We start from the raw sequence: 57,222 nt of genomic DNA on the forward strand, positions 1-57,222 counted from the left end.
GTGTTCCTGATCGTGTTCCTGTCGCTGATCCCGGTCTTCATCGAGATCATCCGCGAGCGCCAGGCCAAGAAGCGCGGCGGCCACGGCGACGAGACCGTCGTCATGAGCAAGGTCGACATCGGCTGATCATGATCATTCGACTTGCCTGGCACCTGGGCGGAAGGCGGTCCAAGATACGCGCAGGTGCCAGGCAAGTCCGATGATCAAGGCGGGAACGCCGAGGGGGCACGGCCGGCGGCCGTGCCCCCTTGGCGTTCGTGGATCAGGCGAGCAGGGCCTTGAGGAAGATTGCTTGCATCTGGCTGGGGTCGGTGACCTGGAACGCCACGCCGCCGGTGGTGTCGGCGAGGGCCTGCAGGTCGGACAGCTTGACGTCCGGGCCGAGGCCCAGCAGCACGACCCGGACCGGCTTGGTCACGTCGGCCAGCTTCTCCAGCTCGCGCTGCATCGCCCGCAGCTGCATGCCGGAGCTGTCCCGGCCGTCGGTGAAAACCACCAGCGTGTTGCTGCGGCTCGGGTCGTATCCCTTGATCAGCTCGCCGTACCCGGCGAGGATCGAGGCGTAGAGCGGGCTGACGTCGGTCGGTGAGGGCGCGGCGTGCTGGACGGCCCCGTTCAGCTTGTCGCGCTGCGACTTGGTCAGCTCGCCCAGCGGCACCAGGGGCGCGTGGCCCTTGCCGGCGAAGGCCCAGAGGCCGACCTCGCTCTCGTCGGTGAACAGCCGCAGGCCCTTCTCCGCGGCGCTGCGCAGCACCTGCATCCGCACGGCCGTGTTGCCGCCGCCGGTCATCGTGCGGCCCATCGACGAGGTCGCGTCGACCAGCGCGATCACGCGGGACGGTGTCTTCGCGGCGACCCAGACCGTCATCGCGCCGCGGACCTTGGTCATGTCGTTGAGCGGCTGCACGAAGACGTTGTTCGAGGTGACGCCGTGCCCGGTGGGGAAGCCCGTGGAAGCCTCACCCTCCGGCGAGCGCAGGCCCTTCTCCGCGAAGACCGACTTGTAGTCGCCGCTGCGCAGTGCCTGCGAGAACAGCGCCGCGGCGGCGGCCAGCGGACGGGGCTGGCGGGCCCGCACGGCGAACGGGAAGTCCAGCGTCGGCGCCTGGGCCAGGCTGATCGCGGCCATCGGGGCCTTGGGCGTGGCGGCGTTGTAGGCGATCACGGCCTGCTCGCTGACCGGCGCGCCGGTCATGCCGGCGGCGTACGCCTTCCACAGCGCCCCGGTGTCCGCGACCGGACCGCCGATGCCTCGGTACACCGCGACGAGCGCGGGCAGATCCGCTTCGGAGGCGACGACCGCATCGGACAGCATCATCGCGCCGACCATGCCCGCCGTGTCGCGGCGCGGCTCGACCACACCCAGCTTGAGCGCGGGCGTCTTGCTGAACAGCAGGCTCTTGAGCATCGTCGCGTCGACGCCCGCGGCGAGCTTGTCGGACAGGCCCCGGGCGACGGTCTCCGGCACGGCGAGCACCACCGGGCTGGCGGCCACGGACGGGGCGGCGGCGTCGAAGATGTCCCGGTCCACCGCGCGCACCCGGCCCAGCCAGTACGACGAGTCAGGCACCCAGACCACGGGCAGCTCGGAGTCGGCCGGGGTGGGCGCGGGCTTGCCCGCCACGTCGATCGAGCCGCCCGCCCAGGTGCCCAGCGAGTTGGCCAGCTCGTACGACGCCTTCTCGATGACCTCGACGCGGACGCAGTCCTCGCCGACCATCGGGCTGGTGGCGCTCCAGCGGGCACCGATCTCGGTGAGGGCCGGCGCGACGGCCGGATCGGCGGCGACGGTCAGGGTGATGCCGGCGCTGCCGCAGCCGTCGGCGTCGGCGCTGACCGAGCGCAGCACCACGGTGGCGAGGCCGCACACGGACAGGGCGCTGATGATGATGACGGGAATCCGTACGGCGCGGCGACCGAACAGGCCGGGCCGGCGGGCGGGTGCCTCGGGGGCATCCCAGCCGTGCCGGATGTGGCGTCCAGACATGGGTGACTCCCAGTGAGGAGGCGGCGGCGCCGAGCCCCGCGGCGGGGGTTACCGGGGGCGGCTGCTCGCCTGACTGGGCGTCAGCTTAGATGCCCGTCAGCCGACTGCAACCAGGTGTGGAGAAATTTCACTCACGGTCGCGGCGGCCTGCGCTCCGTGATCGTTACGACCGTCCATGGCTACCAAAAGCGCCGTGGGGCGCACGCTCCGTGACGGAGTGTGCGCCCCACGGCGCTTCAGGGCCTTGCCAGGGTCAGCGAGCCTTCTTGGTCGCGCGCGTGCGCGGGGGCGGCAGCAGCGCGGCGACGGTGGCGATGGCGGACGGCACCAGGCTGTAGTAGGCCCACACACCGCGCTTGTCACGGTTGAGCAGGCCCGCCTCGGTGAGGATGCGCAGGTGGTGGCTGACAGTCGGCTGGGACAGGCCCAGCGGAGCGGTCAGGTCACAAACACACGCCTCGCCCTCGGGGGCAGACTGGATAAGGCTGAGCAGCCGGAGACGGGCCGGGTCGGCCAGCGCCTTGAGGACGCCGGCGAGGCGCTCCGCGTCGGCACGCTCGATCGGCTCACCAGCGAGGGGCGAGATTTGAGGCAGCGGGGTTTCCACCAGAGCTGTTCCCACGTGATTTCTTCCTTCCAACAACAGCATCGATCCACCTACATATTAGCAGGTACGGATCGGAGTTCCGTTAGGCCGACAGGCCAAGGTCCGCCAACGTATAGGCGGCTCGGTACGACAGTCCGGCAGCACGCACCGTATCGCCCGCGCCTCGATCGACAATAACCGCAACACCGATGACCTCGGCACCCGCCTCCCGCAGTGCATCAATAGCGGCAAGAACACTACCGCCAGTAGTCGAGGTGTCCTCGACAGCGAGCACGCGGCGGCCGGCCACCTCGGGTCCTTCGATGCGACGCTGGAGCCCGTGCGCCTTGCCCTCCTTGCGCACCACGAACGCGTCCAGCGGACGCGACGAGGTGTGCAACATGGCGGCGGCGACCGGATCGGCGCCGAGCGTGAGACCGCCCACGGCGTCGAAGTCCCAGTCCGCGGTCAGTTCGTTCAGCACGCGCCCGACCAGGGGCGCAGCAGCGTGGTGCAGGGTGATCCGGCGGAGGTCGACGTAGTAGTCGGCCTCCTGTCCCGAGGACAGGACCACCTTTCCCCGAACCACCGCGAGGTCAGTGATGAATTTACGCAGGTCGTCGCGGTCGGACATGGCTGGGACACTACCCGCCGATCCTGAGAGCTCGATCTAGGGGGGTGCGTTGACCTCCCCACACTCATCAGCTGTCGGCTTCGGTGTCCCGGCCGGTGCGCACCCGCGCCCCGCGTGCGAGCCGCCGCAGCAACCGGGTGGGCGTGTGCCGCATGAAACCCACCAGCACCTTGTATTTCCAGCTCGGGATGCTCACCGTGCGGCCCCGCCGCAGGTCACGCAGGCTGTCGGAGACCACCTGGGGGGCCTGCAGCCACAGCCACTCCGGTGTCTTCGTCATGTTGATTCCGGCCCGGTCGTGGAACTCCGTACGGGTGAATCCCGGGCACAGGGCCATCACCCGCACTCCGCGATGTGCCACCGAGAGCGCCACCGATTCGCTGAAATTGGTGACCCACGCCTTACTCGCCGGATAGGTGCTACCAGGCATCGCCGCGCCGAACCCGGCCACCGATGAGACATTGATGACATCTCCGCGGCCGCGCGCCGCCATCACGGGCAGCGCCGCGTGTGTCAGCCGCATCACCGCCTGCACGTTCACGGCCAGCAGGTGCAGTTCCTGCTCCACAGTGGATTTCAGGAACGGCGTGTTCAGCGACAACCCCGCGTTGTTCACCAGCAGATCCACCGGGCGGGCGGTGTCGCGCAGCCGCTCCTCCACCAGCCCACAACCCTCCGTGGTGGCCAGATCCGCCGAGATGACACTCGCCTGCACGCCGTATGTCCTGCTCAGCGCCTCGGAGAAGTCGGCCAGCCGGCCGGCGTCCCGGGCGACGAGCACCACGTCCCACCCGTCCGCGGCGAGGCGGACCGCGAACGCGCGCCCGATTCCGGCGGTCGCGCCGGTCACCAGCGCGGTGCGCCGCTCACCCGCGGGTTCCGGCGTGGTCTCGGGTGCCGCCGCGGCGGCGGGCATGGCGGTGCTGGCGGAGGAGGAGGACATCGGCTCACCTCAGGCGGTCGTCGGCGGGGGCACCGCGGGGGTGTCGGGGCCCGGCGGCAGCGACCGCGTCCGGCTGAAGAACTCGTTCGCAGCCGGGAGGGCGAGCAGCACCGCAGTGGCAATGTAGCCGAGAACCTGGGCCGCCGAGGAGAGTCCGGACAGCCCGGCCCACCAGCCGGGGAAGGAGTCGACGAGGGCCTGCGCACCGCGGGTCACCGAGGGGTCGCCACCACCCTGCACGGTCACGTTGCCGGAGCCCAGGCTGACCGCACCGGAGATGCCGCAGCAGGCCAGCAGGACGCCGAGGCCGCAGGCGATCCAGGTGAGGATGCGGGCCGCCCGGTTGCCCTGCCAGACGCCCCAGGCCAGGGCGAGCAGGATGATCGCGGCGACCACCAGGATGAGGGCGCTGACCACGAGCGCGACCTTGAGGCTGTTCTCCAGGGCGCTCATGTCGGCCGGGTTCACGCCCGCCAGCACGGCCCGCACCCGGAACCGGTTGAGCACGCCGCCGATCGCGGCGAGATGCAGCAGCGCGTTCACCAGGTTGAGTAGGGCGAGCAGGCCGAGGATCGCGGCCGCCGCGGTGACCACCGCCGGTCGGCCGGACAGTGGGTTGGGGCCGGCCGGGGACACCGGCTCCACCGGAAACGACGCGGATTGCGACATTGCGTACCCCCGATGCGGCCCGAAGATTGCTCCAGATCGGAAGTTACCCGCACTACCAGGGAATATGTGCCTGATTGGGGATATCCCCGACAGACCACGGGGCCGGCGCGTATCGCACCGGCCCCGTGAGAACGCAGGTCAGACGGTCGGGTACGCCGGCGGCGTCCACTCCGGTGCCGGCTTGCGGAAGTACGCGTTCGACGGCGGCAGCGCCAGCATGATGATCACAGCCAGCATCGACAGCAGGAGCACCACGCTCAGCCCCGTGCTCACCACGGCGGACCAGGACGGCATGGCCGCGGCGAGCCGTTCGGTCACCTCCGCCTGGTCGATGCCACCGGTGTTGGACGTGCCGAAGCTGCTGCCGACCGACTGGAACGCCAGACCGAACCCGACGCAGCACAGGCCGATGCCGGCCAGCACCCAGGTGGTGATCCGGGCCCACTGCTTGCCCCGGCCCACGAACAGGCCGAGCACCACGAAGAGCACGGCGAGCAGCACGTAGACGGCCGCCCCGGCGTAGGAGCCGATCGACGCGGCGGCGGCGCTGGTCTCCGCGAGGCTGGAGTCCATCCCCGCATCCCGGTAGATGTCCTCGATGACGCCGTCGGGCATTGACGCGAACGTGTACACGGAGATCGCCGAACTGATCACCAGCACGGCCGAGATGACGTAGAGCAGCAGGGCGGACAGGGAGACCGTGCTCGGACGCGGGCCGGAGCCCGGCGCGGCGGGAACGAGGTAACCGCTCGGAGGTGGCGTGTACGACATGCAGCACACCGTAATCGCCGACCGCCACGCGCGCCTGCGACCTCAGAGCGATCGGTGCTCACCCCTCAGGAGGAGGTGCGCCGCCCGTCCGGGGCGACGAGGGTGGTCACGGCCGGCCGGGGACCGGCTCGCGACCACTCCTGTCGCCCCACGTATCTCCTGGTCAGGCCAGCTTCAGCGCGTCTCCGTCACGATCGATCAGCACCGTGTCGCCGTCGCGGATCTCGCCGGCGAGCAGCGCCTTGGCCAGTTTGTCGCCGATGGCCGACTGCACCAGCCGCCGCAGCGGGCGGGCGCCGTACACCGGGTCGTAGCCGTGGCTGGCCAGCCACTTGCGGGCCACGTCGGAGACCTCGAGGCTGAGCCGGCGGTCGGCCAGCCTCCGGCGCAGCCGGCCCAGCTGGATGTCGACGATGTAGGTCAGCTCGTCCTGGGTCAGCGCGTGGAACACCACGATGTCGTCGAGCCGGTTCAGGAACTCCGGCTTGAAGTGCGTGCGCACCATCGCCATCACCGCGTCGGAGCGCTGCTGCTCGTTCAGCGTCGGGTCGGTGAGCGCGTGCGAACCCAGGTTCGAGGTGAGGATCAGGATCGCGTTGCGGAAGTCCACCGTGCGGCCCTGCCCGTCGGTGAGCCGGCCGTCGTCGAGCACCTGCAGCAGCACGTCGAACACGTCCGGGTGGGCCTTCTCCACCTCGTCCAGCAGCACCACCGAGTAGGGCCGGCGGCGCACCGCCTCGGTGAGCTGGCCGCCCTCCTCGTAGCCGACGTAGCCGGGCGGGGCACCGACCAGCCGGGCCACGGAGTGCTTCTCGGCGTACTCGCTCATGTCGATGCGGACCATGGCCCGCTCGTCGTCGAAGAGGAACTCGGCCAGGGCCTTGCCCAGCTCGGTCTTGCCGACACCGGTCGGCCCGAGGAAGAGGAAGGAGCCGGTGGGCCGGTCCGGGTCGGCCACGCCGGTGCGCGCCCGGCGCACCGCGTCGGAGACCGCGCCGACGGCTTCCACCTGGCCGATCACGCGCGAGCCGAGCGACTGCTCCATGCGCAGCAGCTTCTCGGTCTCGCCCTCCATCAGGCGGCCCGCCGGGATACCGGTCCAGGCGGCGACGACCTCGGCGATGTCGTTGGCGCCGACCTCCTCCTTGAGCATCGCGCCGTTGGTCTGCAGCGCGGCCAGCTCGCCCTCGGCCCGGCTCTGCTCGCGCTCCAGCGCCGGGATGCGCCCGTAGCGCAGCTCCGAGGCGCGGCCCAGGTCGAGGTCGCGCTCGGCCCGGTCGGCCTGGTTGCGCAGCTCCTCCAGCTGTTCCTTGGCCGCCGAGATCGCCTGGATGTGCTGCTTCTCGTTGCGCCAGCGGTCGGACAGCGCCGCCATGTGCTCGCGCTTGTCGGCGAGTTCGGCGCGCAGCTTGCTCAGCCGCTCCGCGGACGCCGGGTCGGGCTCCTTGGCCAGCGCCATCTCCTCGATCTCCAGGCGGCGCACCTGGCGCTCGATCTCGTCGACCTCGGTGGGCCGGGAGTCGATCTCCATGCGCAGCCGGGAGGCGGCCTCGTCCACCAGGTCGATCGCCTTGTCGGGCAGGAAGCGGTCGGCGATGTAGCGGTCGGACAGCCCCGCCGCGGCGACCAGCGCGCCGTCGGTGATGCGCACACCGTGGTGCACCTCGTAGCGTTCCTTGAGCCCGCGCAGGATGCCGATGGTGTCCTCGACGGTGGGCTCGCCGACCACCACCGGCTGGAAGCGGCGCTCCAGCGCCGGGTCCTTCTCGATGTTGTCGCGGTATTCGTCCAACGTGGTCGCGCCGACCATGCGCAGCTCACCGCGGGCCAGCATGGGCTTGAGCATGTTGCCAGCGTCCATCGAGCCCTCGCCCTTGCCCGCGCCGACCACGGTGTGCAGCTCGTCGAGGAAGGTGATCACCTGGCCGTTGCTGCCCTTGATCTCCTCCAGCACGCTCTTGAGCCGCTCCTCGAACTGGCCGCGATACTGCGCCCCGGCGACCATCGCGCCGAGGTCGAGGCTGACCAGCTTCTTGTCCCGCAACGACTCCGGCACGTCCCCGGCCACGATGCGCTGGGCCAGGCCCTCCACGATCGCCGTCTTGCCGACGCCGGGCTCTCCGATCAGGACCGGATTGTTCTTGGTACGCCGGGAGAGCACCTGGATCACGCGGCGGATCTCGGCGTCGCGGCCGATCACCGGGTCGACCTTGCCGTCGCGCGCCCGCGCGGTCAGGTCCACGCCGTACTTCTCCAGCGCCTGGTACTGCTGCTCGGGGTCGGGGCTGGTGACCCGGCGGTCGCCGCCACGGATCTGCGGGAACGCCGCGACCAGGGCCTCCTCGGTCGCGCCGGCCTGCTTGAGCGCCTTGCCCACCGCGCCGCCGACCCGGGCCAGACCCGCCAGCAGGTGCTCGGTGGAGACGTACTCGTCGCCGATCGGGCGGGCGATCTGCTCGGCCGCGTTGATCGCGTTGACCAGTTCCCGGGACAGGCTCGGCTCGGCCACGCTCGATCCCCGTGCCGTCGGCAGCTGCTCGACCGCGCGCGCGGCGGCCCGGCGTACGTCGGCGGGGTTCGCGCCCACGGCGCGCAGCAGCCCGGCGGCGGTGGACCCGCCGGTGTCGAGCAATGTCAGCAGCAGGTGCCACGTCTCGACCGTGGCGTGGCCCCGCTGCTGCGCCGTCGCCGCCGCTTCCGTGATGACCTCGCGGCTCTTCGTGGTCAGACGCTGAGTGTCCATACGCTCCCTCGGCTGATGGTCTCCGAACCAAAGTTGAGCCTACTGCACTCAACTTGTCCGGGCCAGTCTGGAGGGACCTGTCCGCCGGCTACCGCAGTGTGACCTTCACCCATTCGCGCTGCCAGCCGCGGCCGGTGCCCAGATAGAACTCGCCGTACTGATCCTGCCGGGCGAACAGCGTGCCGTCGGGCAACTCGGCCACCCAGTCCAGCCGGGGCGTACCCGGGATCTCGACGTAGCGGTCGGCGAGATAGCCGACGGCGTCCGGCCCTGCGATGGCGAGCATCCCGTCTCCGGCCGGGGCCACCGTGTACATCGCGTTCGGCTGCTCGCGCAGGCCCTCGATCGGGCGGGGCCGCCAGGCGCCGTCCACCAGCTGCCAGATCAGCGGCAGCCCGGTCGCCTTGAGCACCGAGCCGCGCAGCAGCGAGGTGCCGCCGCCGGAGGACATCATGTCCTGCTCGCCGACCAGCCACGCGTCGCCGGTGGGGGAGATCCGCACGGACAGCATCCACAGCTTGCGGCCGGGCTGTTCCGGCACGACCAGCCGCTGCCAGGTGCGCCCGCCGTCGATGCTGCGTGCGGTCTCCTTCGTCGGCTCGAACCTGCTCAGCCAGATCGCGCCGTCGGGCGTGGCCACCGCACCCGCAGCCTGGTGGCCGTCGGGCAGCGGCACCGGCTCACCGGTCTGCCAGTCGCGCAGCACCGGCTCGTTCGCGGCGAAGTCCACGCCGTAGCGCACCCCGGTGGCCGCCTGGTAGTCGGCCGGCACGGTGCGGCTGAAGGCGAAGGTGCGTCCACCGTCGCGGGACAGGTGGTAGCCATCGACCGTCTCGCCCCAGATCATGATCTGCTGCGGGCCGACCACGTACAGCTGGATGCTCTTGTCCTCTGCCAGCGGCATCGGCCGGGCCTGCCAGGTGGCCCCGGCGTCCGCGGTCGCGAACAGGCGGCCCCGGCAAGGACTGCCGCCGGCGCAGTCGGTGAAGACCGCGTAGCCGCGGCGGGCATCGGCGAACTCGACGAACGGGTGGTAATCCGGCGGCACGCCGACGTCGGCCGCCCGCTCGGTCACTGTGGCCCGCGCGGGCGGCGAAGCGGCTGCGCCGGACACCGCCGCGGCCGGCGGCGAGGCGGGCGCCTGCGGGCGCGGGGTGCACGCCGCGGCCAGCGCGAGCCCGAGCGTCAGGACGAGCAGCGGACGCACCCGGCCCGCGAAGCGATTCACGCTGGTGGAAGTCATACCCGGTCGAGCCCTGAGCAGGCGGAGCGGTTCCCGAAGACGGCACGCCGTAACGGTCGATGCGAGCGCGCCGCCGCCCGCCGACGCCCATCGGCCGTGCCGGGTTGGTCGCAATGCGTAACAGGTTGATGAAAGTACTTGCGGTGACCTTCCCTTGACCTGGGCGGGCGCGCTAGCGTGTCGCGGCAGCAGCGCCGCTGAATTTGGCCGCGTCTTCCACAATCCCGCGTCTTCACAGCGGAGGAGATAACGATGAGCGCTCCCCCGGCGGTGTTCCGAGGATTCGCCAACCCGGTCGACCCCACCCCCAACGAGTTGCGCACCTGGGCCTACGCGCCGGACTCCGTGCCGCTCACCGCCATGCCTCCGGACTGGGACCTGCTCGTCTCCGGTGACCGGCTCATCGCGACCCTGTTCGACCTGGCGATGGACACCAGCTGCCCGGCCCGCCGCTTCGCCATGCACTGCCTCTACATCTATGCCGCCGACGCGATCCGCACCGGCTTCAAGGCCCACCCTCGACGCAAGCTGCGCAAGCTGGTCGAGGAGGCCGAGGAGGAGGGCGACGAGCAGATGGCGATCTGGGCCCACAACACCCGCGTGCTGCTGGCCCGTCCCGGACTGTTCGACTACCACGACTGGTGCGAGGGCGGCCTCGTCCGGCACTCGCGCCGCCTGCAGTAAAAGCACCTGACCTCGCACACACGGCTCCCCGCGGCACCTGACCGCGGGGAGCCGTGGCGCGATACGACCTATTTCTTGTTCATCTTGTCGATCGCGTCTTTGGTCATGTCCTGGGCCTTGTCGACGTGACCGGAGTGCTTGCCGCCGGTCTTGTCGTCGACGGCGTCACCGGCCTTGTCGACGGTCGCCTTGGCCTTGTCCTGCATCTGCTTGGCCTTGTCCGAGGCCTGGTCCGCCTTGTCGTCGATGCCCAGGGCGTCCTTGGCCTTGTCCAACATGCCCATTTCATCCCCCTCCGGTCCAGTCCGACAATTCGGACTGATCCGATATCGAGGATACCGGCCGGAGACGGGTCCTACTCAGCCTTCGCTGGAACGCGGCCGCCAGACCACGAGCGCGGTCGAGGTGCGGGTGCTCGGCAGGAGATCCGTACGCGGGAACGCGGAGATGGTCTCCAACTGCGCCAGCCGCCGCTCGGCATACGCAAGCTGCTGCTGAGCCTGCTCCAGCCGCTCGCGCAACTCCAGCACCAGCCGTTCCAGGTCGATGATCCGCTTGACGCCGGCCAGGCTGACGCCCTCCTCCTGGCTCAGCCGCTGGATCTCACGCAGCAACTCGACGTCGCGCAGGCTGTAGCGGCGTCCGCCGCCCGCGGAGCGGCCCGGCTCGACCAGACCCATCCGGTCGTACTGCCGCAACGTCTGCGGGTGCATGCCGGCAAGCTGCGCGGCCACCGAGATGAGCAGCACCTTCGCCTGTTCATCCACTGTGGATCACCTCCGTTCCAGGTGGTCCCGCCGCACCGGCGGGGCCAGCTCGGTGAAGCGCACCAACGCCTCCCGGGCTTCCTCGGAGAGCTGCTGCGGCACCACTATCTCCACGGTAACCAGCAGATCCCCGCTGTGGCCATCACGTTTGGGCACACCCTTGCCCCGCACCCGCAACAGCCGCCCGCTGGGCGTGCCGGCGGGCACCTTGACCTTCATCATGCCGTCCAAAGTGGGCACCCGGACCTCCGCGCCGAGCACCGACTCGGCGAACGTGACCGGAACGGTGACGGTCAGGTCGTCGCCGTTGCGGCCGAACATCGCGTCCGGGCGCACGATCGCGCGGATGTAGAGGTCGCCGGGGGCGCCACCGCGCTCGCCCGGCTCGCCCCGCCCGGCCAGCCGGATGCGCTGCCCGTCGGAGACGCCCGCCGGGATGCGTACGGTCAGCGTGCGGGTCTTGGTCACCCCGCCGGTGCCGTGGCACTCCGGGCACTTCTGGTCGACGACCGTGCCCACGCCCTGGCAGTCGCGGCAGGCCTCGGAGAAGCCGAACGCGCCCTGGTTGCGGTTGACCACGCCGGTGCCCTGGCAGTGCGGGCAGGCGCGCGGGCGGGTGCCCGGCTTGGCCCCGTCGCCGTGGCAGGTGTCGCACACACCCAGCGTGCGCAGCGTCAGCGGCTGGGTGGTGCCCTGCACGGCGTCGGCGAAGTCCAGGAAGATCTCGGCCTCGACGTCGCGGCCGCGGGCCGGGCGGGCCGGAGCCCCGGTACCGGCCCCGCCGGAGAAGATCGAGCCGAACAGGTCGGAGAAGCTCGCGCCGCCGAACCGCTGGTCCGGGCCGGAGCGGCCGCCGCCCTGGCCGAACAGGTCGTTCACGTCGAAGTGCTGGCCGCCCGCGCCGCGGGCACTGCGCCGGAACGCGCCAGCCTCGAACAGCGAGCGCATCTCGTCGTACTCGCGCCGCCGGTTCTCGTCCGACAGCACGTCGTACGCCTCGGACACCGCCTTGAAGCGCTCCTCCGCGGCGGCGTTGCCGGGGTTGTGGTCGGGATGCAGCTCACGAGCGAGTCTGCGGTACGCCTTCTTGATCTCGCTGGAAGTGGTGTCCTTGGCCACTCCGAGCACGGCGTAGAAGTCCTTCTCCAGCCAGTCTTTCGAGCTCATCCGTCCCCCTCCCCCTGTCGTGATCGAAGCTCTCTCCCCGCACCCGGATCCGGGGCGGGGAGAGAGCCCCGGTCATGGTGTCACTCTGGTGCGGCCACGGCCACCATCGCGGGGCGCAGCAGCCGCTCGCCCAGCAGGTAGCCGCGGCGCATCACGTCGATGCACGTCGGCTCGGTGACGTCGGCGGACGGCAGGTGCGCCACCGCCTCGTGCCGGTTCGGGTCGAAGGCGTCGCCCTTTTCGCCGAACGCGGTCAGACCGAACTTCGCCACCACCGCGCCGATCTGGTCGGCCACCGCGCCGAACGGCCCGCTCAGGTCGCCGTGCTCGCGCGCCCGGTCGAGGTCGTCCAGCACCGGCAGCAGCGCCGACAGCACCTGACCGGTGGCGAGTTCGGCGGAGACCGTACGGTCGCGCTCCACCCGCTTGCGGTAGTTGGCGTACTCGGCGGTCACCCGCTGCAGGTCCGCGGTGCGCTCCTCGAGCGCGGACCGCAGCTGCGCGAGTTCCGCGCCGAGTGCCGCGGGTGCCGCCTCGGCCTCGGGTGCGGCCGTGACGACGGGCTCGTCCTCGACGACCTCGCCCTCGACCGCCTCTTCGTCCGGCCCGGCCTCGGCCGGCGCCTCCGTCGGCTGCGGGACGGCCGACACCTCGACGGTGTCCTGCTCCCCAACGGCCTGGTCGGTGACGTCCGGGGTCGGATTCTGTTCGGTGCTCTCCGGGGCAGGGGTCTCCTGCACCGCGGAGGGCTGTTCGGTGCCGGCCGCCGGGGCGGCCGGCGTCGCCGGCTGCTCGGACATGGTCGCTCCGCTCGGGCTGATCTTGCGCTTGTTCTTGATCACGATGCGCTCGCCGGCGGGAGGCTGCTCCTCCGCCGGCGAGGCACCCTGGGCTGCTCCGGTCACTTCTTGCCCTCGTCGTCGATGATCTCCGCATCCACGACGTCGTCATCCTCGCGGCCACCGGCCGCCGGGCCCTGCTGCTGGCCCGCGCCGGCCGCGGCCTGGCCGTCGGCCTGGCCGTAGAGCGCGGAACCGGCCGCCTGGGAGACCTGGGCGAGCTTCTCGTGCGCCGACTTGATCTTCTCCAGGTCGGTGCCCGCGAGCGCGCTGCGCAGCTCGCTCAGCGCGTCGTTGATGCTCTCCTTGGCGTCGGCGGGCAGCTTGTCGCCGCTCTCGGCCAGGAACTTCTCGGTCTGCCACTGCAGCGCCTCGGCCACGTTGCGGGTCTCGGCCTCCTCGCGGCGGCGGCGGTCCTCGTCCGCGTGCTCCTCGGCGTCGCGGCGCATGCGCTCGATGTCGTCCTTCGGCAGCGACGAGCCGCCGGTGATCGTCATCGACTGCTCCTTGCCGGTGCCGAGGTCCTTCGCCGAGACGTGCACGATGCCGTTGGCGTCGATGTCGAAGGTGACCTCGATCTTCGGCACGCCGCGCGGGGCCGGCGCGATGCCGGTCAGCTCGAAGGTGCCGAGCTTCTTGTTGTACGCCGCCATCTCGCGCTCGCCCTGGAAGACCTGGATGAGCACGGAGGGCTGGTTGTCGTCCGCGGTGGTGTAGACCTCGGAGCGCTTGGTCGGGATGGTGGTGTTCCGCTCCACCAGGCGGTGCATGATGCCGCCCTTGGTCTCGATGCCCAGGCTCAGCGGGGTCACGTCCAGCAGGAGGACGTCCTTGACCTCACCCTTGAGCACACCGGCCTGCAGCGCGGCGCCGACGGCGACGACCTCGTCCGGGTTGACGCCCTTGTTGGGCTCCTTGCCGGTGAGCTGCTTGACCAGCTCGGTCACCGCGGGCATGCGGGTGGAACCGCCCACCAGGATGACGTGCTCGACGTCGGACAGCTTCACGCCCGCGTCCTTGATCGCCTGCTCGAACGGCGCCTTGCAGCGGTCCAGCAGGTCCTGGGTCATGCGCTGGAACTCGGCCCGGGTGAGCGTGACGTCCAGGTGCAGCGGGCCCTCGGCGCCGGCCGTGATGTACGGCAGGTTGATGCCGGTGGTGTTGGCGGCCGACAGCTCGATCTTGGCCTTCTCCGCGGCCTCCTTGAGGCGCTGCATGGCCATCTTGTCGGCGCCCAGGTCCACGCCGTACTGGCCGCGGAAGGTCTTCACCAGGTGCTCGATGATGCGCTCGTCCCAGTCGTCGCCACCGAGGTGGTTGTCACCGGAGGTCGACTTGACCTCGACGACACCCTCGGCCAGCTCCAGCAGCGAGACGTCGAACGTGCCGCCGCCGAGGTCGAAGACCAGGACGGTCTGCTCCTTGCTGCCCTTGTCGAGCCCGTACGCCAGCGCGGCCGCGGTGGGCTCGTTGACGATGCGCAGCACGTTGAAGCCGGCGATCTCACCGGCCTCCTTCGTCGCGGTGCGCTGCGCGTCGTTGAAGTACGCCGGGACGGTGATGACGACGTCGGTCACCGTCTCGCCCAGGTAGGCCTCGGCGTCGCGCTTGAGCTTCTGCAGCACACGCGCGGAGATCTCCTGCGGCGTGTACTTCTTGCCGTCGATGTCGACGGTCCAGTTGGTGCCGACCTCACGCTTCACGGACCGGATCGTCCGGTCCGGGTTCGTCACCGCCTGGCGCTTGGCCACCTCACCGACGAGCACCTCACCGTTCTTGGCGAACGCCACGATCGAGGGCGTCGTGCGGGAGCCCTCGGCGTTCGCGATGACGGTGGGTTCGCCACCCTCGAGCACGGCCATACAGGAGTTGGTCGTACCCAGGTCGATGCCGACCGCACGTGCCATTTTCGTGTTCCTCCAAGATCAAGGTCGCCGCAGATTCAAGTTGAGTCCGGACGGCTCAATACTGACATGAGACCGGGAAGTGTCAAGCGAAAGGTTGAGTCGGTCACACTCAAGTTTGACGGTGTCCTAGTGAGTTGTCCCATTTCCGCTTACGCTTCCCCTGTGTATGACCAACGAGTAACCGAGGAGGGTGCGGCGCGGACCGGCCCTCTGCTCGTGGTGGTCGGCGGGCCGACCGGCGCGGGCAAGTCCACGCTGGTGAACAGCCTGGTCCGGTCACCCGTGAGCGCCACCGGCATCCTTCGCCCCACCACCCGCAAGCCCACCCTCGTCTGCCACCCGCGCAGCGTGGCCGCGACCCACGTGGCCGGGCTGCTCCCGATCGCCGCCCCCGCGCTGCCCTCGCACGTCGCCATCGTCGACGCGCCGGACCTCAACGCCGTCGACCAGACGAACCGGTCGGTCACCGAGGCCGTGTTCGAAGAGGCCGACCTCTGGATCTTCGTGACGACCGCGAGCCGCTACGCTGACGCCGAGGCGTGGCGGCACCTGAGGGCCGCGCAGCAACGCCGGGTCGACCTGGCGGTGATCCTCAACCGGCTGCCCACCGAGGCGGCGGACGAGATCCTGCCGCACCTCACCCAGTTGCTCGGCGAACCGGTGCCACTGTTCGTGGTGGCCGAATCGGCGCTCGACCGGCAGGGCATGCTCTCGGACCGAGTGGTCACCCCGATCTGGGAGTTCCTCGACAAGACCGCGAGTGCGAAACTTGCCGAGTCAAGATGACACCGGACGGCCGCTCCCGCGGGCGACGAGGGTTCAGGTCGGCACCGCGTCGGCTGAGGAGAGCGTGAGGAGGGACCAGTGACCCACTCCACCCCCGGCAGTGAGTCCGTCACCACCAAGCTCGACATGGTCCAGCAGTTCGTCGACCTCGCGGGCGAGCACCTCGCCGGTGAGCCGGCGCTGGAGAACGCGCGCACGGTGGCAGAACGCTCCGCCGACCGGCTGCGGCTGGCCCGCGGCTTCACCACCATCGCGCTGGCCGGCACCACCGGCAGCGGCAAGTCCAGCATGTTCAACGCGTTCACCACGATCGACCGGTCGCCCGCGGGCATCCTGCGCCCGACCACCTCCGAGCCGTACGCCTGCGTCTGGGGCAGCCTCACCTTCGCCGACGAGCTGCTGGACTGGCTCGGCGTCTCCTCGCGCCGCCGGTTCACCCGGGAGTCGGCGCTGGACGCCAACGACGAGGTCGGCCTGCGCGGCATGATCCTGCTCGACCTGCCCGACGTCGACTCCGTCGAGCCGCGCCACCGCGCCGAGGTCGACCGGCTGCTGCACCTGGTCGATGTGGTCATCTGGATCTGCGACCCGCAGAAGTACGGCGACCAGCTGGTGCACGAGGGTTACCTGCGCCAGCTCGCCAGCTCGCGGGACGGCCTGATCGTGGCGCTCAACCAGACCGACCGCCTGCAGCCCGCGCAGCTGCCCCAGGTCGGCGCCGACCTGCGCCAGCTGCTCGACGAGGGCGGCCTGTCGAAGGTGCCGCTGGTGCCGACGTCGGCCACCGGCGAGGTGCCCGCACTCCCGCCGACCAAGCGCGGCCCGATCAAACCGAAGCCGGGTCCGTTCGTCGCCGAACGCTCGCCGCGGGGCCACTCCGGCGTATCCGCGCTGCGCGCGCTGCTCGAACCGATCATCCTGCGCGGCACCCTCGCCGAGGAGTCCGTCGACCGCGACCTGACCGCGAGCATCGCCGACCTGTCCAAGTTCGTCGGCGGCCCGGCCAGCCCGCCGTCGATCAACCCGCTGGTCCGCGGGCTGTCCTCGGCAGGCACCGACGGCGCCCGCATCGAGCAGGCCGTCCAGGCGTACGCCGGCAGTGCCGCGGTCGGCCTGCCCGGCCCCTGGGCGAAGGCGGTCACCCAGGCCGCCCGGTCCCGCCTGCACGAGCTGCCGGCCGCCCTGGGGCAGGCCGTCGCGTTCGCCGACGCCCAGCGCCCGCGCCGGGTGTGGCTGCCCGGCGGCAAGAAGCGCGCCGACGCGAAGACCGAGATCGTGCTGCGCGCCGAGATCGACAAGGTCGCCCTGCGATACGTCGTCGAGCCGGTCCGCCGCGCCCTCGCCGCCTACGAACGCACCCGTACCACGCTGACCTGATCTGGTGGGCGCGGTGGAATCCGATGATCGCCGTCTCGGGTCGAAACCTGAGGTCTGACCTCACGAATCGACCCGAAACAGCGATCATCCGCCGCAGGCGGCGCATCGGCACCCGGCGTTCGCGGCACGATGCCGCGCTTTCCCGTAAACGGCGCCAAGCGGCGCCCCGGATACGGCAAGATCCGTTTTTGTGGACGCCTGATGCTGCCAGGGCAACCGTCAGCGTCCACAAAAACGGATCTTCGGGGAAGCGGCCCGTGCCGGTGGTCAGCGGTGGCGGCGATGCGCGTCGTGGTGACGGGCCTCGGACTTGGCGCGGTGCGACTTGAGCTTCGCGCCGTGCTCTTTGCGTTGCACCTTCGCCCTGCGTTCGTGGTGACGCTTGCTCGAGCCGTCGCCGCCACTCGTCGCCGTCCGGCGCGCTTCGGCCTGTCGCACGGCCGGGCGCCGCACCTCCGGTCGCCGCACCTCCGGTCGGCGGATCTCCGGTCGGCGCACCTCCACACGGTGGCCGTCCTTCGCAGGTGCAGGCCGGTGGTGGCCGTCCTTCGCAGGTGCAGGCCGGTGGTGGCCGTCCTTCGCAGGTGCAGGCCGGTGGTGGCCGTCCTTCGCAGGTGCAGGCCGGTGGTGGCCGTCCTTCGCGGGTGCAGGCCGGTGGTGGCCGTCCGAGGCGGTCGGTGCGCGGCGGCCGGTCGGCCCGGCTACGTTCCCGACCACGTGCCTGGCCAACGACGCCGAGTCGGCGGAAGCCCGTGACGTCAGTGGGCTCCGCCGGGCCGCCGAGCCCGAGTCCGCAGAAGCCCGGGACGTCAGCGGACCCCGCCGGGTGGACAGGCCCAGGTCAGCCGAGGCCCGCCAGGTCGGCCGACTCTGCCGGGCCGTCGGCCCCAGATCGGGGCCGGACGGACGGCGGGCCGCCGGCTTGGCCGGCCGTTGGGGCAGGGCCAGTGCCGAACCCGGCCGCACACCGGCCTTAGGCCGTTCGCACGGGTCGACGCCCGGGCGCGGCCCGTGATGTCCGCTGGGACGCCCCGGCCAGCCAGGCCAGCCGTGTCCGCCCGGTCGACCGGACCCATCCGGATGCCACGGCCCGCCGGGAACGGACGGCCCACCCGGGAAAGACGGTGCACCCGGAAGAGACGGTGCACCGGGGAACGAGGGTCCGCCCGGGAACGAGGGTCCGCCCGGGAACGAAGGCCCGCCGGGGAAGGCAGGGCTGCCTGGTGCGGACGGCTCGCCGGGCGAGGACGGGCCGCCGGCGGGCGGGGCAGGGCGCGGCGGCACCGGGATGCCGGTCCTGGGGCGCCAGATCGGGCGAACCGGCAGGGTCACCGGCCGCCGGCGTTCGAGCACGGGGTCGGCGTGGTTGTCGGGCCGGTCGTCGTCCTCGTCCGCCGGGGGGCCCGCAGCGCCGGGCTGGGCCAGCCCGGGGTCGTTCTGCGGGGCGGGCCGGAGCGGGCGCTCGGGTAGCCGGAACGGGGCCTGGGCGAGGTGGTCGCCGGGGACCACGAACGGCTGGACGGGCCCGGCCAGCCGCGCGCCGAAGTCGGGGTCGACGCCCTCGACGCCGGCCCGCAGCACGATCCAGGTCGGTACGGCGGTGATCCCGACCAGCAGCGTGACCAGGAGGCCGTACCGGCGGGACGGGGAACGGCGGGGGGACTGGGGGAACGGGGTCCGAAACGCGGCCGGCACCGCGGGGGGCGGTGGCGGCGGTGGCGGGGAGCCGAACAGATCTTCCAGGAAATTGTCGTCGGGCATCGGAGTGCTCCTAGGGCACGGGGGGGAATTCGCCCAGAATGCCCCAACCATTGCCATGATCCGGGTATTTGGGGTATTCGTAGACCCAGGTTTTTCCGCCGACGGTTGCCAATATCACCTGCCCGGCCTGTGACTGCCGCCACCGATACGGCAGTATGGGGGCCAGGCGGCAGCGTGGCCGTGGTCACCGCGTACTCCGGTCCACTACTGCCGCAACCAGGCGTCTTCGCCCCACGAGGGACACGACGTGCGCCACCCGATGCGCGGCAGGCACACCCCGTCGCCGACGCACCACTGACAGGGAGAACACGGATGACCAGAGTCGAGCGCGCGGCACCACGCCGCGGCGGCAAGCGCTCGGGGCCCCCCGAGCCGGAGTTCGTACAGCTCCTCACCCCTGAGGGCGAGCGAGTCTCACACCCCGACTACTCCGTCGACTTCACCGATGACGAGCTGCGCGGCCTGTACCGCGACCTGGTCACGGTGCGCAAGCTCGACGCCGAGGCGACCGCGCTGCAGCGTCAGGGCGAGCTGGGCATCTGGGCCAGCCTGCTCGGCCAGGAGGCGGCACAGGTCGGCTCCGGTCGTGCGCTGCGCAAGCAGGACATGGCCTTCCCGACGTACCGGGAGCACGGCGTCCTGTACTGCCGCAACATCGACCCGATCATGCCGCTGGGCCTGTTCCGCGGTGTCGACCAGGGCGGCTGGGACCCGGTGGCACACCGGTTCAACATGTACACGATCGTCATCGGCGCGCAGACCCTGCACGCGACCGGCTACGCGATGGGCATCGTCAAGGACGGCAAGGTCGGCGACGACGACGAGACCAGCGAGGCCGTCATCGCCTACTTCGGCGACGGCGCGACCAGCCAGGGCGACGTCAACGAGGCGTTCATCTTCGGCAGCGTGTACAACGCGCCGATCGTGTTCTTCTGCCAGAACAACCAGTACGCGATCTCCGAGCCGCTGGAGCGCCAGACCCGCATCCCGCTGTACCAGCGCGCGTCCGGCTTCGGCTTCCCCGGTATCCGGGTGGACGGCAACGACGTGCTGGCGACGTACGCGGTGACCCGCGCGGCGCTGGACAACGCCCGCCACGGCCAGGGCCCGACCCTGATCGAGGCGTACACGTACCGCATGGGCGCGCACACCACCTCCGACGACCCGACCCGCTACCGCGTGGCCAGTGAGGTCGAGGCGTGGCAGGCGAAGGACCCGGTCGTACGCATGCGCAAGCTGCTGGAGAAGCAGGGCATCGCCGACGAGGCGTTCTTCGCCGCCGTCGACGAGCAGGCCAAGGTCGAGGCGGTCGCCCTGCGCGAGCGGGTGCTGTCGATGCCCGACCCCGACCCGGTGACGATGTTCGACCACGTCTACCCCAACGGCTCGCCGCTGATCGACAAGCAGCGCGCCGAGTTCGAGTCCTACCACGCCTCGTTCGAGGGGAGCCACTGATCATGGAGACGCTTACCCTCGGCAAGTCGCTCAACCTGGGCCTGCGCCGCGCGATGGAGGACGACAGCAAGGTCCTCATCATGGGCGAGGACGTCGGCAAGCTCGGCGGCGTGTTCCGCATCACCGACGGCCTGCAGAAGGACTTCGGCGACGAGCGCGTCATCGACACCCCGCTGGCCGAGGCCGGCATCGTCGGCACCGCGATCGGCCTGGCGCTGCGCGGCTACCGGCCGGTCGTCGAGATCCAGTTCGACGGCTTCGTCTACCCGGCGTACGACCAGATCGTGTGCCAGGTCGCGAAGTTCCACTACCGGTCCCAGGGCAAGGTCAAGCTGCCCATGGTCATCCGGATCCCGTTCGGCGGCGGCATCGGCGCGGTGGAGCACCACTCGGAATCGCCCGAGGCGTACTTCTCGCACACCGCCGGCCTGAAGGTCGTGGCCTGCAGCAACCCGTCCGACGCGTACTGGATGATCCAGCAGGCCATCGCCAGCGACGACCCGATCATCTTCTTCGAGCCGAAGCGGCGCTACTGGGAGAAGGGCGAGGTCGACACGGCCGCGAGCCTGTCCTCCGCGTACCCCCTGCACAGCTCGCGCGTGCTGCGCTCCGGCGCCGACGCGACGCTGCTGGCGTACGGCCCGATGGTGCGCACCTGCCTGGATGCCGCGACCGCGGCGGCCGAGGACGGCCGCAACCTCGAGGTCATCGACCTGCGCTCGCTGTCCCCGCTGGACATGGCCCCGGTGTTCGAGTCGGTCCGCAAGACCGGCCGGGCCGTGGTCGTGCACGAGGCCCCGGGCAACATCGGCCTGGGCGCCGAGGTCGCCGCGCGGATCTCCGAGGAGTGCTTCTACTCCCTGGAGGCCCCCGTGCTGCGGGTCACCGGCTACGACATCCCCTACCCGGCCTCCCGGGTGGAGGAGGAGTTCCTGCCCGACCTGGACCGCGTGCTCGAGGCCGTCGACCGTTCCTTCGGGTTCTGAGGGGGCTGAATATGGCGATCAACCAGTTCCCCCTGCCCGACCTCGGTGAGGGTCTCACCGAGGGCGAGATCCTCAAGTGGCTCGTCGCCGAGGGCGACGTCATCGAACTGAACCAGCCCATCGTCGAGGTGGAGACCGCCAAGGCGGCGGTCGAGATCCCGGCGAAGTGGGCCGGCACCGTCGTGAAGATCTTCGTGCCCGAGGGCACGGTGGTCGAGGTCGGCTCCCCGATCATCTCGATCGACACCGGCGGCCCGTCCGCGCCGGTCGCCGACGACATGTCCCAGGGTGCCGCCGCGCAGGCCGAGAAGGCCGCGGAGGCGACCGGCGGGCTGATCGGCGAGACCACGGCGTCCGGCCGCACCGCGGTGCTGGTCGGCTACGGTCCGCGGGTCACCGCGGCCAAGCGCCGGGCCCGCAAGGACGCGCCTGCGGCCGCGACCGCCGCTCCCGTGGCGGCACCGGCCCCCGCGCCGGTTCCGGTCGCGCCCGCTCCGGCGGCCCAGGTCGCTCCGGCGGCTCCGGCCGCCAACGGGCACGGCGTGCTGGCCAAGCCGCCGGTCCGGATGCTGGCCCGCACCCTCGGCGTGGACCTGTCCACGCTGACGGGCACCGGCCCGCAGGGCTCGATCACCCGCGACGACGTGCAGGCCGCGCTGGCGGCCCCGGCCGCCGCGCCGAGCGCGCAGGTGGTCATGACGCCGGGCGCGCGCGAGACCCGTGTCCCCATCAAGGGGGTACGCAAGCTCACGGCGGCCAACATGGTCGCGTCGGCCTTCACGGCTCCGCACGTCACCGAGTTCCTGACGGTCGACATGACGCGGTCGATGAAGGCGCTGGAGCGGCTGCGGGCCGACCGGGAGTGGCGTGACGTACGCGTCTCACCGCTGCTGCTGGTCGCCAAGGCGGTGCTGCTGGCGGCGAAGCGCCACCCGATGGTCAACTCGTCCTGGGACGAGGCGGCGCAGGAGATCGTGGTCAAGGACTACGTGAACCTGGGCATCGCCGCGGCCACCGAGCGCGGCCTCATCGTGCCGAACATCGCCGACGCGGGGCGGATGTCCCTGCGGGAGCTGGCCGACGCGATGACCGACCTGGTGGCGACGGCGAAGTCGGGCAAGACGTCGCCGTCGGCGATGTCCGGCGGCACGTTCACGATCACCAACGTGGGCGTGTTCGGCGTGGACACCGGCACCCCGATCCTGCCCCCGGGCGAGGCCGCGATCCTGGCCTTCGGCGCCGTACGGGAGACCCCGTGGGCGCACAAGGGCAAGGTCAAGCTCCGCCAGGTCACCACGCTGGGCCTCTCGTTCGACCACCGCATCATCGACGGCGAGCTGGGCTCGAAGTTCCTCCGGGACATCGGCGCCTTCCTCACCGACCCCGAGGCCATGCTTCTTGCCTGGACCTGATCCTGCGTCATGATCCATGACAGTGATCCGTTCGCGACCCCGGAGTCGGCGCGCAGCAACGTGCGCCGGCTGCGGGGTCGTTTCGGCATGACGGTGTGCCTGTGGACCGCCCCGGGGCCGGCCGGGCTGACGGTGTCGTCGACGCTGGTGGCCGACGGCGACCCGGGACGGCTGCTGGGCATCGTCGACGACGAGTCGGAGCTGTGGCCGGCGATCGAGCGGGCGGGCGTGTTCGCGGTGACGCCGCTCGGCGAGCCGCACCGGCAGCTGGCCGACCGGTTCGCCGGGCTGATGCCCGCGCCGGGTGGCCTGTTCAAGCAGGAGTCCTGGACGCAGACGCCGTTCGGGCCGATCCCGGCGGGCACGGTCAGCTGGGCCGGCTGTCGGCTCGACGACACCCGGCCGTTCGGCTGGGGGCTGTTGATCGAGGCCAGCCTGGTGGAGATCACGCTCGGTGACGCCGTGCCTCCGCTGCTGCACTACCGTGGCAGGTACACGACACTGTCGTGATCAAGGCGGATCGCGAGGCAACCTGCCTGTGACCTGCCGCGCCACGATCATCGCGTACCCGGACGTTGTCGCAGACGCCTCGTACGCTGGTTCTCATGTCCCAGCAGACGCCTGACGAACCCGAGGCCACCCCCCAGGCTGGGGACGCCGGAGTCGAGGACGCGTCCTCGACCGCTCCGGCCAAGCCCGTACAGCGCCCGACCGGCCGGGCTTCGGTCGGCCGCGCCTCGGTGACGCCACCCCCGGGCGGCTTCGCCGACCTCCCCACCGGCCCGTACCCGTCAGTCAGCGGCTCCTCGGGCACCGACAAGAGCACCCCGTCCACCCGCGTCTACGGCAGCTCCGCTGCCGGCGGCTCGGCATCCGACGACAAGGCGGCGGTCCGCGGGTCGGCAGCGCGGGCCACGAGCGGGCGGGCTGCGGTGCCGTCCGGGCCGTCGGGCTCGGCGCGGCCCTCGTCCTCCTCGTCGCGCGGGCGCGGCGGCGGCTCGGCGCGGGTGCCCGTGGCCGGCACAGGCAGCACCTACGGCTCCGCCAAGAAGAAGGTCCAGCCCAAGTGGGGCCGGATCGCGCTGGTGGCCGTGATCGCGCTGGCGCTGTGCGGCGGCCTCGGCCTGGGCGGCGCGTGGATCTACGCCAAGAGCGTGGAGGGCGACCTCTCCCGCACCGACCCGTTCTCGGCGCTCACCGGCGGCCGGCCGCCCAAGACGGTCAACGGCAGCCAGAACATCCTGCTGGTGGGCAGCGACTCGCGGGACCCGGACGCGCCCACCGACCAGGGCGGCCAGTGGCGCACCGACACCATGATCATCATGCACATCCCGTCCTCCCAGGACCGGGCCTACCTCATCTCGCTGCCTCGGGATCTGCACGTCTACATCCCGAAGGACGCCTCCGCGAGCGATTGCGGCACCCGCAAGGCGAAGCTGAACGCCGCGTACGCGTTCGGCGGCATGCCACTGCTGGTGAAGACGATCGAGTGCTACGCATCGGTCCGGATGGACCACGTGATGCTGATCGACTTCGGCGGCTTCACCGAGGTGGTCGACGCGGTCGGCGGCGTCGACATGAAGATCGAGAAGACCATCACCTCGATCCACAAGCCCAAGCGCACCTTCACCAAGGGCACCATGCACCTCAACGGCGCGGAGGCGCTGGACTACGCACGCCAGCGCAAGCAGTTCCCGGACGGCGACTTCGCCCGCATGCGCCACCAGCAGCAACTGCTCAAGGCACTGCTGGACAAGGCCGCCAGCGGCGGCATCCTGACCAGCCCGGGCAAGCTCAACGACTTCCTCGGGGCCGTCACCAACGCGGTCACGGTCGATCAGGAGTTCAAGCTGATCGACATGGCGATCCAGTTCCGCGGCATCCGCAGCGAGGATCTGATCTTCCTGACCAGCCCGCACAAGGGCAGCCAGATGGTCGGCGGGGAGAGCGTGGTCGTCTCGGACAAGGAGAAGGCCATCGCCCTCTACGAGGCCGTCGGCAGGGACGCCATGAAGCAGTGGTACGAGGCCAACGTCAGCCCGCCGCCGTCACCATCCGTCAATAATTAGCCATGAAAATTTCTCGCAAATCGGTCTAAATCCATCCGATTTGGTCTATGCAGCCTCGCGGTGCCGTAGACCGAGCCATTACAGTGGCCCGGTCTACGGCTAACCAGACCCCCGGGGGGACGCGTGGCGAACAAGCAGCGGCGAGGCGGTGCGAAGAACACCGTGCCCAGCCAGCGGAGCCGCCGACAGCCTGCGGACCCCTATGCGGATGGCTACGACGAACCCTCCGGCAAGAAGGCCGGGCACTCCCTGAGCAAGGCCAAGGGCAAGGGCAAGGGCAGGGGCAAGAAGAAGTCGAAGCGCGCCGCCCCGCTCTGGGCGAAGTTGACGCTGACCTTCGGCGCCCTGCTGATGATGGTGGCCGGCGGCGCGATCGTCGGCGTCAAGTCCTTCGAGGGCAACCTGACGGAGAACGTCTCGGTGGTCGACGTCCTGGGCGACGCGGGCAAGGCCGACACCGGCCCCGCGGGCAGCGACCTCAAGGGTCCGATCGACATGCTGCTGCTCGGCATCGACACGCGTGCCACCCAGGATGTGAACAACGCCCGCGCGGACACCGTCCTGCTGCTGCACATCCCGGCCACGCACGACCAGGCCTACCTGATGTCGATCCCGCGCGACACCCAGGTCGACATCCCGGCCAACCCGAAGACGAAGTACGGCGGCGGCAGCGACAAGATCAACGCAGCCTTCTACTTCGGTGCGCAGAACGGTGGCGGCCGGTCCGGCGGGCTGGCCCTGACCGCGAAGACGGTCACCAAGCTGACCGGCGTCACCTTCGACGGCGCGGCCGTCATCGACTTCGGCGGCTTCAAGAAGATCATCGACGCTCTGGGCACGGTGAACGTCTGCGTCGAGGAAGACACCAAGTCCAGCCACTACTTCATGATCAACGGCAAGCCGGAGTACGTTCCCGGCTCGGGCAGCGACAGCAAGTCCGTGGAGCACAGACTCGGCCTGATCGGCAAGGAGTTCCTGCACAAGAAGGGCTGCAAGGAGAAGCCGGGCTGGGAGGCCCTGGACTACTCACGCATCCGCAAGTCCCTCGATGACGGCGACTACGGCCGCCAGCGCCACCAGCAGCAGCTGATCAAGGCGATGGCGAAGAAGGCCAGCTCGAGCGGCGTGCTCACCGACCTCAACAAGATCAACGCCTTGATGAAGGCCGTCGGCGAGTCCATGATCCTGGACACGCACAAGGTGCCGCTGATCGACTTCATGTTCTCCCTGAAGGACCTGGCCGGTGCCGACCTCGTGCTGCTGAAGACGAACGCGGGCTGGTACAACAGCTCGGGCAGCGGCGGCGAGGCGCTCAGCTCCAGCACGATGCAGATGTTCCGGGCTGCCAAGAACGACACTCTCGGGCAGTTCATCCTGCTCAACCCGGAGTTCGTCAACAGGGAGAAGTAACAGCGCCACGTTGAGGGCGACCAACACAACGCACCGGACCTGGGGAGTCGCGTGGCGACATCGACGCTGGACAGAGACGAGCAGCAAGGCCAGGTGCCGCGACAGCGCCCCCGACGGGGCGCCGACACGGACCCTCCTGGCACCGAGAGCAGGAAACGCAAGAAGAAACGCGGGGCCCCGCTGTCGGCCAAGCTGGCGATCACCTTCGGCGCGCTGCTGATGATGGTCTCCGGGGCGGCGCTCATCGGAGTCAAGACGGTCGTCGGCAACCTCGAGGGCAACATCCAGGTGTCCGGCAGCGACGAGCTCGTGGACCCGGAGGCCTCGGCCGAGCCTGCCGAGCCGACCGGTAAGGAATTCGCCGGCGCCTTCAACATCCTGCTGCTGGGCATCGACACACGCGTCGGCCAGAAGGCGAGCGATGCCCGCTCCGACACCATCCTGATCCTGCACGTGTCGCAGAACCACGACCAGGCATACCTGATGTCGGTGCCGCGCGACGTGAACATCCCCGGCTCCCAGCAGAAGATCAACGGCGCGTTCACGAACGGCCTGGGCGCCAACGGCGACTGGCGGGGCGGGCTGAAGTCCGCGGCCAAGTCCATCTCCAAGCTGACCGGCGGCATGGTGTTCCAGGCGGCAGCGGTCATCGATTTCGGCGGGTTCAAGACGTTCATCGAGGCACTCGGCACCGTCCCGATGTGCGTGGAGGCGCCGACCGAGTCGATCCACCACTTCGTCGTCAAGGGCAAGCCGACCTACGTCGGCGGCATCGCGGACGACCACGAGGCGGACAGCTACGCCCGGCGCACCGGTAGACCGCGTGTCCTGCACAAGCCGGGCTGCCGGAACATGCGGGGCTGGGAGGCCCTGGACTACGCCCGCCAGCGTTACCTGCCGGACGGGTCCGGCGACTACGGCCGCCAGCGCCACCAGCAGCAGCTGATCAAGGCGATGGCGAAGAAGGCCGGCTCCGCCGGGGTGCTCACCGACTTCGGCAAGGTCAACAAGCTGATCGCGGCCGTCGGCAAATCGCTGCTGCTGAGCCTGCCCAAGGGGATGGGCGTCACCGACTTCATGTTCACCATGAAGGACATGGCCGGGGCGGACCTGGTGCTGCTCAAGACCAACGCGGGCACCTACAAGAGCATCATGGTGAACGGCAAGTACCAGGGTGAGGGCCTCGACGACGCCACCCGGGACATGTTCCGGGCCGCGAAGAACGACAAACTGGGTAACTACGTACTTCTGCATCCAGAGGTCGTCAACAACGAGAAGTAATTTCGGATTCAACGCCTCCCGGAGTGAGCGGTCCATACGCTGAGAGTGAGGATTTCTCGCTCCCGGGGAGGCGGCATGGCCAGCTCCGTGTGGCGTTCCGGCGACGGCGGGAGGGCAGCGGCTCGCGCCACCGGCGTCGGCTGGCCCTCCCCCGCAGCGGCACCACCGGGGCACGCCTCGCCCCGATCCGGGCTCGGCTGGCCGGAGACCCCGCGCGGGCGCAGGAACACCCACCGCGCGACCCGTACGCTGCGCGCGACGAACCCGCCGGTCCGGCCCCGCCGACGCACCCGGCGCTGGCCGCAGGTGCTGGCGGCGATCCTGGTGGGCCTGGTGCTGCTGGCCGGCGGGGGCCTGGCCGCCGGGCAGGCACTGGTGCAGCGTTACGAGTCGAGCGTGAGCCGCGACGTTCTGCTCGACCCGAGCGCCCGGGACACCGGCGACGCGTACGTGGGCTGGCGCCGGCTCAGCGGCCCGCTGAACTACCTGCTCATCGGGTCCGACCTGCGTGCGGCCAATCCCGCCGCGGGGCAGCGCTCGGACACCATCCTCGTCGTTCAGGTGGACCGCGACCTCAACCACGCCTACGTCATCTCCATCCCGCGTGATCTGCGGGTGGAGATCCCCGCGTTCGGCGGCACCTCGTTCGGCGGGGCACGCCAGCGCATCAACGCGGCGTTCGAGTTCGGCGGGGGCGGCAGCGGTGGGGTGCAGTTGTTGTCGGCCACCCTCACCCAGCTCACCGGGATGCGCTTCGACGGTGCCGCGGTGGTCGACTTCGGCGGGTTCACCCAGGTCATCGACGGCCTCGGCGGGGTGAACATGTGCGTCGACACCGAGGTGCGGTCGATCCACACCAAGCGACTGTTCACCGTCGGCTGCCGCCGGATGAACGGCTCGGAGGCGCTGGACTACTCGCGTCAGCGCTACGGCCTGCCGGGCGGCGACTTCGACCGGCAGCGCCATCAGCAGCAGCTGGTGAAGGCGATCCTGAGCAAGGCGCTGGACAGCGGGGTCACCCGCAATCCGGTCAAGCTGGACCAGTTCATCCGCGGCATCGGGCACTCGCTCACCCTCGACACCGGCGAGGCCACGCTGACCGACCTGATCGTGGCGCTGCGCAACATCCGGCCGGACTCGCTCACCGGCATCCGGGTGCCGTCATACGTGCAGAGCATCGGCGGGGTGTCGTACGTGCTGCTGCAGGACGGTGCGGAGGACCTGTTCCGGGCCATGCGCGACGCCGACCTGGCAACCTGGGTACGGCAGCATCCGGAATGGGTCAACTCGATCTGACCTCTACACTTGCAGGCGTGTTCGCTGCGCAGATCCCCACCGCCACCGTCGCCGAGGTGCCCGCCGACGCCTTCCTGCTCGACGTCCGCGAGGACGACGAGTGGGCCGCCGGCCATGCCCCCGAGGCCGTCCACCTGCCCATGATGCAGATCCCCGCCCGCATGGCCGAGGTGCCGCAGGACCGGGAGGTCTTCGTGCTCTGCCGAGTGGGCGGGCGCTCCGGGCAGGTCGTGTCGTACCTGCGCCAGCAGGGCTGGGACAACGTCACCAACGTCGACGGCGGCATGATGGGCTGGGTCGCCGCCGGCCGCCCGGTCGTCGCCGCCGAGGGCCTGCCGCCGCAGATCATCTAGTCGTGAGCGAGCGCACCGCCGGACCCGGTGAACATGGCGCCGACGAGGGAAACAAGGAGAAGGCGTGAGCCGCACCCCCGACCCGGCCCCGCTGGTCTTCGCCCATCGCGGGTCGTCGGCCGCCCTGCCCGAGCACACGCTCGGGGCGTACGCCCGTGCGCTGCGCGAGGGCGCCGACGGCGTGGAGTGCGACGTACGCCTCACCCGCGACGGCCACCTGGTCTGCGTGCACGACCGGCGGCTGGACCGGGTGAGCGACGGCCGTGGGCCGGTGGCCGCGTACACGCTGGCCCAACTCCGCTCCTTCGACTTCGGCTCCTGGCACACCAGCGGGCAGCCGGCGGGGGTGCTGACACTGGAGGAGCTGCTCGACACCGCGCGACAGGCCGGACGGCCGGTCCGGATGCTGATCGAGACCAAGCACCCCAACCGGTACGGCAAGGCGGTGGAGTACCGGCTGCGGGCGGTGCTGAACCGGCACGGCCTCACCGGCGCGTCCACGGATGCGCCGGTGCGGGTGACGGTCATGTCGTTCTCGCCGCTGGCGGTGCGCCGCTCCCGCGAGCTGATGCCGGCGCTGCCCACCGTGCAGCTGATGGACCTGCTGCCGCCGGGGCTGCGGATGCGGCGGCTGCCGTTCGGCACCCGCATCGCGGGACCCGGACTGGAACTGGTGCGCCGACGGCCGGACCTGGTGCGCCGGCTGAAGGCCGGCGGCCAGCAGGTCTACGTGTGGACCGTCAACGCCACGGACGACGTGGACCTGCTGCTCAAGCTCGGCGTCGACGGCATCATCACGGACCGCCCGGCTGAGGTGCTGGCACACCTCGGTCGTTGAATCATCACTGATCGGTCACAGCCCTGGCGCGGATCAGTTCCGGCAGGCAGGATCCTGCATGTGGAGGTGGCGTACCGCGAGCTGACGCTGGGTATCGCCGCGCTCTTCAACGACCCGGTGACCGCCCGCGGCGGCCTGCCGGCCCTCGACCGGCTGCTGCACCTCGGCCAGTACGTGCTGGGCGTGCCCGGCATGGCCCTCTCCGAACTGCACGGCACCGGTGGCGCCGGCCGGGTCGTCGCCGCCACCGGCACCGCCGACTGGGCGCTGGGCCGTCCGGTCCAGCCGGAGGTGGTGTCCGCGGTGCTGCGCCCCGGGCCGGCGACCTACCGGGTGGAGCTGGGCGCCGTCGACGACGAGGCCTCCGACCAGATGACGTCGCTGGGCAGCCGGTGGATCCTGCTGCACCGGATCGACCTCGACGGGCGTACGCCCGCACTGCTGGGCGCGTTCATGCCGGACGACCGGCCGGCCGACCCCGACCAGCTCGCGGTGATGGCGCTGCTCGGGGCGACCGTGGGCCGCCTCTACAGCGAGCGGGCCGGCCTGCCGGTGCAGAACGCCGGGGACGATCTCGCCGACCGCGAGCTGTTCATCGCCGTCACCAGCCACGAGCTGCGCACACCGGTCACCGTCATCAAGGGGTACGCCGACACGCTGCGCGACCACTGGAGCCAGCTCGACGAGAAGGCCCGCCGCGAGGCGGCCCGGGTGATCGGCCAGCGCAGCGACGAGCTGGCCCGCCTGGTCGACCGGTTGCTGGCGGCGAGCACCGACACGGCGGTCGGCACACTGTCGCCCGGCCCCTTCGACCTCGTCGAAGCGCTTCGCCACGCGGCGGCGAACCTGCCGGCCGACCTGCGCCGCCGGTTCCGGCTGGAGCTGCCGGAGCGGCTCCCGCTGGCCTACGGGGACCGCGCCACCATCCCGAACGTGCTCACCGAGCTGGCCACCAACGCCGACAAGTACTCCGCCCGGGAGCAGACCGTCGTGCTGACCGCCGGCAACGACCGGCGCACGGTGTTCTTCCAGGTACTCGATCGGGGGATAGGGATCGCCCCGGAGCAGGTTCACCAGGTGTTCGAGCGGTTCTGGCAGGCGGACAGCGGCGACGGACGGCGGTACGGTGGTGCCGGTCTGGGTCTTTATCTCGTCCGAAAGACTATTGAACGACAAAACGGATGGGTGTCCTTACGTCCCCGAGATGGGGGAGGTACGGTCGCAGAAGTACGGCTGCCGCGAGGCGACGTGAAGAGGGATGCGCACGCATCCGGGGAGGCATGATCGTGTCGATGGCTGTCGCTGAGCGAGCCTGGTGCGTGGTGGTGCCCCACCACGCACGCGGCGCACAGCAGGCGCGACACCGCCTCGCCGCCGCACTCGCCGGTGCCGTCACGCCCACCCTGCTCGCCGATGTCGTCTCGGTCGCCGCGGAGCTGGTCGGCAACGCCGTGCGCCACGCCGAGCCGCTCCCGGGTGGCGTGGTCCGGCTCGCCTGGCGCCTGCGTACGGTCGAGTCCAAGCAGGTCATCGAGGTCCGCGTGACAGACGGTGGCGCGCAGCAGCTGCCCCGCCCGCGCACCGCCGGCGCCGAGGACCCCGACGGCCGTGGCCTGACCATCGTCGATGCCCTCGCCGTCCGGTGGGGTGTCGAGCGGGACGGTCTCGGCCAGAGCGTCTGGGCGGAACTAAGCTGACTTAGGTCATCCCACGTCAGCTGAGCGAGGACCGTTCATGAGCAAGAAGAATCGCCTGGACAAGAAGCAGCCCAAGCAGCCGAAGGTGCGCGACGTCTTCGTGGCCCGGCCCTTCGCAGGGCTGGCCGCCGAGACCGAGCTGGTGGCGCTGCGTGAGCTGGTGCCCGCGGCGACCGCCCCGCTCACCCTGGCCCCGGAGTACGTCGAGAAGTACGGCGACCGGCAGGTCACCCTGGCCACCATCCTGCCGATGGCGTGGCCCGCGCTGACCAAGACCGACGGCCGGATCCTGCTCGGCCTGCAGCGGCACGAGCGCTCCGGCGATGTGAACCGCGACCTGGCCGTGGCGCTGCTGTGCGCGCTCGAGGGCGAGCCCGGCGCGCCGGTGAACGTGCCCCCGCTGCCCGGTGAGGGTCCACGCCTGGCGGACCTGCTCGTCGACGCGCCGCTGGACGTCACGGTGTACGACGGTTTCGACTTCTGGCTCGACGCGGACCAGGAGCGCGACGCCGAGGTGTCCGCGTCGCTGGACGCCGCCAACGCCTCGGTCTACCCCACCGTGCGGATGGCGGCGGCGCCGGCCGCGTACTGGTGCCGGGTGCCGGAGAAGTCGCACGTGCGCTGGGTGCTGCCCGACAGCGAGGACGTGGCGCTGAACGCGCTGGCCCGGCTGAGCGCGGCGGGCGAGCTGAAGCTCACCGACGAGACCAAGTTCGCCGGCATGTTCCGGGCACACGGCCTGCTCGTTCCGGTGTGGGACCTGCCGTCGGCGCCGGAGGCCGGGGCCTGGGAGGAGTCGCTGGCCGCGGTCGCGGCACGTTACGCCGCGGCGAAGGCCCTCGACGAACCTCTCACGCCGGACCAGCGCCGTGCCCGGCAGGGCCTGCTCGGCCGCCAGCTCACCCTGCGCTGACCTGCCCTTTCACGGATGTTCGGCCCGCCCGTGCTGCTCCGGTGGCACGGGCGGTCGTGTCTCACGTCGTGCTCACCGAACGTTGCACGGGCACGTGAGAATCTCGTCGGCGCGTGGGCGACAGACCTGCCGCATGAGCCCCAGGGAATGAAGCTGAATCGGACATTCATCCATTCATTCGTGCTGAGTGCCAGATTTGTCCCCTGACACATCGACGAGCGAACACGTACGGTAAGGGATACCTAACTCAATGCGTGTCGTTCCACCCGGAGGCACACCATGACCGTCTATCCCGATCGTGCGCCCTTCCTGCGCCCGACCTTCGGACGCTCCCCGAGCCTGCCGGTGCCGTCAGGACCAGACACCGCCCCGCCGCCCGCCTCCCCGGCAGACTGGGCCCGCCGCCGCCGCGCCGACCGCGCCCTCCGGCGCATGTCGGCCGCCGAGGACCGCGCGGTGCACCGCCTCGGCCGCGACTGGCACGTCATCGAGTGGCCGCACGCCTTGCTCACCAGCCAAGCACAGGCCGCCGGCACAGCCAAGCCCCAGCCCTCCGACGCCGGTTTCCTCGCCATCGGCCCCGGTGGCATCTTCAGCGTCTGCATCGCGCAGCACGGCCGCAGCCGCGTGCTCATCGCCGGTGACGTGGTGCAGATCAGCGGCCGCCGGCCGCCGTACATCTCGCAGGCCAGGCGGGACGCCAAGCGCGCCGCCAAGGCCATCTCCGCCGCGGTCGGCCAGGACATCAAGGTGTTCGCCGTGCTCGCCTTCGTCGGGAGTGGACCGATCAGCGTCAACGGCCTGCCCAAGGAATGCATCGTCACCTCGTACCGCGAGCTCGACAAGGTGCTCGACTCCACCGGCCGGCGGATCACCGGCACGACCGCCGAGAAGCTGTCCCAGGTGGCCCGCAACCCCGCGATCTGGGTCAATCAGCCATACGCCGCGGGCAGCGGTTACACCTGGCATCCGGAGGGCGCGACCCCCGGTGACAAGGGCACTGCGCGCGGGTAACGTGAGCAGCGATGACCCACATCGAGCTCTCCCTCTCCCCGTTGGAGCCGACCGCCGTCGACCCGCTGCGCAGCTGGTCGGTGCCGGTTTCCTCGGCCGAGGAGTCCTGTTTGGTCATCGACGCCGACGGTGTCATCGTCGCCGCCTCCACCCCCTGGGTCCGGCTGCTCTCGGTGGAGCAGCCCAGTGAGCTGGCCGGACAATACGTGCGCGACGTGCTGTGCCTGATCGACTTCACCGCCGCCGGCAACGAGCTGGGTGAAGCAGAGCGCGAGCAGATCCCCCCACTGCTCGCGCTCACCTCCAAGCGTCCCGCGCGAGGCCTGCTGCGGGTGCGCGCGCCGCAGGGCGCACCCAGCCGCACCCTCGACGCCGTCGCCACACCGCTGTGGCAGGGCGGCCAGGTCGTCGGCTCACTCAGCTTCTTCGCGGCGGTATGACCGCGGGTATGGCCAACGCGCGCTAGTCTCGTTCCCCATGCCCCTGCGTCCAACCCGTCCGTCCACCCCGGCTCTTCCGCTCGCCACCGCGTGCCTGGTCGGAGCGGCTCTGCTCAGCGGCTGCGGGGTTCCGCCCGAGCTGCAGCCCAAGCCCGGCGGCACCGTGCCGCAGCCGTCCGTGTCACCCAGTGCGGTGACACTCCCGCCCAGCTTCAGCCTGCCGCCCTCGGCCCCGCCGAGCAGCCCCGGCCCCTTCCCCGAGCTGACCGTCACCGACTGCCAGGGCCGCCCCACCGGCGACCAGGTCATCGCCGCCGTGCGCCGTAAGTCGTCGATCCTGCCCGGTTCGGGCACGGTCACCGTGACGAGGCCCCCCGTCTGCGCCGGCACCTGGCAGTACACCGTGCTCACCGTGCCATCCCGCGAGCCCCTGCAGGTCGTCACGAAAGGCGCGCCCGCCTCGCTCGACCTCGTCACCGCGGGCACCGACATCTGCACGGTCGAGGTGCGCAACTTCGCCCCACCCGGCATCCGCATCGCCGCCGGCTGCTGACGCGGCGCAGCCTGCGGAAAGGGGTCGCGACCACAACGCATTCGGCCGCCGACCTCACCCGCCGGGAGCGGAAGTCCGCGCAGCGGACGAGCGACCGGCGGGTAAGGGAGGCTTCCGAGGCCGAATGCCGTGGCCGCGGATGCGGCCACCAATGGCTACGCTGAGGTCATGCCTGGAGTCCCGCCCACCCGCTTCGTCTATCTCGGCCCGGAGAGCACCTTCGCTGAGCAGGCGCTGCTCACCATCCCGGCAGCCGGGCGAGGAATCCGCACGCCGACCCGCAGCGTCCCCGAGGCGCTGGAGGCCGTGCGTGCCGGCGAGGCCGACGCCGCGCTCGTGCCGTGGGAGAACTCGATCGGCGGCGCGGTCGGCGTGACCCTGGACGAACTGGTCGACGGCGACCCGCTGGTGATCACCCGCGAGGTCGTCATCCCGGTGGAGTTCGTGCTCGCCGCCCGGTCCGCCACCTCGTTGGCCGAGGTGCGGTCGATCGCCGCGCATCCGCAGGCGTCCACCCAGTGCCGCGCCTGGCTGCGGGCGTACGCGCCGGACGCGACCGTGGTCGACGTGCTCTCGAACGGTGCCGCGGCGGCCGGGGTGGCCGCGGGTGACTTCGACGCCGCGATCTGCGCGCCGATCGCCATCCAGCGTTTCGGCCTGCACCAGCTCGCCGACAAGATCGCCGACCACCCGGACGCCGCGACGCGCTTCGTGCTGCTGTCGCGGCCGGGCACGCCGCCGGAGCCGACCGGCAACGACCTCACCTCGCTGGCCGTCTGGATCTCCCACGACCGGGTCGGGGCGCTGCTGGCGGTCCTCACCGAGCTGGCCGTACGCGGGGTGAACCTGACCCGGATCGAGTCCCGCCCGACCGGCGAGCGGCTCGGCCGCTACGTCTTCTTCCTCGACTGCACCGGCCACGTCGCCGAGGCCAGGGTCGGCGAGGCGCTGCAGGGCCTGCGTCGGATCTGCGCCGGAGTGCGCTTCCTCGGCTCGTATCCCCGGGCGGGCCTGCCCGGCGCGGCGCCGGAGCGACCGGTGCCGCCTCCGGCGGGACTGTCCGACCCGGACTACACCGACGCCGCCGCCTGGCTGGGCCGGCTGCGTCGGGGCGAGCTGTCCTGACCATGCCGGTCGAGATGAGCCGGGAACGCTTCGAGGAGCTGGTGGCCGACGCCCTCGACGAGGTCCCGCAGGAGCTGCTCAACCTGATGCGCAACGTCGTCATCCTGGTGGAGGACGAGTCGCCGCCCGGCGACCCGGAGCTGCTCGGCCTGTACGAGGGACACGCGCTCACCGATCGAGGCTGGGACTACGCCGGTGTGCTGCCCGACCGGATCACCATCTACCGGCACCCGATCCTGCGCATCTGCGACACGGACGACGACGTCGTCGAGGAGGTGGCGGTCACCGTGGTACACGAGATCGCGCACCACTTCGGCATCGACGACCACCGGCTGCACGACCTGGGCTGGGGTTGATGGCCCGGAACCGCCCGTGGTTTCCCGGATCTTCACCCTGACCTTTGCCGATGAGTCACCAACACGACGTTGTTTCTTGTGCAGGTCAACTACGCTCGGTGCGTTTCTCCGCCCCCGTTCTATGGAGGATGACGACATGCAGAGCGCACTCTTCGCTGCCGAAAACCTGGAGAAGGAGTCCGCGACTCCTGGTCTGACGCTGCAGAACTCGAAGATGCTGAAGATCGAGCTGAACGGCGAGGTCATGGCGCGCACCGGCGCGATGGTTGCCTACCAGGGCCAGGTGCAGTTCCAGGCGCTCGGCTCCGGAGGCGCGGCCAAGTGGCTCAAGAGCAAGATCACCGGTGAGGGCGTGCCGCTGATGAAGCTGTCCGGCCGCGGTGACGTGTTCCTGGCCGACCGGGCCGCGGACGTGCACCTGATCGACCTGGGTCCCGGCGACGCCCTCAGCGTCAACGGCACCAACGTGCTGGCCTTCGAGTCGACGCTGAACTACGACATCAAGATGGTCCAGGGCATGGGCATGTTCTCGGCGGCCGGCCTGTTCAACTGCGTCTTCTCGGGCCAGGGCCGGATCGCCATCACCACCAAGGGCACCCCGGTCGTGCTGACCGTGGACGCGCCCACCTACGCCGACCCCCAGGCGGCGATCTGCTGGTCGGCCAACCTGCAGACCGGCTACCACCGCGCCGAGCAGCTGGGCATCGGCACGCTGCTGGGCCGCAGCACCGGCGAGGCCTTCACGATGAGCTTCCAGGGCCAGGGCTTCGTCGTGGTGCAGCCGTCCGAGGAGCCCCCGGCGGGCATCGCGGGCGCCGGCGCCGGCCAGCAGCAGCAGGGCGGCCTGCTGGGCGGCCTGCTCGGCCAGTGAGCCGGCGGACGGTGACTTAGCGGCAGGCCCCTCCTTCGGGAGGGGCCTGTTTTTTCAGCTCTGCATGGCATGATTCGCCCATGTCCGAGGAACTCGATGTGGTGGAGTTCGGCCCGGCCCCGGCACCGGTGACCCGCCGTCGCCCCGACTGGCGTGCGATGACGACAGACTCCCGGTTGACCACAGGCCTCGTCGTGCTCGGCGGCGCGGCGGCGGTCGCGTCGCTGGTGGGCGAGTGGCAGGTCATCGACACCACCCGCTCCGGTGACGAGTATTTCGCCAGCATCCCGCGCGTGACCAGCTCGGTCTGGTCGACGATCGGCGGTACGCCGTACCTGGGCGGGCTGATGCTGCTCGGTGCGGCGACCGCGGTGGCGCTGTTCGGCCCGCCCGCGGCGCGGGCGATCGCGCGGATGGTCGCGCTCGGCACCTCGGCCGTGCTGGTCATGTTGCTCGCGGCCCTGGCGAGCGTGCTCGGCTCGACCAGTGAACTGCCGCGCGTCTTCGGCGGGTTCATGAACGAGGAACTGCTGTCGCGCTTCAGTTCCAGCCCCGGGCGCGGCATGTGGGCGGCGCTCGCGGCCGTGGCGCTGCTGGGGCTCGCCATGCTGTCCGCGCACCGGCGTGAACCCGAGCCGCCGGCCGGCCGGCATGCCGCGGTCGAGGACGAGGACGAGGAACCCGACGACCACGAGTCGGGCGACATCGAATTGACGGTCACCACCGCCGCGCCGTTCTTACGGCAATACTGACGCGAAGCTCCGAACGCGGGCCGGTACGCTTTTCGACGTGATTGATCTGCGTCTGCTCCGCGAGGACCCTGAGACCGTACGAGCCAGCCAGCGCCTGCGCGGCGACTCCGTCGACTCCGTCGACGACCTGCTGCGCGCCGACGAGGCCCGGCGGTCCGCGGTGGCCTCCTTCGAGGCCCTGCGGGGCGAGCAGAAGCAGCTCGGCAAGCTGATGCCGAAGGCGACCGGCGACGAGAAGACAGCGCTGCTGGCCCGGACCAAGGACCTCGCCGCCGAGGTGAAGGCGGCCGAGGCCGCGGTCAACGAGGCCGAGCAGGCACTGCGGACCGCGCAGTTCGCGATCGCGAACGTGGTGCAGGACGGTGCGCCCGGCGGCGGCGAGGACGACTACGTCGTGCTGCGCGAGGTCGGCGACCGTCCGGTCTTCGACAACCCGCGCGACCACCTGGCGCTGGGCGAGCTGCTGGGCGCGATCGACACCGAGCGCGGCGCGAAGGTCTCGGGCGCCCGCTTCTACTACATGACCGGGGTGGGCGCGCTGCTCCAGCTCGGTTTGCTCCAGATGGGCCTGTGGCAGTCGGTGGAGGCCGGGTTCACGCCGATGATCCCGCCGGTGCTGGTCAAGCCGGAGTCGATGGAGGGCACCGGTTTCCTCGGCTCGCACGCCGCCGAGGTCTACCATCTGCCCGCCGACGACCTGTACCTGGTCGGCACGAGCGAGGTGCCGCTGGCGGCGTACCACAAGGACGAGATCCTGAACCTGGCCGCCGGGCCGCAGCGTTATGCCGGCTGGTCGAGCTGCTTCCGCCGGGAGGCGGGCTCGTACGGCAAGGACACCCGCGGCATCATCCGGGTGCACCAGTTCGACAAGGTCGAGATGTTCTCGTACTGCGACCCGGCGGAGGCCGCCGAGGAGCACCTGCGCCTGCTGGCGTGGGAGGAGGAGATGCTCGGCAAGCTGGAGCTGGCCTACCGGGTGATCGACGTGGCCGCGGGCGACCTCGGTTCGTCGGCGGCGCGCAAGTTCGACTGCGAGGCCTGGCTGCCCACCCAGAACCGGTACATGGAGGTCACCTCGACCTCCAACTGCACCACGTTCCAGGCCCGCCGCCTGAACACCCGCTTCCGCGACGCCGACGGCCGCACCCAGACCGCCGCGACACTCAACGGCACGCTGGCCACCACACGCATGCTCGTGGCGCTCCTGGAGCAGCACCAGCAGCCGGACGGCTCGGTGCGGGTGCCCAAGGCACTCCAGCCGTTCGTGGGCGGCCGCGACGTACTGGAGCCCGCCAAGGCAGGGTCCTGAACGGCGTGCCCGACCACGGGGGTTCGGGGCACGTCGAGGTGCCGGCACGCGACGCGACCGGCCGGGCCGAGCTGCGCAGCGACGGGCTGCGGCCGCGCGGGCTGCCGAAGCTGGTCGCCACCGATCTGGACGGCACCGTCGTCCGGTCGGACGAGACCGTCAGCGGGTTCACCCACGCCGTCTTCGACCGGGTGCGCGCGGCCGGTGTCCCCATCGTGGGCGCCACCGGCCGCGGTCCCCGGTTGGAGGAACTGAGCCGGATCGACCTGCCGCACGCGGACCTGCTGGTGCTCGGCGGCGGCGGGCGGGTGCTCGACCTGCGCGACCCGTCCGCACCGCGGGTGCTGCGCGACGCGCGGCTGCCCGGGCCGGTCGTCGCCGGGCTGGTCGAAGCGCTGGAGAACCGGCTCGGGCCGGTGAAGCTGCTGGTCGAGGTGCTGGACGCGCAGCGGGCTCCGCTGTGGGGCGACGACGTGGACGACTGGCCGTATCCGGACGACCTGAAGTTCCGGCCGCGCGAGGAGTCGCTCTGCTACGACGTCATCAAGGCGTTCGTGAAGACCGACGACACGGACTCCGACACGCTGCTGCGGACCGCTCGCAGTCTGGTGGCACCCGAGGTCGCCGCGTTCACGCACTCGGGCCTGGGCTGGGTGGAGGTGACGCCGCCCGGCGTCGACAAGGCGACCGGGCTGGCCGTGGTCGCCGCCGAGCTGGGCATCGATCCCGCCGACGTGCTGGTCTTCGGGGACATGCCGAACGACATCCCGATGTTCGAGTGGGCCGGCCACCGGGTCGCGGTGGCCAACGCCCACCCCGAGATCCTGGCTCTCGCCGACGAGGTCACCCTCTCCAACGACCGCGACGGCGTAGCCGTCTACCTAGACGAACTCCTCAAACGCGAAGCCTGACCGGCCTCGGTCCGCCGACCCAGCCACACCCAGCCACACCCAGCCGCATTCTTAAAGAGTCGCGCCTTCGCCAATCGCAGAAGGCGCGAGTCTTCAAGAATTGCGCGAGACGGCCGGGGCCCGAGGTGGGCCGGGTGGGCGTGGGGGCGGTGGGGTTAGAGGTATTGGCCGGTGCTGGTGGATTTGGTGGGGTCGGGGTGGGTGCCGGGCGGCAGGGCGGGCATGTTGCGCATGTGCTCCAGCTGCATGCGGGCGGCCATCTGCTGGGCCACCAGGGCCGCCTGAATGCCGTGGAAGAGGCCCTCCAGCCAGCCGACCAGCTGCGCCTGTGCGATGCGCAGCTCGGACTCCGACGGCGTCGCACCCTCGGTGAAGTCGACCGAGATCCGCTCCAGCTCGTCGCGCAGCTCGGGGGAGAGGCCGTCCTCCAACTCGACGATCGAGCGACGGTGGATCTCCACCAGGCGCTGGCGGCCGGCCTCGTCGAGGGGTGCGGCGCGCACCTCCTCCAGCAACTGTTTGATCATGCTGCCGATACGCATGACCTTGGCTGGTTGCTCGATGAGGTGGCTCGGATCCTCCTCGCGCCCGGTGGCGCCGTCAGGGTTGACCTCGACCGTGCCGATGGGCTGTCCGTCCGGACCGACGACCACGACACTCTTCTCCTCGGGATGCTGCTGGCTCACCACGACCTCCTCAGCGTCGAACCCACCCATCCTAGATCCCGAGACACAGGCCTATGTTGATCATTGACGGGAGACCCGCGACACGGTAGAACGCCACAGTGGGTCAAGAGAACGCGCGCCCACAGGTTTGGCGTCACCCCCACGGCCGTGCCACCGGTACGCGCGTCCGGCCGAATGTCACTCTGGAGGACACATTGGACGGCCTTGACCGTCGCAGGCTGCTCGGTCTGCTGACCGGCGTCGGCGTTGCGGGCGTGACCGGCGGCCTCGCGGGCTGCTCGACCGCTGGCACGCCCAGCGAGCGCAGCGGCGTCAGCATCGGTCTCCTCGTCCCCGCCACCGGAGCGAACAAGGAGGTCGGCGCCGACCTGGAGTTGGGCTTCAAGCTCTACGTCGACCTGCACGACGGCAAGCTCGGCGGCCGTGCGGTCCGCATCGAGGTGGAGGACGAGGGCGAGACCACCAAGTCCGGCGCCGCGGCCCTGGAGAACCTGTACAAGGCCCAGGTGCTCGCCGTGGTCGGCGTCGCCAACCCGGATCTGCTGCCCATCGTCCGCGACCGGGTCGAGGAGGCGAAGGTGCCGCTGCTGGCCGCGCACGCCGCGCCGGCCGAGATGCCCAGTGCCCCGTACATCTGGCGCACCTCCTACCTCACCGACGAGCCGGCTCTCGCCGTCGCCCACTACCTGCGCCGGCGCCTCGGCAACGGCAGCGGCAAGGTCAGCCTCATCACCGTGCCCGGCACGGCCGGTGCGGAGCTGATGCTCGGTTTCACCAAGGTCTACGGCAGCGGCGCGCAGGACGTCATCACGGTGAAGTCCGGCATCAAGCCGACCACCGCCGACTACGCGTCGTACGCGGGACAGATCGCGGACAGGAACCCCAAGGCGATCTTCTGCAACCTGCCCAGCTCGCACATCGTCAAGTTCATGGCCGCGCTCAAGCAGGCCGGGCTCACGCCGGGCAGCGACGTCGAGCTCTACGCTCCCGGCGCGATCGCCGAGGGCGGTGCCCTCGACGAGCTCAGCGACGGCGCCCGCGGGCTCTTCACCGCGATGCACTACTCGGCCGACCTCAACAACATGGCCAACCACACGTTCTCGTCGTTGTTCCAGGCCAAGTTCCAGCGCTCCCCCACGGCGTTCGCGGTCGCCGCGTTCGACGCCGCGGCGGTGCTCGACCAGGCGCTGACGCTGGCCGGCGACGGCACGCTCAGCCCGCAGAAGGTCAACACGCTGCTGTCGAACGTGGGCCAGGTGATCAGCCCCCGCGGCAACTGGCAGTTCAACCAGCAGCGCTCCCCGCAGCAGAAGTGGTATCTGCGCAAGGTCGAGAAGGACGGCCCCATCCTGTCGAACGTGCTGATCAGCGACCTCGCTACCCTCGGGTAGTGCAGTTGGACGACGTTGACCAGCGAATAATCTCCGCGCTCCTGAGCGACGCGCGCACCACCTACGCCGAGATCGGCATGGTGGTGTCGCTGTCGGCACCGGCTGTCAAGCGACGGGTGGACCGGCTGCGCTCCGGTGGGGTGATCAAGGGATTCACCGCCGTGGTCGACCCGGCGGCGGTGGGTGGCGGCACGGAGGCCTTCGTCGAGCTGTTCTGCACCGGGCGCACCACGCCCGCGCAGATCACGCAGGCCACCCGCCGCCACCCCGAGGTGGTCGGGGCGTACACCGTCTCCGGCGAGGCCGACGCCCTGGTGCACCTGCGCGCGGCCGACATCTCCCACCTGGAACAGGCGCTGGAGCGGCTGCGGGCGGAGCCCTTCATCACCAGCACCCGGAGCATGATCGTCCTGTCCCGTCTGGTCGACTGACCGCGTCCGGGTACGCCGGACGGCGCGGCTCTCGACGCCGACGGGAGCCGCGAGCATGATCCGTACGTCGAAGACGGGCATGAGACGAAGCGTGCTCTGCCTGCTCACCACGTTGTCCCTGGCCGGCTGCACGGCAGGCGGCGGCGCGATCGCGGACCGTCCCGTTCCCGGGCCCGAGCCGCAACTGCGCCTGGTGTCGTACGACTCCTGCGACGGCCTGCTGGAGTCGGTGCGCGAAGCGGCCAAACGCGTGGTGACCTCCTGGGGCCTGCCCGGCAGCAGCTGGGGGATGCGCTTGCAGCGCGCGCAACCGGCCACCGCAGACGGCGCGCGGGAGGGCGCGGGCCCGGACACCTCCGCCAAGTCGTACTCCGGCACCAACACGCACGAGGTGGGGGTCGACGAGCCGGACATCGTCAAGACCGACGGACGGCGCATCGTGACCGTGCTCGGCGACACGCTGCGGGTCATCGACGCGACGACCCGCCGGGCGGCCGGCTCGCTGCACCTCGGCAACGGTATGCACCAGCTCTTCCTGCAGGGCGACCGAGCGCTGGTGCTCACGTCCATGCAGGCGATGATGTACGGCGGCGTCTCGGACGCCCGCATGCCGATGCGCGGCGGGCCGTCCTCGACCCGGCTCCGGCTGGTCGACCTGGCCGGCGAGCCCCGGTTCACCGGCCAGTACGAGATCGGGGCCGAGCTGACCGACGCCCGGCTCGCCGACGGCACCGCCCGCGTGGTGGTCACCTCCCACCCGATGATCGACTTCACGTGGTTGGAGAAGGGCACCGACGCGGATCGCATCGCCGCCAACAAGAAGGTCATCGACAGTACGCCGCTGGAGCGGTGGCTGCCCGCGTACACCGCCGACGGCGCCGGCGGGCGGCTCGACTGCGGGCAGGTCAGCAGGCCCGCCGAGTTCAGCGGGACCTCGCTGGTGACGGTGCTCAGCTTCGACCTGAACCGCGCGGCGCTGGGCGACGGCCTGCCCACGGCGGTGCTCGCCGACGCCCGCACGGTGTACGGCACCGGCGGCCGGCTGTACCTCGCCCACGACGAGGGTTGGCGGGGTGAGAAGGCGAGGGACCGCACCGAGCTGTACATGTTCGACGTCTCCGGACCGCGCCCGGTCTTCGCCGCGTCCGGCAGCGTGCCGGGATGGCTGCTCAACCAGTACTCGCTGAGCGAGCACGACGGCGTGCTGCGCGTGGCCACCACCACCGGGCAGCAGTGGAGGCGGGAGCAGACCAGCGAGTCCACGGTGTACACACTGCGCCGCAACGGCGGGCAGCTCCAGCCGCTGGGCAAGCTCGGCGGCCTGGGCAAGGGGGAGCGGATCTACGCCGTGCGCTTCCTCGGCCCCACCGGATACGTCGTCACGTTCCGGCAGACCGATCCGCTCTACACGATCGACCTGCGCGACCCGGCCCGCCCGGTGCTCGCCGGCGAGCTGAAGATCCCGGGATACAGCAGCTATCTGCACCCGGTCGCCGACGGCCGGCTCATCGGGGTGGGCCAGGACGCGACCGGCCAGGGCCGGGTGACCGGGCTGCAGGTGTCGCTGTTCGACGTCGGCGGCGCGGACCCGAAGCGGCTCGACCAGGAGAAGATCCCGCACGGCTGGAGCGAGGCCGAGTACGACCCGCACGCGTTCCTGTACTGGCCCGCGACGGGGCTGCTGGTGGTTCCGTACGCCGCGTACGACAAGCAGGAGCGGACCGGCGCCCTGCTGTTCCGGGTGGGCTCCGGTTCGCTGGAGAAGGCCGGCGAGGTGAACCCCGGCGGCTATCCCCGCCGCAGCCTCGTCATCGACGACACGCTCTGGGTCGTGTCGGACACCGTGGCCGTGGCCACCACCCTGTCCGGCACCGCCGAACTCGCCCGGGTCGTCCTCTGACCCGGGCGCCTCGAACCACGAAGATCCTGGGCGGACCGCGGGTCACCCCCGCGGTCCGCCCAGGATCTTCAGGTGAGGCTGGTCAGAGGTACTGGCCGATGCGGGCTTCGGGGATGTTGCCCGCGGGCTTGTCGCCCTCGCCGAAGAAGCGCTTGCCGCCGAACTCGCCGTGCAGGCGGTCGTCCAGCTCGTCGGCCAGCCCGGTCATCACCTGGATCGCCAGGGCCAGGTGGCTGGCCTGGAAGTCGCGGCCGAACACCGGGATCGAGGCCCACACCGTGCCGGCGGTGCAGTAGAGGCGGCCGATCGGCATCCGATTGGTCAGTTCGGACAGCTTCACGAACAGCTTCTCGGTCGGCTCGATGTCGGTCAGCACCGGCGAGAACACGTCGATCAGCGGCGGGTTCTCGCGGACGCGTACGAACACCATGGCCGAACCGGCCCGGATGCCGATGTCACCGTCGCCGTCCACCTGCAGCTCGTCCGGGTCGGACTTGAGCATCGCGGACACCACGATGCGCACCCGGTCGGCCAGCTCCAGCCCACTGGCGTCGAGCGAGTCGATCGAGGGCAGGAACGCGTCCACCGTCGACTCGTGCCGCGCCGTGCCCAGCGGCTCGATCGGGACGGGCTCCTCCTGGCGGTCGTGCGCCTCGTAGACCAGGAACGCGGGATGGGGTGCGCCGTAAACATCGCGCAGCGTCCGCGTGATCACGTTCGCCAGTCCCTCGGACGGGCCCGTCATGCCGAAGTTCTCCCGCGACCCGGCCATCACGCCCGGCGGCGACCAGCCCAGCGCGACCATCGCCGCGATCGCGGACCGCTCCAGCCGAAACCCTTCCGGCAGGTTCGCGTTGCTGACCGCCCGCGCCTGCAGCGAGCCGTCCTCCAGGCACTCCACGCTCACGCCGTACACGGCGGAGCCGGTGCCCGACGCGGTCGGGTCCAGCGCCAGTTCCAGTTCACTGCCGACCGGCAGCGTCGGCAGGGCCGCGGCCAGGGCTCTGGCGAACTCCCGCCAGGCCTCGGCGACCTTCGCATGCAGGTCCGCGGTGGTGGGTTCGTCGAGCAGCCCGGCCTCCGCCAGGCCAGGATTCGACAGTTCCGACATGGGTGCGCCTCCTCGTCGAACCTGGCTCAATCCCGGCAAGCCGTCGGACGAACCTGGGTCCTCTGTCACGGAGACACTACCGACCGGAAGCGCATTCGCGTAGTCGGCCATTCGACCGTCCACACCCTTGCGTCGCCTGTCCGCGTCCGCCATGTACCGGCCGCGGCCTCAGTCCGGATCGGGTGCGGCGAGGCGGTGGGCCAGGCCGGTCAGGCGGGCGGCCAGCTCCTGCGGGTCGCCGCCGCGCCCGACGGCCAGCCCCAGCAGGTATGCGCCGACCGGGGCACCGGGCCGCACCGTGTTGTGCGCCACCTCCCGGGCCAGGTCCAGCACCATCGTCACGTCCACGTCCGCGCGGGGCACGCCCAGCTCGGCGCACGCCGCGTCGGTGAAGTCATGCAGGTCCACGCCCATGTACCGCCTCCGCTTCGCTCAGTTCTTCCGGGGTGTCGCAGTCATACCACGGCGCCGGGCCCACGCCGGACCACGGCACCTCGGCCACGTCCGCGTGTGCCAGCAGCGCCCGCATCGGGGCGCCGTGCGGCTGCGCGGGCAGCGCGGCGCGCAGCGCCCCGAGCCGCCACGCCGCGCAGAGGTGCTGCCGTCGGCCGTCCGCGTCGGTGAACATCACCACGTCCGCGTCCACGGCGAGCAGCGCCGCCACCGCGTCCCGGGTCAGGAAAGGCAGATCCGCGGCGACGACCAGCACCCGGTCGACGCCGCCCAGCTCCGGCAGCCCTGTCGCACCGGCGGCGACGGCCGCGACCGGGCCGCCCCCGGGCGGTTCCTCGCGGGTCAGCACGGCTCCGGCCGGCAGCTCGGCGGCCAGCTCCGGCGGCCCGACGACCACCAGCGCACGCGCGTCGGCGACTGCCGCGAGCACCCGTCGCAGCATCGGCACCCCACCGACGGGCAGCAGCGGTTTGGCGACCCCACCCATTCGGCGGGCAGCGCCCCCGGCCAGCACCATCGCCGCGTACGAGATCATCTGTTCGCTCCCCGCCCTGTGGACGAACCGGCGTGTCATCCACAGGCTAGCGATCATCGCTGTCCCCGTCGCGCCGTGGCGGGGAGGCTGCCGCACATGACGACCGACTCCCCGACCTACACCCTCACCGAACGCGCGGACCTGCTCGGCTACGTGCCCTACCTGCTCGGCTTCCACCCGGCGGACAGCGTCGTCGTGCTGGGGGTGACGGACCGGCAGATCGGTGTCGCCGTCCGCGCCGACCTCGGGCAGCCCCGCGCCGAGACGGTCCACCGGCTCGCCCGGCTGCTCGCCGCCGCGGGCCGGGCGCGGGCCGCGATCACCTCGGTGCTGCTCGTCGGATACGGCCCCGACCCTGCGGCTGCCGACGTGACCCGCGACGTGGCGAACGCCCTCGACGCCCGCGGCTACCACGTGCGCGAGGTGCTGCTGCACGCCGGCGACCGCTACCACTGCCTGCAGTGCGACGACTGCACGCCGCCCGGCGGAGCCCCGTTCGACCTGAGCACGACCGCCGCGGCCGCCATCGCCACCTACGAGGGGCTGGTCGCCCAGCCCGACCGGGCCGCGGTGGAGCAACTGGTCCGGCCCGTCGGCGGGCTGGCCGCGATCGCGATGACGCAGGCCGTGGACCGCGCCGAGGAGCGGCTCGACGCGCTGCTCTGCGACGGCATCGCCGAGGCCCGCCGCGACGGCAGACCCGACACCAGACCCGGCGTGCGGCGCGGGAACGTGACCGGAGGCGGCACCGGGACCGGATCAAACGAGGACGCTGCCGACGACCGGCTGGTGCGGGCCGGGACGGCCGCGGTCGAGGACGCATTGCGCGTCGCCGAATCCGGTGGGCGGCTCGATGACGATGAGGCCGCCTGGCTCACCGTGCTCCTGCTCGACCTGCGCTGCCGGGACCATGCGTGGCAGCTGACCGATACCGAGCCCTGGCAGCTCGACCTCTGGCTGGACCTCACCCGGCGCGGTGAGCCCGCGCTGCTGGCCCCGGTCGCCAGCCTGCTGGCCTGGTGCGCTTGGCGGTCGGGCAACGGTGTGCTGGCCGGGGCGGCGTTGCGTCGGGCGCTGCTGGCCGACCCGGCGTACACCCTGGCCCACCTGCTCACCGAGGCGCTCGACCAGGCGATACCGCCTGGCAGTGTCGGGCCCTGGCCCGCGCGGTAGGCCACCGACTGGACGCCATGGCCTGGGATACAGCCGGTTCCGGGAAAACGCGCTCAGTCGCGCGATCGGGGCGCATCCAGGGGGCGGACGGCACGCCCGCGCGGCGCGCACCGGGCGACGGCTCAGAATGGGACACGTGGACCTGGCCTACCTGCGCGCGCATCCGCACCTGCTGCCGACCTTCCTGCACCATCAGCGGATCCGGGAGACGCCGGTCGACGGCGGCTCGATCTGCCACACGAGCAGGCTGACCTTCGACGACGGCGAGTCGATCTTCACCAAGTCGTGGCCCGAGGCGGGCGGGCGGGCACCGGAGGGCTTCTTCACCGCCGAGGCGAACGGCCTGCGCTGGCTCGCCGAGACCGGCACGGTCGCGGTGCCCGAGGTGCTGGTCGACACCCCGGACCTGCTCGGTATGGCATGGATCGAGCACGGGCGGCCGTCGGCTGCCGCGGCCGACGAGTTCGGCAGGGCGCTGGCCGGGCTGCACCGCGTCGGGGCGCCCGCGTTCGGCGCGCCCTGGCCCGGGTTCCACGGCTCCGCGCCGATGGACAACACCCCGCACCCCGGCCCGTGGCACGAGTGGTACGGCGAGCGCAGGCTGGCCGCGTACCTGCGGCTCTCGGTGGACCGGGGCGCGCTGGAGCCGGCCGACACGGCCCGCGTCGAACGGGTCCTGGCCGGTCTCGACCGCATCGGCGGCGACGAGCCACCGGCCCGCATCCACGGCGACCTGTGGACCGGCAACCTGCTCTGGGGCGCGGACGGCCGGTGCCGGGTGGTCGACCCCGCGGCACACGGCGGCCATCGCGAGACCGACCTGGCCTACCTGCGGTTGTGGGGCGGCGCGCCGTTCGCGGACCGGATCCTCGCCGCGTACGCCGAAGCCTGGCCGCCCGCCGACGGCTGGACCGAGCGCGTCCCGCTGCACCAGCTCTCCATGTACCTGCTGCACACCGCCCTGTTCGGCGCGGCCTTCGCACCCGGCGTCCGCGAGACCGCGACGGCCTGCCTCTCCCTGACCGCCTGAACCGACCCCGACCAGCCGCAGTTTCGGGGAAACTGCGGCTTCGAAGGACTGTGAAGGCGCGATTTCCCCGAAACTGCACCCCCGCGCCGCGCGCGACGGATCGTCGCTGCTCGGGTGGGGACTGGCGTTAAGAAGGGCACCTTCCTCTACGCATAGCGTTAAGAAGGTGCCCTTCCTTTGGGCTTACAGGCGGGGGTCGGTGGGTTCGGATTCGCTGGCGAGGATGGCGAAGACGAGTTCGTGCACGCGCCACAGCGGGCCGTCGCGGCCGACCGTGTCCAGGGCGGCGAGGCCGAGACCGTGCTCGCGCAGGGCCAGGGCGCGCTTGCGGCCGAGCTTGCGCTGGCGGAGCTTGGCCAGCTGCGCGGGCTCGGTGTACGACGGGCCGTAGATGATGCGCAGGTACTCGCGGCCGCGGCACTTCACGCCGGGCTGGACGAGTCCCTTCGCGCCGCGGACGGACAGGCCCGCGTACGGCTTGACCACCATGCCCTCGCCGCCGGACTCCGTCAGCGCGAGCCACCAGTCCGTCGCCTGCGCCACCGCCGACGCGAAGGCGACGTCGGCGGTGGCCGGGTCGGCCGCCGACCGGGCAGGCAGGTCCAGCACCAGTCGTCGGGTCGGGGTGAAGGTCACCGGGTCGGCCGCGACCAGCCGGTCCGCGATGGACAGGTGCCAGCCGTGGTCGGCGTCGGCGTACGCCTTGCCCTCGGCGGCCAGCACCGCGAACGGGGCCAGCGTGATGCCCGCGATCCCGGCGGTGGGGGCGACGTACCGGCGGTAGGCGTCGGTGAAGGCCTGCACGTCGCGCAGCGACCCGGTGAGCCGCTCCCGCTGGGCGGCCGTGTCGAGCCCGCGTGCCGCGGCGGCCGACAGCACGTCCAGCGCCGCGGGCAGCACGGCCCGGCCGGACGCGCCGACGGCGGCGTACTGGTGGATCAGCGTCTGCGCCTTGGCGGACCAGGGCAGCAGCTCGCAGTCGAGCAGCAGCCAGTCGGTGTCCAGCTCAGCCCACAGCCCGGCCGCGGCCGCCGCGTCGCGCACCTTGGCCAGCAGCTGCTCGGTACGCTCCGGATCGAAGAACGCCCGCCCGGTACGCGTGTAGATCACGCCGGTGCTGCCGTCGTCGACGAAACGCTTGGCGGCCACCGCGGCGTCCTTGCAAACCAGGACCACCGCGCGGGAGCCCATGTGCTTCTCCTCGCAGATCACCCGGTCCACGCCCGCGTGCCGCAGGTCGGCCAGCGCCTCCGCGGGGTGCTCCAGGTATCCGTCCACGGCCGACGTCGACGAAGGTGCCATGGTCGGCGGAAGCCAGAGCAGCCAGCGCGGGTCGACCGCGAACCGGCTCATCACCTCCAGCGCCGCCGCGCTGTGCTCGGCGGGCACGGTGACGGTGCCGTGCAGGGTCTGCACGTGGCGGCGGCCGGTGACCTCGGACAGCCGCAGCGCGCCCGCGGCGCGGTCGGGCGGCGCGACGGGCTGCAGCGGCCGGGCGGGCGCGTAGTACTCCTGCCCCGCGTCGACCTCGACCAGCTCCCGTTCGGGGTAGCGCAGCGCGGTGAGCTTGCCGCCGAACACGCAGCCGGTGTCGAGGCAGATGGTGTTGTTGATCCACTCGGGCGTGACGGTGGGCGTGTGCCCGTAGACGACCATGGCCCGGCCGCGGTACTCCTGCGCCCACGGGTAGCGCACGGGCAGGCCGAACTCGTCGGTCTCGCCGGTGGTGTCGCCGTACATGGCGAAGGAGCGCACCCGGCCGGACGCGCGGCCGTGGTAGGCCTCCTTGAGGCCCGCGTGTGCGACCACCAGCCGGCCGCCGTCGAGCACGTAGTGGCTGATCAGGCCGTCGAGGAACGAGGCCAGCCCGTCGACCGGGTCGGTCTCCAACTGGGCGACGGTCTCGGCCAGGCCGTGGGTGAGCTGGACCTTGCGCCCGCGCAGGTGGCGCAGCAGCTTGTTCTCGTGGTTGCCGGACACGCACAGCGCCCGGCCTCCGGCGATCATGTTCATGACCAGCCGCAGCACGCCTGGGGAGTCCGGGCCGCGGTCCACCAGGTCGCCGACGAACACGGCGGTACGCCCCGCGGGGTGGCTCGCGTCCACGGCCCGGCCGGTGTCGTCGCGGGTCAGTTCCCAGCCGAGCGCGGCGAGCAGCTGCTCCAGCTCGGCCCGGCAGCCGTGCACGTCGCCGACGAGGTCGAAGGGCCCGGTCAGTTCGGTGCGGTCGTTGAACAGCTTCTCGTAACGCAGCTCGACGTCGCCGGGGTCCTTGACCACGTACACCTTGCGGAAGCCCTCACGGGCCAGCTTGTTCAGCGAGTGCCGCAGGTCGCGGTGCTGACGGCGCAGCACCTCCCGGCCGAACGTCCGGTCCGGGCGAGCCTGCGTGCGCTCCCAGCAGACCGCCTCCGGGGTGTCGATGACGACGGCGACGGGCAGCACGTCGTGCGCCTTGGCCGCCTCGACCAGCGCGGCGCGGGCGTGCGACTGCACGTTGGTCGCGTCGACGACGGTGAGCCGGCCCGCCGCGAGGCGCTTGCCCGCGACCAGATGCAGCACCTCGAAGGCGTCCTTGGTGGCGGCCTGGTCGTTCTCGTCGTCGGCGAGCAGCCCACGGAACGCGTCGCTGGACAGCACCTGGGTGGGCAGGAAGTGCTCCCGGGCGAAGGTCGACTTGCCCGACCCGGAGATGCCGACGAGCACGACCAGGGACAGCTCGGGCAGCGCGACGGTGGTGGTCATGCCGGCACCTCCTCGGTGGTGGTCTTGGTGAACAGGGCGAGCTGGGTCGGGGTGCCGACCTCCGGGTCTTCGTCGCCGACGCCGCGCAGCGTGTACGTGTAGCCGTAGTCGGCGGCGACCTGGTCGCACCAGGCCGCGAACTCGGCCCGGGTCCACTCGAAACGGTGGTCGTCGTGGCGGTGGCCGCCCTCGGGCAGCGTCTCGTAGCGCACGTTGTACTCGACGTTCGGCGTGGTCACGATGACCGCGCCCGGCTTGGCGTCGCCGAACACCGCGGCGCACAGTGCGGGCAGCCGGGGCAGGTCGAGGTGCTCGATGACCTCCATCAGCACCGCGGCGTCGTACCCGCGCAGCCGCTCGTCGACATAGGTCAGCGCGGACTGGATCAGCTTGATCCGGGCGCGCTGGCGGTCGGGCAGCCGCTTGAGCCGCAGCCGCCGCTCGGCGATCTCCAGCACCTTCGGCGACACGTCCGCACCGACGATCTCGGTGTAGCGCTTCTCCCGGATCAGGTCGCCCAGCAGTGCGCCGCCGCCGCAGCCCAGGTCGAGCACCCGGGTCGCCCCGGTCTCGGCCAGCGCGGCCAGCACTGCGGCGCGTCGGCGTACGTTCAACGGCTTGGCCTTCTCCACCACCGGGCCCTCGGCCACGGAGTCGTCGGCGGGCGCCTCCTCCAGCGGCGCGAGCGCCGCATCCGCCTTGGCGGCCAGGGCGCGGCTGTGCGCCAGGTAGCGCCGGATGATCAACGGGCGCTCCGGGTGCCCGGCGAGCCAGCCCTCCCCGGCGCGCAGCAGCTTCTCGATCTCGTCGGGCGCGACCCAGTAGTGCTTCGCATCGTCGAGCACCGGCAGCAGCACGTAGAGGTGGTTGAGGGCGTCGGCCAGGCGCAGCTCGCCGTCGAGGGTGAGGTCGACGTACCGGCTGTCGCCCCACTCGGGGAACGCGGGGTCCAGCGGCAGCACGTCGCCGCGCACCGTCCAGCCCAGCGGCGCGAACAGGCGCTCGGCCAGCTTCAGGCCGCCCTTGGCGCGCAGCGACGGCACCCGGATCGACAACGGGATCGCGGTCGCGGCCAGTTCGGGCCGGTCCTTGGAGACCCCGCGCGCGGCGGTGCGGAAGACCCGGTTCAGCGCGGCCGCCAGCAGGCTGGACGCGGCGTACGGGCGGTCGTTGACGTACTGGTTGAGCTGCTGGCCGTCGGCTCGGGTGTCGGCCAGCCGCTGCGGATCGACCTCCAGCAGCAGCGCGGCGGTGCACCGCTGCTCGCTCGCCTCCGGGTAGAGCACGGTCGCCGTGCCGTGGCTCAGTTCGAAGCTGTGCACGCGGTCCGGGTGCTTGACCAGGAGGAAGCCGAGATCGGTGGCGGGGGAATGGGTGGTCGAGAGGGTCAGCAACACGGCCGCGATCCTGCCAGGTGACCAGGGGACGCGCATTCTGATAACAACGCGATAGGTTCGTGGGGTGACCTCTGCCAACCCAGGCCTGATCGACCGGTACGGACGCCGTGCCGTGGATCTGCGGGTCTCGCTGACCGATCGCTGCAATCTGCGCTGTTCGTACTGTATGCCCCCGGAAGGGCTGCCCTGGCTGCCCAAGCAGGAGATCCTCACCGACGACGAGGTGCTGCGGCTGATCACCATCGCGGTGACCCGGCTCGGCGTCGAGGAGGTGCGCTTCACCGGCGGCGAGCCGCTGCTGCGCCCCGGCATCGTGGGCATCGTGGCGGGCAGCGCCGCGCTCACGCCCCGGCCGAAGCTCTCCGTCACCACGAACGGCATCGGGCTGGCCCGGCTCGCCGCGCCGCTGCGCGACGCCGGGCTGGACCGGGTCAACGTCTCGCTGGACACCATCGACCCGGACCGCTTCGCCGCGATCGCGCTGCGCCGCCGCTTCGACGACGTGATCGACGGGCTGTCCGCCGCGGCCGCGGCCGGGCTGACCCCGGTCAAGCTCAACACGGTGCTGCTGCGCGGGATCAACGACGACGAGGCACCGGCGCTGCTGCGCTTCGCCCTCGCGCACGGCTACGAGCTGCGCTTCATCGAGCAGATGCCGCTCGATGCCCAGCACGGCTGGAGCCGCGAACAGATGATCACCGCGGCGGAGATCCTGGCGTCGCTGGAGGCCGAGTTCGACCTCAGCCCCGACCCGGCCGAGCGGGCCGGCGCCCCGGCCGAGACCTGGCTGGTGAACGGCGGCCCGGCGAAGGTCGGCGTGATCGGCTCGGTGACCCGGCCGTTCTGCGGCGACTGCGACCGGACCCGGCTCACCGCCGACGGCCAGGTGCGCAACTGCCTGTTCGCCACCGGTGAGACCGATCTGCGCGGGCTGCTGCGCGGCGGGGCGGATGATGAGGCCATCGCCGTGCGCTGGCGTGAGGCCATGTGGGGCAAGCTGCCCGGCCACGGCATCGACGACCCGTCGTTCCTGCAGCCGGTGCGCCCCATGTCGGCCATCGGGGGCTGAGATGGCGCACCGGGGCGACCGCGGACCGAACTGACCGACATGCGAGAGGCCGACGACGTGATCACAGTGCGCTATTTCGCCGGAGCGCGGGCCGCCGCAGGGGTGACCGAGGAGCGGCTGCCCGCCGGGCAGGACCTCAACCAGCTGGTCAAGGAGCTCGGCGCCGCACACGGGGACGGGCTGGGCCGGGTGCTGCTTTCAGCCAGCTTTCTGGTTGACGGGCTAGCCTGGCACGACCGCCGTGCGCCGCTTCCGTCCGGCGCGACCGTGGACGTGCTCCCGCCCTTCGCCGGCGGCTGAAAGGAAAACCCCGTGGTGCTGCAAGCGCTGATGTTCTTCAGCCTGGTGCTGATCGTCGTCGGCCCGATCCACTGGTACCTGTACAAGCGCCTGGTCAAGGACACGACCACGACGAAGCGCGGCCGCCGGATCGGCGCCGTCGCGATCATCGCGCTGGCGGCGGCCTTGCTGGCGGCGTTCATCGTGCCGCGGGTGATCGGCGCGAAGGCGTCCTGGGTCATCCCGCTGGTCGGCTACATGTGGCTGGCCGTCCTGTTCTACCTGCTGGTCACGCTGCTGGTGCTGGAGATCCCCCGCGTGATCGCCAACCGCACGTGGGCCCGCGCGAGCGCTCCGTCCGCTGCCGAGACCACCATGGCCGAGCCCGGCCTGGTCGGCGCAGCGATCACCGCGGGATCCGCCGACGCCGCGGACCAGCCTGCCAAGGTCACCGGACTTGCCGGGCAGACGGGCGAAAGCGAGACCGCGAAAGCCGCGAGTGCCGGGCAAGTCGGTGGATCAACTGGCACCGTGCCGGGCGGCGGGCCCGCGGACCCGAGCCGGCGGCTGCTCATCGCGCGCAGCGCGGCGATCTTCGCCGGGCTGACCGCCACCGGCATCACCGCGTACGGCGTGAAGACGGCGCTCGGCGACCCGGTGCTCAAGCGGGTGCAGATCCCCCTCGCGAAGCTGCCCCGCAGCATGGACGGCTACAAGATCGCCCTGGTCAGCGACATCCACCTGGGCCCGCTGACCGGCGTCGAGCACAGCCGCCGCATCGTGCGCTCGATCAACGGCATGAACGCCGATCTGATCGCCGTCGCCGGTGACATGGTCGACGGCAGCGTCGCCGAGCTGGGCGACGAGGCGGCGCCGCTGGCCGAGCTGCGCTCCCGCGACGGCGCCTACTTCGTCACCGGCAACCACGAGTACTTCTCGGGTGCCGAGGAGTGGCTCGTCGAGGTCGAGCGCCTGGGCATGCGGCCGCTGCAGAACGAGCGGCTGGAGATCCGCGGGCTGACCCTGGCCGGCGTCAACGACGTCAGCGGCGGCGACCTGGGCGCGGGCGGGCCGGACTTCGGCAAGGCGCTGGGCGACCGCGACCCGGCCAAGCCCGTGGTGCTGCTGGCACACCAGCCGATCCAGGCGTTCGAGGCCGCGAAGCACGGCGTGGACCTGCAGCTGTCCGGGCACACCCACGGCGGGCAGATGGTGCCGTTCAACCTGATCGCGGGCCTGCAGCAGCCGGTCATCTCCGGCCTCGGCGAGGTCGACGGCACCCAGGTGTACGTCACCAACGGGGCCGGGTTCTGGGGCCCGCCGGTGCGCGTCGGCGCGCCGCCGGATATCACATTGGTAGAACTGCGCGCGATGTAGGTAACAACTCTCACTGACGCGCGTGGCGGGTGCCGTCGGACGGGCCGGGCATGTCAGGATGCTGCGTGCCCCCCGTCTGGACTGCTGATCTGCATATCCACTCGCGGTACTCGCGTGCGTGCAGCAAGGACCTCGACCTGCCCACGTTGGCATGGTGGGCACGGCGCAAGGGCGTGGCGCTGCTGGGCACCGGCGACGTCACCCACCCCGCCTGGTACGAGCACCTGCGCGAGCAACTGCGGGAGGCCGAGCCGGGCCTGTTCCGGCTGTCGCCGGAGGCCGAGCGCGACGTCTCGCAGCGGCTGCCCGCCCGCCTGGCGGCGGGGGAGCCGGCCCGCTTCATGCTCAGCTCCGAGATCTCCACGATCTACAAGCGCGGCGATCGCACCCGCAAGGTGCACCACCTCATCTACCTGCCCGACCTCGACGCCGCGTCGCGCTTCCGCGACCGGCTGGGCCGGGTCGGCAACCTGGCCAGCGACGGCCGCCCGATCCTGGGCCTGGACTCCCGCGACCTGCTGGAGATCACGCTCGAGGCCAGCCCCGACGCCTACCTGGTGCCCGCGCACATCTGGACGCCGTGGTTCTCCGCGCTGGGCAGCAAGTCGGGCTTCGACGCGATCGCCGACTGCTACGCCGACCTCGCCGGGCACATCACCGCGGTGGAGACCGGCCTGTCCAGCGATCCGGCGATGAACCACCGGGTGTCCAGCCTCGACCGGTACACCCTGGTCTCGAACTCGGACGCGCACTCGCCGCAGGCCCTGGCCCGGGAGGCGACCCGGTTCGACTGCCCGCTGGACTACTTCGCGCTCAAGGCCGCGCTGGCGGGTGCGCCCGGCCTGGCCGGGACGATCGAGTTCTTCCCCGAGGAGGGCAAGTACCACGGGGACGGGCACCGCGACTGCGGCATCAACTGGACCCCGGCCGAGTCCCGGGCGACCGGCGGCGTCTGCCCGGTGTGCGAGCGGCCGCTGACCATCGGCGTGCTGGCCCGGGTCGAGGCGCTGGCCGACCGGCCGGAGGGCACGCCCGCGCCGAACGCCCGCCCGGTCACCCACCTGGTGCAGCTGCCCGAGATCGTCGGCGAGCTGGAGGGTGTCGGCCCGAAGACCCGTACCGTCGAAGGACGGGTGAACGGCCTGGTCGCGGCGCTGGGCTCGGAGCTGTCCATCCTCATGGAGGCCCCGATCGACGAGGTCACCGCGGCGGGCGGCGAGCTGCTCGGTGAGGCGCTGCGCCGGCTGCGCGCCGGGCAGGTGCACCGGGTGCCGGGCTACGACGGCGAGTACGGCGTGATCCGGCTGTTCGAGCCCGGTGAGCTGCGCCCGCAGGACACCGCCGACACCCTGTTCGACCTGCCCGCGGCCCCGGTGACCCCCGCGCCGCGCAAGGCCCGTGCGCCGAAGCAGGCCGCTAGCAAGCCTGCGGTACGCCGTACCAAGCCGGTCTCCGCGCCGCCGCTGCCGCCGGAGCCCTCGCCGCACGAGCCGTTCGAGCCGATGCTGGCCGGGATGGAGGAGGTCGGCACCGGGCTGCTGGACCGCCTCGACGCGATGCAGCGCGTCGCCGCGTCCGCCCCGGGCGGCCCGCTGCTGATCGTCGCCGGGCCGGGCACGGGCAAGACCCGCACGCTGACCCACCGGCTGGCATACCTGTGCGCGGAGATGAACGTCTACCCCGAGGACTGCCTGGCCATCACGTTCACCCGGCGGGCCGCCGAGGAGCTGCGGCACCGGC

General features: G+C 71.3%; 55 protein-coding genes (2 of these 55 only partly in view). 35 read left to right on the forward strand and 20 right to left on the reverse strand.

The window, feature by feature from the left end; all coding sequences use genetic code 11:
• A protein-coding gene (locus tag FLL47_RS26315; RefSeq protein ID WP_246158612.1) for a DedA family protein crosses the window boundary here: on the forward strand, window positions 1–126 show its end. Its footprint begins 633 nt before the window's first position; the window shows 126 of its 759 coding nt (coding positions 634–759); its start codon lies beyond the left edge, outside the window; it ends in the stop codon at window positions 124–126.
• Window positions 127–262: 136 nt separating this feature from the next.
• Here the strand turns inward: FLL47_RS26315 and FLL47_RS26320 are convergent, their stop codons facing one another.
• From FLL47_RS26320 to FLL47_RS26355, 8 genes are all read right to left on the reverse strand, one after another.
• Window positions 263–1,987 (reverse strand): VWA domain-containing protein, encoded by a 1,725-nt coding sequence (locus tag FLL47_RS26320; protein ID WP_144123246.1) that lies wholly within the window; start codon window positions 1,985–1,987, stop codon window positions 263–265.
• A gap of 253 nt (window positions 1,988–2,240) precedes the next feature.
• On the reverse strand, window positions 2,241–2,636 hold the full coding sequence (locus FLL47_RS26325) for an ArsR/SmtB family transcription factor (protein ID WP_144123248.1): 396 nt from the start codon (window positions 2,634–2,636) through the stop codon (window positions 2,241–2,243).
• Between the two features lie 40 nt (window positions 2,637–2,676).
• Complete coding sequence (gene pyrE, locus FLL47_RS26330) at window positions 2,677–3,207, reverse strand: orotate phosphoribosyltransferase (RefSeq protein ID WP_144123250.1); 531 nt, start codon at window positions 3,205–3,207, stop codon at window positions 2,677–2,679.
• Window positions 3,208–3,274: 67 nt separating this feature from the next.
• Window positions 3,275–4,123, reverse strand: coding sequence for an SDR family NAD(P)-dependent oxidoreductase (locus FLL47_RS26335; RefSeq protein ID WP_144123429.1), 849 nt, complete (start codon window positions 4,121–4,123; stop codon window positions 3,275–3,277).
• Window positions 4,124–4,159: 36 nt separating this feature from the next.
• Window positions 4,160–4,819, reverse strand: a complete 660-nt coding sequence (locus FLL47_RS26340; RefSeq protein ID WP_144123252.1) for a hypothetical protein — start codon at window positions 4,817–4,819, stop codon at window positions 4,160–4,162.
• Between the two features lie 138 nt (window positions 4,820–4,957).
• Window positions 4,958–5,590 (reverse strand): hypothetical protein, encoded by a 633-nt coding sequence (locus FLL47_RS26345; RefSeq protein WP_144123254.1) that lies wholly within the window; start codon window positions 5,588–5,590, stop codon window positions 4,958–4,960.
• Window positions 5,591–5,753: 163 nt separating this feature from the next.
• On the reverse strand, window positions 5,754–8,333 hold the full coding sequence (gene clpB / locus FLL47_RS26350; protein ID WP_144123256.1) for an ATP-dependent chaperone ClpB: 2,580 nt from the start codon (window positions 8,331–8,333) through the stop codon (window positions 5,754–5,756).
• Window positions 8,334–8,421: 88 nt separating this feature from the next.
• Window positions 8,422–9,561, reverse strand: a complete 1,140-nt coding sequence (locus FLL47_RS26355) for a beta propeller repeat protein (RefSeq protein ID WP_144123258.1) — start codon at window positions 9,559–9,561, stop codon at window positions 8,422–8,424.
• A gap of 267 nt (window positions 9,562–9,828) precedes the next feature.
• Here FLL47_RS26355 and FLL47_RS26360 point away from each other — a divergent pair, with 267 nt between their 5' ends.
• Window positions 9,829–10,260 carry a hypothetical protein gene (locus tag FLL47_RS26360; RefSeq protein ID WP_144123260.1) on the forward strand — a complete coding sequence of 144 codons (432 nt, stop codon included), beginning with the start codon at window positions 9,829–9,831 and terminating at the stop codon, window positions 10,258–10,260.
• 68 nt (window positions 10,261–10,328) lie between these two features.
• Here FLL47_RS26360 and FLL47_RS26365 read toward each other — a convergent pair whose 3' ends face one another.
• The 5 genes from FLL47_RS26365 to dnaK form a co-directional block, all read right to left on the reverse strand.
• Window positions 10,329–10,544, reverse strand: coding sequence for an antitoxin (locus FLL47_RS26365; protein WP_144123262.1), 216 nt, complete (start codon window positions 10,542–10,544; stop codon window positions 10,329–10,331).
• Window positions 10,545–10,619: 75 nt separating this feature from the next.
• On the reverse strand, window positions 10,620–11,027 hold the full coding sequence (locus tag FLL47_RS26370; protein ID WP_144123264.1) for a heat shock protein transcriptional repressor HspR: 408 nt from the start codon (window positions 11,025–11,027) through the stop codon (window positions 10,620–10,622).
• A 6-nt stretch (window positions 11,028–11,033) separates the two neighbouring features.
• Window positions 11,034–12,194, reverse strand: coding sequence for a molecular chaperone DnaJ (gene dnaJ / locus FLL47_RS26375; protein ID WP_144123266.1), 1,161 nt, complete (start codon window positions 12,192–12,194; stop codon window positions 11,034–11,036).
• Between the two features lie 80 nt (window positions 12,195–12,274).
• Complete coding sequence (grpE, locus tag FLL47_RS26380) at window positions 12,275–13,099, reverse strand: nucleotide exchange factor GrpE (protein ID WP_246158615.1); 825 nt, start codon at window positions 13,097–13,099, stop codon at window positions 12,275–12,277.
• On the reverse strand, window positions 13,096–14,940 hold the full coding sequence (gene dnaK / locus FLL47_RS26385; protein ID WP_144123268.1) for a molecular chaperone DnaK: 1,845 nt from the start codon (window positions 14,938–14,940) through the stop codon (window positions 13,096–13,098). The genes grpE and dnaK overlap by 4 nt, the downstream gene beginning before the upstream one ends.
• A 162-nt stretch (window positions 14,941–15,102) precedes the next feature.
• Here dnaK and FLL47_RS26390 point away from each other — a divergent pair, with 162 nt between their 5' ends.
• Window positions 15,103–15,726, forward strand: coding sequence for a GTPase (locus tag FLL47_RS26390; RefSeq protein ID WP_186315914.1), 624 nt, complete (start codon window positions 15,103–15,105; stop codon window positions 15,724–15,726).
• A gap of 78 nt (window positions 15,727–15,804) precedes the next feature.
• Window positions 15,805–17,103 carry a P-loop NTPase family protein gene (locus FLL47_RS26395; protein ID WP_144123273.1) on the forward strand — a complete coding sequence of 433 codons (1,299 nt, stop codon included), beginning with the start codon at window positions 15,805–15,807 and terminating at the stop codon, window positions 17,101–17,103.
• A 267-nt stretch (window positions 17,104–17,370) separates the two neighbouring features.
• On the opposite strand, the gene FLL47_RS26400 is transcribed toward FLL47_RS26395, so the two are convergent.
• A complete protein-coding gene (locus tag FLL47_RS26400) occupies window positions 17,371–17,607 on the reverse strand; it encodes a hypothetical protein (protein ID WP_144123275.1) in 237 nt (78 codons plus the stop codon).
• Window positions 17,608–19,176: 1,569 nt separating this feature from the next.
• On the opposite strand from FLL47_RS26400, the gene pdhA reads away from it, so the two are divergent.
• From pdhA to FLL47_RS26515, 22 genes are all read left to right on the forward strand, one after another.
• A complete protein-coding gene (gene pdhA, locus FLL47_RS26410) occupies window positions 19,177–20,319 on the forward strand; it encodes a pyruvate dehydrogenase (acetyl-transferring) E1 component subunit alpha (RefSeq protein WP_144123277.1) in 1,143 nt (380 codons plus the stop codon).
• Entirely contained in the window at window positions 20,316–21,305 is a 990-nt protein-coding gene (locus FLL47_RS26415) for an alpha-ketoacid dehydrogenase subunit beta (protein WP_144123435.1), read from the forward strand. Before pdhA ends, FLL47_RS26415 begins: the two co-directional genes overlap by 4 nt.
• An 11-nt stretch (window positions 21,306–21,316) precedes the next feature.
• Window positions 21,317–22,717, forward strand: coding sequence for a dihydrolipoamide acetyltransferase family protein (locus FLL47_RS26420; protein WP_144123279.1), 1,401 nt, complete (start codon window positions 21,317–21,319; stop codon window positions 22,715–22,717).
• Between the two features lie 9 nt (window positions 22,718–22,726).
• Window positions 22,727–23,227: a flavin reductase family protein gene (locus FLL47_RS26425; RefSeq protein ID WP_144123281.1), complete on the forward strand. Its 501-nt coding sequence runs from the start codon at window positions 22,727–22,729 to the stop codon at window positions 23,225–23,227.
• Window positions 23,228–23,322: 95 nt separating this feature from the next.
• Complete coding sequence (locus tag FLL47_RS26430; RefSeq protein WP_144123283.1) at window positions 23,323–24,786, forward strand: LCP family protein; 1,464 nt, start codon at window positions 23,323–23,325, stop codon at window positions 24,784–24,786.
• A gap of 123 nt (window positions 24,787–24,909) precedes the next feature.
• Entirely contained in the window at window positions 24,910–26,196 is a 1,287-nt protein-coding gene (locus FLL47_RS26435; RefSeq protein ID WP_246158618.1) for an LCP family protein, read from the forward strand.
• A gap of 51 nt (window positions 26,197–26,247) precedes the next feature.
• On the forward strand, window positions 26,248–27,477 hold the full coding sequence (locus tag FLL47_RS26440; RefSeq protein WP_144123285.1) for an LCP family protein: 1,230 nt from the start codon (window positions 26,248–26,250) through the stop codon (window positions 27,475–27,477).
• Between the two features lie 75 nt (window positions 27,478–27,552).
• The gene (locus tag FLL47_RS26445) at window positions 27,553–28,773 is read left to right on the forward strand and encodes an LCP family glycopolymer transferase (RefSeq protein ID WP_144123287.1); all 1,221 of its coding nucleotides are present in this window, start codon (window positions 27,553–27,555) and stop codon (window positions 28,771–28,773) included.
• Between the two features lie 17 nt (window positions 28,774–28,790).
• On the forward strand, window positions 28,791–29,126 hold the full coding sequence (locus FLL47_RS26450; protein ID WP_144123289.1) for a rhodanese-like domain-containing protein: 336 nt from the start codon (window positions 28,791–28,793) through the stop codon (window positions 29,124–29,126).
• Window positions 29,127–29,190: 64 nt separating this feature from the next.
• A complete protein-coding gene (locus FLL47_RS26455; protein WP_246158620.1) occupies window positions 29,191–29,964 on the forward strand; it encodes a glycerophosphodiester phosphodiesterase in 774 nt (257 codons plus the stop codon).
• 60 nt (window positions 29,965–30,024) lie between these two features.
• Complete coding sequence (locus FLL47_RS26460; protein ID WP_246158622.1) at window positions 30,025–31,248, forward strand: sensor histidine kinase; 1,224 nt, start codon at window positions 30,025–30,027, stop codon at window positions 31,246–31,248.
• Window positions 31,245–31,661 (forward strand): ATP-binding protein, encoded by a 417-nt coding sequence (locus tag FLL47_RS26465; protein WP_186315915.1) that lies wholly within the window; start codon window positions 31,245–31,247, stop codon window positions 31,659–31,661. Before FLL47_RS26460 ends, FLL47_RS26465 begins: the two co-directional genes overlap by 4 nt.
• 37 nt (window positions 31,662–31,698) lie before the next feature.
• Window positions 31,699–32,574: a DUF5926 family protein gene (locus FLL47_RS26470; protein WP_144123293.1), complete on the forward strand. Its 876-nt coding sequence runs from the start codon at window positions 31,699–31,701 to the stop codon at window positions 32,572–32,574.
• Between the two features lie 279 nt (window positions 32,575–32,853).
• Window positions 32,854–33,588, forward strand: a complete 735-nt coding sequence (locus FLL47_RS26475; protein ID WP_246158630.1) for a hypothetical protein — start codon at window positions 32,854–32,856, stop codon at window positions 33,586–33,588.
• 11 nt (window positions 33,589–33,599) lie between these two features.
• Window positions 33,600–34,028 (forward strand): transcriptional regulator, encoded by a 429-nt coding sequence (locus FLL47_RS26480; protein ID WP_144123295.1) that lies wholly within the window; start codon window positions 33,600–33,602, stop codon window positions 34,026–34,028.
• 37 nt (window positions 34,029–34,065) lie between these two features.
• On the forward strand, window positions 34,066–34,581 hold the full coding sequence (locus tag FLL47_RS26485; protein WP_144123297.1) for a hypothetical protein: 516 nt from the start codon (window positions 34,066–34,068) through the stop codon (window positions 34,579–34,581).
• 168 nt (window positions 34,582–34,749) lie between these two features.
• The gene (gene pheA, locus FLL47_RS26490) at window positions 34,750–35,706 is read left to right on the forward strand and encodes a prephenate dehydratase (RefSeq protein ID WP_144123299.1); all 957 of its coding nucleotides are present in this window, start codon (window positions 34,750–34,752) and stop codon (window positions 35,704–35,706) included.
• A 2-nt stretch (window positions 35,707–35,708) separates the two neighbouring features.
• Window positions 35,709–36,062 (forward strand): metallopeptidase family protein, encoded by a 354-nt coding sequence (locus FLL47_RS26495; RefSeq protein ID WP_144123301.1) that lies wholly within the window; start codon window positions 35,709–35,711, stop codon window positions 36,060–36,062.
• A 136-nt stretch (window positions 36,063–36,198) separates the two neighbouring features.
• Complete coding sequence (locus tag FLL47_RS26500) at window positions 36,199–36,933, forward strand: AIM24 family protein (RefSeq protein ID WP_144123303.1); 735 nt, start codon at window positions 36,199–36,201, stop codon at window positions 36,931–36,933.
• An 80-nt stretch (window positions 36,934–37,013) separates the two neighbouring features.
• A complete protein-coding gene (locus FLL47_RS26505; RefSeq protein ID WP_144123305.1) occupies window positions 37,014–37,685 on the forward strand; it encodes a hypothetical protein in 672 nt (223 codons plus the stop codon).
• A 37-nt stretch (window positions 37,686–37,722) separates the two neighbouring features.
• Window positions 37,723–38,994, forward strand: a complete 1,272-nt coding sequence (gene serS, locus FLL47_RS26510; RefSeq protein WP_144123307.1) for a serine--tRNA ligase — start codon at window positions 37,723–37,725, stop codon at window positions 38,992–38,994.
• A gap of 86 nt (window positions 38,995–39,080) precedes the next feature.
• On the forward strand, window positions 39,081–39,905 hold the full coding sequence (locus FLL47_RS26515; RefSeq protein WP_144123445.1) for an HAD family hydrolase: 825 nt from the start codon (window positions 39,081–39,083) through the stop codon (window positions 39,903–39,905).
• 155 nt (window positions 39,906–40,060) lie between these two features.
• On the opposite strand, the gene FLL47_RS26520 is transcribed toward FLL47_RS26515, so the two are convergent.
• The gene (locus FLL47_RS26520) at window positions 40,061–40,621 is read right to left on the reverse strand and encodes a bacterial proteasome activator family protein (RefSeq protein WP_144123309.1); all 561 of its coding nucleotides are present in this window, start codon (window positions 40,619–40,621) and stop codon (window positions 40,061–40,063) included.
• Between the two features lie 164 nt (window positions 40,622–40,785).
• Between FLL47_RS26520 and FLL47_RS26525 the strand changes: the two genes are divergently transcribed.
• The 3 genes from FLL47_RS26525 (at window position 40,786) to FLL47_RS26535 (ending at window position 44,313) form a co-directional block, all read left to right on the forward strand.
• Window positions 40,786–41,982: an ABC transporter substrate-binding protein gene (locus FLL47_RS26525; protein WP_186315916.1), complete on the forward strand. Its 1,197-nt coding sequence runs from the start codon at window positions 40,786–40,788 to the stop codon at window positions 41,980–41,982.
• Window positions 41,982–42,413: an Lrp/AsnC family transcriptional regulator gene (locus tag FLL47_RS26530; RefSeq protein WP_120317676.1), complete on the forward strand. Its 432-nt coding sequence runs from the start codon at window positions 41,982–41,984 to the stop codon at window positions 42,411–42,413. The genes FLL47_RS26525 and FLL47_RS26530 overlap by 1 nt, the downstream gene beginning before the upstream one ends.
• 79 nt (window positions 42,414–42,492) lie before the next feature.
• Window positions 42,493–44,313, forward strand: a complete 1,821-nt coding sequence (locus tag FLL47_RS26535; RefSeq protein ID WP_246158633.1) for a beta-propeller domain-containing protein — start codon at window positions 42,493–42,495, stop codon at window positions 44,311–44,313.
• 82 nt (window positions 44,314–44,395) lie between these two features.
• On the opposite strand, the gene FLL47_RS26540 is transcribed toward FLL47_RS26535, so the two are convergent.
• From FLL47_RS26540 to mobA, 3 genes are all read right to left on the reverse strand, one after another.
• Window positions 44,396–45,424: a T3SS (YopN, CesT) and YbjN peptide-binding chaperone 1 gene (locus FLL47_RS26540; RefSeq protein ID WP_144123313.1), complete on the reverse strand. Its 1,029-nt coding sequence runs from the start codon at window positions 45,422–45,424 to the stop codon at window positions 44,396–44,398.
• A 168-nt stretch (window positions 45,425–45,592) separates the two neighbouring features.
• Complete coding sequence (locus tag FLL47_RS26545) at window positions 45,593–45,838, reverse strand: DUF6457 domain-containing protein (RefSeq protein WP_144123315.1); 246 nt, start codon at window positions 45,836–45,838, stop codon at window positions 45,593–45,595.
• Complete coding sequence (gene mobA, locus FLL47_RS26550; RefSeq protein ID WP_144123449.1) at window positions 45,819–46,394, reverse strand: NTP transferase domain-containing protein; 576 nt, start codon at window positions 46,392–46,394, stop codon at window positions 45,819–45,821. Before mobA ends, FLL47_RS26545 begins: the two co-directional genes overlap by 20 nt.
• Window positions 46,395–46,508: 114 nt before the next feature.
• Between mobA and FLL47_RS26555 the strand changes: the two genes are divergently transcribed.
• Window positions 46,509–47,585 (forward strand): DUF4192 domain-containing protein, encoded by a 1,077-nt coding sequence (locus FLL47_RS26555; RefSeq protein ID WP_144123317.1) that lies wholly within the window; start codon window positions 46,509–46,511, stop codon window positions 47,583–47,585.
• Between the two features lie 136 nt (window positions 47,586–47,721).
• On the forward strand, window positions 47,722–48,615 hold the full coding sequence (locus FLL47_RS26560) for a fructosamine kinase family protein (RefSeq protein WP_144123319.1): 894 nt from the start codon (window positions 47,722–47,724) through the stop codon (window positions 48,613–48,615).
• Between the two features lie 183 nt (window positions 48,616–48,798).
• Here FLL47_RS26560 and FLL47_RS26565 read toward each other — a convergent pair whose 3' ends face one another.
• Both FLL47_RS26565 and FLL47_RS26570 read right to left on the reverse strand, forming a co-directional pair.
• Complete coding sequence (locus FLL47_RS26565; RefSeq protein ID WP_144123321.1) at window positions 48,799–51,360, reverse strand: polynucleotide kinase-phosphatase; 2,562 nt, start codon at window positions 51,358–51,360, stop codon at window positions 48,799–48,801.
• Complete coding sequence (locus FLL47_RS26570; protein ID WP_144123323.1) at window positions 51,357–52,757, reverse strand: 3' terminal RNA ribose 2'-O-methyltransferase Hen1; 1,401 nt, start codon at window positions 52,755–52,757, stop codon at window positions 51,357–51,359. Before FLL47_RS26570 ends, FLL47_RS26565 begins: the two co-directional genes overlap by 4 nt.
• A 64-nt stretch (window positions 52,758–52,821) precedes the next feature.
• Here FLL47_RS26570 and moaA point away from each other — a divergent pair, with 64 nt between their 5' ends.
• From moaA to FLL47_RS26590, 4 genes are all read left to right on the forward strand, one after another.
• Window positions 52,822–53,826, forward strand: a complete 1,005-nt coding sequence (gene moaA / locus FLL47_RS26575; protein ID WP_144123325.1) for a GTP 3',8-cyclase MoaA — start codon at window positions 52,822–52,824, stop codon at window positions 53,824–53,826.
• Window positions 53,827–53,865: 39 nt separating this feature from the next.
• Window positions 53,866–54,126 (forward strand): MoaD/ThiS family protein, encoded by a 261-nt coding sequence (locus tag FLL47_RS26580; RefSeq protein WP_144123327.1) that lies wholly within the window; start codon window positions 53,866–53,868, stop codon window positions 54,124–54,126.
• 30 nt (window positions 54,127–54,156) lie between these two features.
• Window positions 54,157–55,482 carry a metallophosphoesterase gene (locus FLL47_RS26585; protein ID WP_425457771.1) on the forward strand — a complete coding sequence of 442 codons (1,326 nt, stop codon included), beginning with the start codon at window positions 54,157–54,159 and terminating at the stop codon, window positions 55,480–55,482.
• Window positions 55,483–55,547: 65 nt separating this feature from the next.
• On the forward strand, window positions 55,548–57,222 hold the 5' portion of the coding sequence (locus FLL47_RS26590; protein WP_425457769.1) for a UvrD-helicase domain-containing protein. 1,364 nt of this gene lie beyond the right edge of the window; 1,675 of the gene's 3,039 nt are visible here — the first part of the coding sequence; it begins with the start codon at window positions 55,548–55,550; its stop codon lies beyond the right edge, outside the window.

It is taken from the genome of Catellatospora sichuanensis, assembly GCF_007483665.1.
GTDB classification, from domain to species: Bacteria; Actinomycetota; Actinomycetes; order Mycobacteriales; family Micromonosporaceae; genus Catellatospora; species Catellatospora sichuanensis.

Coding starts and splice junctions, on each gene's coding strand:
- pheA (WP_144123299.1), top strand. CDS start 34,750: ATGCCTGGAGTCCCGCCCACCCGCTTCGTCTATCTCGGCCCGGAGAGC.
- FLL47_RS26465 (WP_186315915.1), top strand. CDS start 31,245: ATGATCGTGTCGATGGCTGTCGCTGAGCGAGCCTGGTGCGTGGTGGTG.
- FLL47_RS26585 (WP_425457771.1), top strand. CDS start 54,157: ATGTTCTTCAGCCTGGTGCTGATCGTCGTCGGCCCGATCCACTGGTAC.
- FLL47_RS26320 (WP_144123246.1), bottom strand. CDS start 1,987: ATGTCTGGACGCCACATCCGGCACGGCTGGGATGCCCCCGAGGCACCC.
- FLL47_RS26555 (WP_144123317.1), top strand. CDS start 46,509: ATGACGACCGACTCCCCGACCTACACCCTCACCGAACGCGCGGACCTG.
- FLL47_RS26475 (WP_246158630.1), top strand. CDS start 32,854: ATGACCGTCTATCCCGATCGTGCGCCCTTCCTGCGCCCGACCTTCGGA.
- FLL47_RS26520 (WP_144123309.1), bottom strand. CDS start 40,621: ATGGGTGGGTTCGACGCTGAGGAGGTCGTGGTGAGCCAGCAGCATCCC.
- FLL47_RS26540 (WP_144123313.1), bottom strand. CDS start 45,424: ATGTCGGAACTGTCGAATCCTGGCCTGGCGGAGGCCGGGCTGCTCGAC.
- mobA (WP_144123449.1), bottom strand. CDS start 46,394: ATGGTGCTGGCCGGGGGCGCTGCCCGCCGAATGGGTGGGGTCGCCAAA.
- FLL47_RS26325 (WP_144123248.1), bottom strand. CDS start 2,636: ATGCTGTTGTTGGAAGGAAGAAATCACGTGGGAACAGCTCTGGTGGAA.
- FLL47_RS26420 (WP_144123279.1), top strand. CDS start 21,317: ATGGCGATCAACCAGTTCCCCCTGCCCGACCTCGGTGAGGGTCTCACC.
- FLL47_RS26340 (WP_144123252.1), bottom strand. CDS start 4,819: ATGTCGCAATCCGCGTCGTTTCCGGTGGAGCCGGTGTCCCCGGCCGGC.
- FLL47_RS26545 (WP_144123315.1), bottom strand. CDS start 45,838: ATGGGCGTGGACCTGCATGACTTCACCGACGCGGCGTGCGCCGAGCTG.
- FLL47_RS26425 (WP_144123281.1), top strand. CDS start 22,727: ATGATCCATGACAGTGATCCGTTCGCGACCCCGGAGTCGGCGCGCAGC.
- dnaK (WP_144123268.1), bottom strand. CDS start 14,940: ATGGCACGTGCGGTCGGCATCGACCTGGGTACGACCAACTCCTGTATG.
- FLL47_RS26445 (WP_144123287.1), top strand. CDS start 27,553: ATGGCCAGCTCCGTGTGGCGTTCCGGCGACGGCGGGAGGGCAGCGGCT.
- FLL47_RS26535 (WP_246158633.1), top strand. CDS start 42,493: ATGAGACGAAGCGTGCTCTGCCTGCTCACCACGTTGTCCCTGGCCGGC.
- FLL47_RS26345 (WP_144123254.1), bottom strand. CDS start 5,590: ATGTCGTACACGCCACCTCCGAGCGGTTACCTCGTTCCCGCCGCGCCG.
- FLL47_RS26335 (WP_144123429.1), bottom strand. CDS start 4,123: ATGCCCGCCGCCGCGGCGGCACCCGAGACCACGCCGGAACCCGCGGGT.
- FLL47_RS26470 (WP_144123293.1), top strand. CDS start 31,699: ATGAGCAAGAAGAATCGCCTGGACAAGAAGCAGCCCAAGCAGCCGAAG.
- FLL47_RS26360 (WP_144123260.1), top strand. CDS start 9,829: ATGAGCGCTCCCCCGGCGGTGTTCCGAGGATTCGCCAACCCGGTCGAC.
- dnaJ (WP_144123266.1), bottom strand. CDS start 12,194: ATGAGCTCGAAAGACTGGCTGGAGAAGGACTTCTACGCCGTGCTCGGA.
- pdhA (WP_144123277.1), top strand. CDS start 19,177: ATGACCAGAGTCGAGCGCGCGGCACCACGCCGCGGCGGCAAGCGCTCG.
- FLL47_RS26505 (WP_144123305.1), top strand. CDS start 37,014: ATGTCCGAGGAACTCGATGTGGTGGAGTTCGGCCCGGCCCCGGCACCG.
- FLL47_RS26485 (WP_144123297.1), top strand. CDS start 34,066: ATGCCCCTGCGTCCAACCCGTCCGTCCACCCCGGCTCTTCCGCTCGCC.
- FLL47_RS26495 (WP_144123301.1), top strand. CDS start 35,709: ATGCCGGTCGAGATGAGCCGGGAACGCTTCGAGGAGCTGGTGGCCGAC.
- FLL47_RS26365 (WP_144123262.1), bottom strand. CDS start 10,544: ATGGGCATGTTGGACAAGGCCAAGGACGCCCTGGGCATCGACGACAAG.
- FLL47_RS26500 (WP_144123303.1), top strand. CDS start 36,199: ATGCAGAGCGCACTCTTCGCTGCCGAAAACCTGGAGAAGGAGTCCGCG.
- FLL47_RS26580 (WP_144123327.1), top strand. CDS start 53,866: ATGCGAGAGGCCGACGACGTGATCACAGTGCGCTATTTCGCCGGAGCG.
- clpB (WP_144123256.1), bottom strand. CDS start 8,333: ATGGACACTCAGCGTCTGACCACGAAGAGCCGCGAGGTCATCACGGAA.
- FLL47_RS26480 (WP_144123295.1), top strand. CDS start 33,600: ATGACCCACATCGAGCTCTCCCTCTCCCCGTTGGAGCCGACCGCCGTC.
- pyrE (WP_144123250.1), bottom strand. CDS start 3,207: ATGTCCGACCGCGACGACCTGCGTAAATTCATCACTGACCTCGCGGTG.
- FLL47_RS26430 (WP_144123283.1), top strand. CDS start 23,323: ATGTCCCAGCAGACGCCTGACGAACCCGAGGCCACCCCCCAGGCTGGG.
- FLL47_RS26565 (WP_144123321.1), bottom strand. CDS start 51,360: ATGACCACCACCGTCGCGCTGCCCGAGCTGTCCCTGGTCGTGCTCGTC.